The 56,998-nt window shown below is 55.0% G+C and carries 54 protein-coding genes, 1 tRNA gene and 2 pseudogenes (2 of these 57 only partly in view); 32 read left to right on the forward strand and 25 right to left on the reverse strand.

Going from position 1 to position 56,998, the window contains the following annotated elements:
* Positions 1-637: the 3' end of an ATP-dependent DNA helicase RecG gene (gene recG, locus ACR0CZ_RS10760; protein ID WP_170393122.1), read on the forward strand. The gene continues 1,454 nt to the left of window position 1, outside the view; only the last 637 of its 2,091 coding nucleotides appear in the window; its start codon lies beyond the left edge, outside the window; it ends in the stop codon at positions 635-637.
* Positions 638-747: 110 nt separating this feature from the next.
* Positions 748-870, forward strand: coding sequence for a hypothetical protein (locus ACR0CZ_RS10765; protein WP_255612104.1), 123 nt, complete (start codon positions 748-750; stop codon positions 868-870).
* Between the two features lie 185 nt (positions 871-1,055).
* Here the strand turns inward: ACR0CZ_RS10765 and ACR0CZ_RS10770 are convergent, their stop codons facing one another.
* On the reverse strand, positions 1,056-1,694 hold the full coding sequence (locus ACR0CZ_RS10770; RefSeq protein WP_170393121.1) for a MarC family protein: 639 nt from the start codon (positions 1,692-1,694) through the stop codon (positions 1,056-1,058).
* 56 nt (positions 1,695-1,750) lie between these two features.
* Entirely contained in the window at positions 1,751-2,203 is a 453-nt protein-coding gene (locus ACR0CZ_RS10775) for an iron-sulfur cluster assembly scaffold protein (protein ID WP_170393120.1), read from the reverse strand.
* A 48-nt stretch (positions 2,204-2,251) separates the two neighbouring features.
* Between ACR0CZ_RS10775 and hisI the strand changes: the two genes are divergently transcribed.
* The gene (gene hisI / locus ACR0CZ_RS10780) at positions 2,252-2,641 is read left to right on the forward strand and encodes a phosphoribosyl-AMP cyclohydrolase (RefSeq protein ID WP_170393119.1); all 390 of its coding nucleotides are present in this window, start codon (positions 2,252-2,254) and stop codon (positions 2,639-2,641) included.
* A gap of 23 nt (positions 2,642-2,664) precedes the next feature.
* Here hisI and gluQRS read toward each other — a convergent pair whose 3' ends face one another.
* The 4 genes and pseudogenes from gluQRS to ACR0CZ_RS10800 all read right to left on the reverse strand — a co-directional run.
* A complete protein-coding gene (gluQRS, locus tag ACR0CZ_RS10785) occupies positions 2,665-3,510 on the reverse strand; it encodes a tRNA glutamyl-Q(34) synthetase GluQRS (protein WP_170393118.1) in 846 nt (281 codons plus the stop codon).
* Positions 3,507-4,121 carry a class I SAM-dependent methyltransferase gene (locus ACR0CZ_RS10790; RefSeq protein WP_170393117.1) on the reverse strand — a complete coding sequence of 205 codons (615 nt, stop codon included), beginning with the start codon at positions 4,119-4,121 and terminating at the stop codon, positions 3,507-3,509. Before ACR0CZ_RS10790 ends, gluQRS begins: the two co-directional genes overlap by 4 nt.
* Before the next feature lie 38 nt (positions 4,122-4,159).
* Positions 4,160-5,500, reverse strand: coding sequence for a methylenetetrahydrofolate--tRNA-(uracil(54)-C(5))-methyltransferase (FADH(2)-oxidizing) TrmFO (trmFO, locus tag ACR0CZ_RS10795; RefSeq protein ID WP_170393116.1), 1,341 nt, complete (start codon positions 5,498-5,500; stop codon positions 4,160-4,162).
* Between the two features lie 251 nt (positions 5,501-5,751).
* Positions 5,752-6,546, reverse strand: a pseudogene (locus tag ACR0CZ_RS10800) (enoyl-CoA hydratase); the annotation flags it as partial.
* Positions 6,547-6,595: 49 nt separating this feature from the next.
* Between ACR0CZ_RS10800 and ACR0CZ_RS10805 the strand changes: the two are divergent.
* Entirely contained in the window at positions 6,596-7,039 is a 444-nt protein-coding gene (locus tag ACR0CZ_RS10805) for a PaaI family thioesterase (RefSeq protein WP_170393114.1), read from the forward strand.
* A gap of 59 nt (positions 7,040-7,098) precedes the next feature.
* On the opposite strand, the gene ACR0CZ_RS10810 is transcribed toward ACR0CZ_RS10805, so the two are convergent.
* Complete coding sequence (locus ACR0CZ_RS10810) at positions 7,099-7,326, reverse strand: YjiS-like domain-containing protein (protein ID WP_170393113.1); 228 nt, start codon at positions 7,324-7,326, stop codon at positions 7,099-7,101.
* 99 nt (positions 7,327-7,425) lie between these two features.
* Between ACR0CZ_RS10810 and ACR0CZ_RS10815 the strand changes: the two genes are divergently transcribed.
* Positions 7,426-8,829: an aminotransferase-like domain-containing protein gene (locus ACR0CZ_RS10815; protein ID WP_480536948.1), complete on the forward strand. Its 1,404-nt coding sequence runs from the start codon at positions 7,426-7,428 to the stop codon at positions 8,827-8,829.
* A gap of 3 nt (positions 8,830-8,832) precedes the next feature.
* Here ACR0CZ_RS10815 and ACR0CZ_RS10820 read toward each other — a convergent pair whose 3' ends face one another.
* Positions 8,833-9,198 (reverse strand): nuclear transport factor 2 family protein, encoded by a 366-nt coding sequence (locus ACR0CZ_RS10820; protein WP_170393111.1) that lies wholly within the window; start codon positions 9,196-9,198, stop codon positions 8,833-8,835.
* Between the two features lie 239 nt (positions 9,199-9,437).
* Between ACR0CZ_RS10820 and rplM the strand changes: the two genes are divergently transcribed.
* On the forward strand, positions 9,438-9,896 hold the full coding sequence (rplM, locus tag ACR0CZ_RS10825) for a 50S ribosomal protein L13 (RefSeq protein WP_039536983.1): 459 nt from the start codon (positions 9,438-9,440) through the stop codon (positions 9,894-9,896).
* Between the two features lie 6 nt (positions 9,897-9,902).
* The gene (gene rpsI / locus ACR0CZ_RS10830; RefSeq protein WP_039535473.1) at positions 9,903-10,388 is read left to right on the forward strand and encodes a 30S ribosomal protein S9; all 486 of its coding nucleotides are present in this window, start codon (positions 9,903-9,905) and stop codon (positions 10,386-10,388) included.
* A gap of 60 nt (positions 10,389-10,448) precedes the next feature.
* On the opposite strand, the gene ACR0CZ_RS10835 is transcribed toward rpsI, so the two are convergent.
* The 8 genes from ACR0CZ_RS10835 to ACR0CZ_RS10870 form a co-directional block, all read right to left on the reverse strand.
* Complete coding sequence (locus tag ACR0CZ_RS10835) at positions 10,449-11,609, reverse strand: ABC transporter substrate-binding protein (protein ID WP_170393109.1); 1,161 nt, start codon at positions 11,607-11,609, stop codon at positions 10,449-10,451.
* Positions 11,610-11,639: 30 nt separating this feature from the next.
* Entirely contained in the window at positions 11,640-13,526 is a 1,887-nt protein-coding gene (locus ACR0CZ_RS10840; RefSeq protein ID WP_170393108.1) for an AMP-dependent synthetase/ligase, read from the reverse strand.
* Positions 13,527-13,531: 5 nt separating this feature from the next.
* Positions 13,532-14,305: an ABC transporter ATP-binding protein gene (locus tag ACR0CZ_RS10845; protein WP_170393107.1), complete on the reverse strand. Its 774-nt coding sequence runs from the start codon at positions 14,303-14,305 to the stop codon at positions 13,532-13,534.
* The gene (locus tag ACR0CZ_RS10850; protein WP_170393106.1) at positions 14,302-15,066 is read right to left on the reverse strand and encodes an ABC transporter ATP-binding protein; all 765 of its coding nucleotides are present in this window, start codon (positions 15,064-15,066) and stop codon (positions 14,302-14,304) included. Before ACR0CZ_RS10850 ends, ACR0CZ_RS10845 begins: the two co-directional genes overlap by 4 nt.
* On the reverse strand, positions 15,063-16,160 hold the full coding sequence (locus ACR0CZ_RS10855) for a branched-chain amino acid ABC transporter permease (RefSeq protein ID WP_170393105.1): 1,098 nt from the start codon (positions 16,158-16,160) through the stop codon (positions 15,063-15,065). Before ACR0CZ_RS10855 ends, ACR0CZ_RS10850 begins: the two co-directional genes overlap by 4 nt.
* 4 nt (positions 16,161-16,164) lie before the next feature.
* Positions 16,165-17,040: a branched-chain amino acid ABC transporter permease gene (locus ACR0CZ_RS10860; RefSeq protein ID WP_170393104.1), complete on the reverse strand. Its 876-nt coding sequence runs from the start codon at positions 17,038-17,040 to the stop codon at positions 16,165-16,167.
* A gap of 42 nt (positions 17,041-17,082) precedes the next feature.
* Entirely contained in the window at positions 17,083-18,111 is a 1,029-nt protein-coding gene (locus ACR0CZ_RS10865; RefSeq protein WP_170610605.1) for a zinc-binding dehydrogenase, read from the reverse strand.
* Positions 18,112-18,321: 210 nt separating this feature from the next.
* Complete coding sequence (locus ACR0CZ_RS10870; RefSeq protein WP_170393102.1) at positions 18,322-18,876, reverse strand: hypothetical protein; 555 nt, start codon at positions 18,874-18,876, stop codon at positions 18,322-18,324.
* 468 nt (positions 18,877-19,344) lie between these two features.
* On the opposite strand from ACR0CZ_RS10870, the pseudogene ACR0CZ_RS10875 reads away from it, so the two are divergent.
* Both ACR0CZ_RS10875 and ACR0CZ_RS10880 read left to right on the forward strand, forming a co-directional pair.
* Positions 19,345-19,488: pseudogene (locus tag ACR0CZ_RS10875) on the forward strand (IS256 family transposase); the annotation flags it as partial.
* Between the two features lie 500 nt (positions 19,489-19,988).
* Complete coding sequence (locus ACR0CZ_RS10880; protein ID WP_170393101.1) at positions 19,989-21,245, forward strand: hypothetical protein; 1,257 nt, start codon at positions 19,989-19,991, stop codon at positions 21,243-21,245.
* A gap of 519 nt (positions 21,246-21,764) precedes the next feature.
* Here the strand turns inward: ACR0CZ_RS10880 and ACR0CZ_RS10885 are convergent.
* From ACR0CZ_RS10885 to ACR0CZ_RS10900, 4 genes are all read right to left on the reverse strand, one after another.
* The gene (locus ACR0CZ_RS10885) at positions 21,765-24,059 is read right to left on the reverse strand and encodes a hypothetical protein (RefSeq protein WP_480536947.1); all 2,295 of its coding nucleotides are present in this window, start codon (positions 24,057-24,059) and stop codon (positions 21,765-21,767) included.
* On the reverse strand, positions 24,052-25,128 hold the full coding sequence (locus tag ACR0CZ_RS10890) for a hypothetical protein (protein WP_170393099.1): 1,077 nt from the start codon (positions 25,126-25,128) through the stop codon (positions 24,052-24,054). The genes ACR0CZ_RS10885 and ACR0CZ_RS10890 overlap by 8 nt, the downstream gene beginning before the upstream one ends.
* 392 nt (positions 25,129-25,520) lie before the next feature.
* Complete coding sequence (locus ACR0CZ_RS10895) at positions 25,521-31,133, reverse strand: RecQ family ATP-dependent DNA helicase (RefSeq protein WP_480536945.1); 5,613 nt, start codon at positions 31,131-31,133, stop codon at positions 25,521-25,523.
* Positions 31,134-31,564: 431 nt separating this feature from the next.
* Positions 31,565-31,954, reverse strand: coding sequence for a hypothetical protein (locus ACR0CZ_RS10900; protein WP_170393097.1), 390 nt, complete (start codon positions 31,952-31,954; stop codon positions 31,565-31,567).
* Positions 31,955-32,334: 380 nt separating this feature from the next.
* On the opposite strand from ACR0CZ_RS10900, the gene ACR0CZ_RS10905 reads away from it, so the two are divergent.
* The 7 genes from ACR0CZ_RS10905 (at position 32,335) to ACR0CZ_RS10935 (ending at position 40,192) form a co-directional block, all read left to right on the forward strand.
* Positions 32,335-32,931, forward strand: coding sequence for a hypothetical protein (locus tag ACR0CZ_RS10905; RefSeq protein ID WP_480536944.1), 597 nt, complete (start codon positions 32,335-32,337; stop codon positions 32,929-32,931).
* Positions 32,932-33,207: 276 nt separating this feature from the next.
* Entirely contained in the window at positions 33,208-33,615 is a 408-nt protein-coding gene (locus tag ACR0CZ_RS10910; protein ID WP_170393095.1) for a helix-turn-helix domain-containing protein, read from the forward strand.
* A 225-nt stretch (positions 33,616-33,840) separates the two neighbouring features.
* Positions 33,841-35,610: a hypothetical protein gene (locus ACR0CZ_RS10915; protein ID WP_480536943.1), complete on the forward strand. Its 1,770-nt coding sequence runs from the start codon at positions 33,841-33,843 to the stop codon at positions 35,608-35,610.
* A gap of 188 nt (positions 35,611-35,798) precedes the next feature.
* Positions 35,799-37,229: a hypothetical protein gene (locus tag ACR0CZ_RS10920; protein ID WP_480536942.1), complete on the forward strand. Its 1,431-nt coding sequence runs from the start codon at positions 35,799-35,801 to the stop codon at positions 37,227-37,229.
* Between the two features lie 385 nt (positions 37,230-37,614).
* Complete coding sequence (locus ACR0CZ_RS10925; RefSeq protein WP_170393092.1) at positions 37,615-38,001, forward strand: hypothetical protein; 387 nt, start codon at positions 37,615-37,617, stop codon at positions 37,999-38,001.
* A gap of 10 nt (positions 38,002-38,011) precedes the next feature.
* Positions 38,012-38,425, forward strand: coding sequence for a hypothetical protein (locus ACR0CZ_RS10930; protein WP_170393091.1), 414 nt, complete (start codon positions 38,012-38,014; stop codon positions 38,423-38,425).
* 687 nt (positions 38,426-39,112) lie between these two features.
* Positions 39,113-40,192 carry a tyrosine-type recombinase/integrase gene (locus tag ACR0CZ_RS10935; RefSeq protein WP_170465361.1) on the forward strand — a complete coding sequence of 360 codons (1,080 nt, stop codon included), beginning with the start codon at positions 39,113-39,115 and terminating at the stop codon, positions 40,190-40,192.
* A 256-nt stretch (positions 40,193-40,448) separates the two neighbouring features.
* Here the strand turns inward: ACR0CZ_RS10935 and ACR0CZ_RS10940 are convergent.
* Positions 40,449-40,538: transfer RNA gene (locus ACR0CZ_RS10940), tRNA-Ser, on the reverse strand.
* A gap of 123 nt (positions 40,539-40,661) precedes the next feature.
* On the opposite strand from ACR0CZ_RS10940, the gene ACR0CZ_RS10945 reads away from it, so the two are divergent.
* From ACR0CZ_RS10945 to ACR0CZ_RS10985, 9 genes are all read left to right on the forward strand, one after another.
* Complete coding sequence (locus tag ACR0CZ_RS10945) at positions 40,662-41,504, forward strand: DUF2059 domain-containing protein (protein WP_170393089.1); 843 nt, start codon at positions 40,662-40,664, stop codon at positions 41,502-41,504.
* Between the two features lie 26 nt (positions 41,505-41,530).
* On the forward strand, positions 41,531-42,310 hold the full coding sequence (locus ACR0CZ_RS10950) for a DUF2059 domain-containing protein (protein ID WP_480503242.1): 780 nt from the start codon (positions 41,531-41,533) through the stop codon (positions 42,308-42,310).
* Positions 42,311-42,543: 233 nt separating this feature from the next.
* Positions 42,544-43,161: a 50S ribosomal protein L21 gene (locus ACR0CZ_RS10955; protein ID WP_170421606.1), complete on the forward strand. Its 618-nt coding sequence runs from the start codon at positions 42,544-42,546 to the stop codon at positions 43,159-43,161.
* Positions 43,162-43,172: 11 nt separating this feature from the next.
* Entirely contained in the window at positions 43,173-43,442 is a 270-nt protein-coding gene (gene rpmA / locus ACR0CZ_RS10960; RefSeq protein WP_010440093.1) for a 50S ribosomal protein L27, read from the forward strand.
* 95 nt (positions 43,443-43,537) lie between these two features.
* Positions 43,538-44,146, forward strand: a complete 609-nt coding sequence (locus tag ACR0CZ_RS10965) for a LysE family translocator (protein ID WP_170393086.1) — start codon at positions 43,538-43,540, stop codon at positions 44,144-44,146.
* Positions 44,143-44,679: a GNAT family N-acetyltransferase gene (locus ACR0CZ_RS10970; protein WP_170393085.1), complete on the forward strand. Its 537-nt coding sequence runs from the start codon at positions 44,143-44,145 to the stop codon at positions 44,677-44,679. Before ACR0CZ_RS10965 ends, ACR0CZ_RS10970 begins: the two co-directional genes overlap by 4 nt.
* Before the next feature lie 37 nt (positions 44,680-44,716).
* Positions 44,717-45,751, forward strand: coding sequence for a GTPase ObgE (obgE, locus tag ACR0CZ_RS10975; RefSeq protein ID WP_170393084.1), 1,035 nt, complete (start codon positions 44,717-44,719; stop codon positions 45,749-45,751).
* Positions 45,739-46,845, forward strand: a complete 1,107-nt coding sequence (gene proB / locus ACR0CZ_RS10980; protein WP_170393083.1) for a glutamate 5-kinase — start codon at positions 45,739-45,741, stop codon at positions 46,843-46,845. Before obgE ends, proB begins: the two co-directional genes overlap by 13 nt.
* 39 nt (positions 46,846-46,884) lie before the next feature.
* Complete coding sequence (locus ACR0CZ_RS10985; RefSeq protein ID WP_170393082.1) at positions 46,885-48,147, forward strand: glutamate-5-semialdehyde dehydrogenase; 1,263 nt, start codon at positions 46,885-46,887, stop codon at positions 48,145-48,147.
* Here ACR0CZ_RS10985 and ACR0CZ_RS10990 read toward each other — a convergent pair.
* On the reverse strand, positions 48,144-48,740 hold the full coding sequence (locus ACR0CZ_RS10990; RefSeq protein ID WP_170393081.1) for a histidine phosphotransferase family protein: 597 nt from the start codon (positions 48,738-48,740) through the stop codon (positions 48,144-48,146). The two genes, ACR0CZ_RS10985 and ACR0CZ_RS10990, sit on opposite strands and share 4 nt — an antisense overlap.
* Before the next feature lie 43 nt (positions 48,741-48,783).
* Between ACR0CZ_RS10990 and ACR0CZ_RS10995 the strand changes: the two genes are divergently transcribed.
* The 5 genes from ACR0CZ_RS10995 (at position 48,784) to tsf (ending at position 52,589) form a co-directional block, all read left to right on the forward strand.
* Positions 48,784-48,966, forward strand: a complete 183-nt coding sequence (locus ACR0CZ_RS10995) for a DUF3553 domain-containing protein (protein ID WP_170393080.1) — start codon at positions 48,784-48,786, stop codon at positions 48,964-48,966.
* Between the two features lie 105 nt (positions 48,967-49,071).
* Positions 49,072-49,827 carry an L-ornithine N(alpha)-acyltransferase gene (gene olsB, locus ACR0CZ_RS11000; RefSeq protein WP_170393079.1) on the forward strand — a complete coding sequence of 252 codons (756 nt, stop codon included), beginning with the start codon at positions 49,072-49,074 and terminating at the stop codon, positions 49,825-49,827.
* On the forward strand, positions 49,814-50,668 hold the full coding sequence (gene olsA, locus ACR0CZ_RS11005) for a lyso-ornithine lipid O-acyltransferase (protein WP_480536972.1): 855 nt from the start codon (positions 49,814-49,816) through the stop codon (positions 50,666-50,668). The genes olsB and olsA overlap by 14 nt, the downstream gene beginning before the upstream one ends.
* Positions 50,669-50,836: 168 nt before the next feature.
* On the forward strand, positions 50,837-51,637 hold the full coding sequence (gene rpsB / locus ACR0CZ_RS11010; protein WP_170393078.1) for a 30S ribosomal protein S2: 801 nt from the start codon (positions 50,837-50,839) through the stop codon (positions 51,635-51,637).
* 76 nt (positions 51,638-51,713) lie between these two features.
* Positions 51,714-52,589: a translation elongation factor Ts gene (gene tsf / locus ACR0CZ_RS11015; protein WP_170393077.1), complete on the forward strand. Its 876-nt coding sequence runs from the start codon at positions 51,714-51,716 to the stop codon at positions 52,587-52,589.
* A 363-nt stretch (positions 52,590-52,952) separates the two neighbouring features.
* Here tsf and ACR0CZ_RS11020 read toward each other — a convergent pair whose 3' ends face one another.
* The 3 genes from ACR0CZ_RS11020 to ACR0CZ_RS11030 form a co-directional block, all read right to left on the reverse strand.
* Positions 52,953-53,705, reverse strand: coding sequence for an autoinducer binding domain-containing protein (locus tag ACR0CZ_RS11020; protein WP_170393076.1), 753 nt, complete (start codon positions 53,703-53,705; stop codon positions 52,953-52,955).
* Positions 53,702-54,151 (reverse strand): type II 3-dehydroquinate dehydratase, encoded by a 450-nt coding sequence (aroQ, locus tag ACR0CZ_RS11025; protein WP_170393075.1) that lies wholly within the window; start codon positions 54,149-54,151, stop codon positions 53,702-53,704. The genes ACR0CZ_RS11020 and aroQ overlap by 4 nt, the downstream gene beginning before the upstream one ends.
* Before the next feature lie 129 nt (positions 54,152-54,280).
* Complete coding sequence (locus tag ACR0CZ_RS11030) at positions 54,281-55,282, reverse strand: NADPH:quinone oxidoreductase family protein (protein ID WP_170393074.1); 1,002 nt, start codon at positions 55,280-55,282, stop codon at positions 54,281-54,283.
* 108 nt (positions 55,283-55,390) lie between these two features.
* Here ACR0CZ_RS11030 and ACR0CZ_RS11035 point away from each other — a divergent pair, with 108 nt between their 5' ends.
* Together ACR0CZ_RS11035 and ACR0CZ_RS11040 are read left to right on the forward strand one after the other, a co-directional pair.
* Positions 55,391-56,209: an SDR family NAD(P)-dependent oxidoreductase gene (locus ACR0CZ_RS11035; protein ID WP_170393073.1), complete on the forward strand. Its 819-nt coding sequence runs from the start codon at positions 55,391-55,393 to the stop codon at positions 56,207-56,209.
* A 27-nt stretch (positions 56,210-56,236) separates the two neighbouring features.
* Positions 56,237-56,998, forward strand: partial view of a phosphotransferase family protein gene (locus tag ACR0CZ_RS11040; RefSeq protein WP_170393072.1) — the 5' portion only. Its footprint extends 270 nt past the window's final position; 762 of the gene's 1,032 nt are visible here — the first part of the coding sequence; it begins with the start codon at positions 56,237-56,239; the stop codon falls past the right edge of the window.

The raw sequence follows: 56,998 nt of genomic DNA on the forward strand, positions 1-56,998 counted from the left end.
ATTAGTCGATGAATCCGAGGTCTCGGACCTGACTGCGGCTGAGGAGCGTTTCAAACGGTTGCGCGCGATCTTGGGGGACGATGTGGTGGGTCTGGTACACGGCCAAATGCCGCCCGCCGATAAAGACGCGGCAATGGCGGCGTTTCAGAGTGGTAAGACCAAAGTCCTTGTCGCTACTACGGTGATCGAGGTTGGGGTGAACGTGCCGAACGCCACGATCATGGTGATTGAGCGGGCAGAGATTTTTGGTCTGGCGCAGTTGCATCAGCTTAGGGGCCGAGTTGGACGTGGTGAAGATGCCTCAACCTGTTTGTTGATTTATCAGCCACCGCTTAGCGAGGGTGGTCGCAAACGGCTGGAGGTACTCCGAGAAACTGAAGACGGCTTCCGCATTGCCGAGACCGATCTGCAGATGCGCGGTGCGGGTGACTTGATCGGAACCGTACAATCTGGCCTGCCAAAGTTCCGGATAGCTGATCTTGAAAGGCAAGCTGGGCTGATGGCGGTGGCGCAATCAGATGCGCGCGCTTTGCTGTCCGCAGACCCCAAATTGACCTCGGATCGGGGGCAGGCTGCGCGTGTTCTTCTGTGGCTTATGAAGCAGGATCAGGCGATCCGTTTGATATCAGTGGGTTAGACCGAAAATCCCACTAAGTTCACAAATGTTCTCAAAAAGTTCTTTACCGACTCGTTAAAATATGAGAACAAAAGGTCAACAAAGGATTAAACCTGACCGGAGGTGAGACCATGCTGAGCCAGATCAAAACTGCCTTTACCCGTTCACAATCCACGATTTTGCAGGATGCAGCGGGCGCGGTTTCACTGGTTGTGATGCTGGTGGTTGCCCTTCACCTGCCAACCGGGTTCTAAGCCTTTCTGCCTGCGATCTCGTGCCGATCACACCGCGCTTGTCTCCCCGTCATAGTCAAGGGTGACCTGCCTGTCCCATTTCCCTTGAAGGGGCCTGCCTCGGCCCCGTGCGGTGATCCGGACCCTACATGAGAAACGCATGACTTGCCGCCGCCCTTTCCGCCCGGAAGGTGCGGCGGTTCTTTTTACAGCTGTCCGGTTTTGATGATTTCGATCGTGGCGGATAGAACTGAATTTACGGCGACAGATGCAAGGATCATCCCCATCACGCGGCTGATGATCGCTGCGCCGGAATGCCCGATCAACCGGATGATCGGCTCGGCCAGCAGCATCAGCACAAACGCTATGGCAATAACGACCAGCATAACCAGTGCAGTGATGCTCTGATCGGCAACGCTGTATCGGTTGTTGTCCGTTAGAACCACTATCGCCAGCATCGCGCCCGGTGACGCAAGCGAAGGGACGGCCAAAGGGAATATGGCCGGATTGGTCTTGTGCATTTTGTCGTCCAAGTCTTCTTCGGCCTGGCGCTGCTCGATCACCTGTTTGCTTTCGCCAAAGATCATGGTCAGAGCGAAGAGAAACAGAATAATTCCGCCTGCAACCTGAAACGAGTTTAGGCCGATATCCAAAGCCTCGATCACAAGTTGCCCGAAGATCAGAAAGAACAGCAGAATGCCTGCGCTGACCAACGCGGCCAGTAAAGCGGTTTTACGACGCGCACCCGTCGCGATCCCAGCAGTGACAGCGATAAAGACGGGGATGGTGCCGATCGGGTCGATCACGACCCAGAGCGTCACAAAATGTTCCAGCAAATTGTTCACGTTAGCCCCCCCCAATCATTGGGGGCACCCTATACGGCTTTGTATGGAAAAGCCAATCAGGCGCAGTTGGCTTGTTCGGCCTGCTCCATCGCCTCGGCGGTCGCGTCAAGCGCCAGCAGGATTGACGCGTGGCGGTTCTTGTAGTCCCGCGCGGGCATCAGAACTTCGAGCCCCTCAAAGGGCGCCTCGGGGGCAGGGCCGTCTTTCTTCAGCATTGCGGAAAGCTGATCACGTGCGGTTTCGACCTGCGACCGCGTCGCCCCGATCACGGCGCTGCCTACGACCGAAGCCGAGGCCTGACCCAACGCACAGGCCTTGACGTCTTGCCCAAAGTCCACGATCCGCCCATCTTCAAGCTTGACGTCAACAGTCACGGTCGATCCACACAAAGGGGCTCGTTTCTTTACCGTCGCATCGGGATTATCCAAGCGATCCAGATGCGGAATATCCGCAGCTAGCGCCAAGATGCGTCCGGAATAGAGCTTGATCAGATCGGTTTCGCCGCTCATGGCTTTCCCTCGTTGTCCATTCCCCATACATAATGGCGGGATTCTGGGATGCAAAAGGTTTTTGCGATGGCTGACGCAGTCTTGTTCGATCCGTCGACACTGAAATTCAACGAGGCGGGTTTGATCCCCGCGATCGCACAGGACGAAGCGACGGGTGAGGTTCTGATGATGGCCTGGATGAATGCCCAATCCATCGAGCAAACGTTGGAAACCGGACGGGTTACGTATTGGTCGCGGTCACGACAGGCGTTCTGGATCAAGGGCGAAAGCTCGGGCCACTTTCAGGCCCTGGTGGATTTTCGCGTCGATTGCGACAGGGATTGCCTGCTGATTGTGGTGAACCAAACGGGGCCAGCCTGTCACACCAATCGGCGAAGTTGTTTCTACACGGCCGTCCGCGATGGGACCGAAGTCGAGCTCATGAAGCCGATGGAATAGTGGGGCCTCTGATGGTGGTCAGGTCAAATGCCCACCATCTCTCTGATTTCAGCAGGAGATGCTCCTTGTTCGCGATAAAGCGAGATGGCGCGTGCGTCGTCACGTTTCGCGAGGCGTTTGCCGTTGTTGTCCCGGATCAGACGGTGATGATGATAAACAGGTGTCGGCAACCCAAGCAGCCCTTGTAAAAGGACATGTATCTGCGTGGCATCGAACAAATCCTCGCCCCGGACCACATGGGAGATGTTCTGATCCGCATCATCAACCACGACGGACAGGTGATACGAACTGCCCATATTGCGCCGAACGAGAATGATATCGCCAACCGCGTTCATGAGGTTGTGCGCATCAAGCTCATGCGTTCCCAAATACTTCGCACCAGTTTCACAAAATCCACGAAGTTCGGATGCCTTGATTGCCTTGTGCATGTTCAGGCGCAGAACATCACCAGCTGAAGCATCCGACAAAGGGCGGTCGCGGCACGTGCCTGGATAGATGCGCCCGTCAGGTCCGAACTGGGGTACACCTTCCTGCGGAGCACCGGCCGCAGATTCGATATCGGCACGATTGCAGCTGCAAGGGTAGACCAGGCCCGTGTTTTTGAGAATCTCCAATGCCTCTCTGTATCGCGGCAGCCTGTCCGACTGGCGCATCACCGGGTGCGGCCAGTGCAGTCCAAGCCAGTGCAGGTCGTCGTAGATCTGGGTTTCCCAACGAGACCTGGATCGCGATTGATCAATATCTTCGATCCGCAAAAGAAATGATCCACCCGCAGCCCGTGCCTGATCAAACGCAAGAAGCGCGGAATAGGCATGCCCTAGATGCAGCGGACCTGTTGGAGATGGTGCGAAACGCGTTGTGAATGTCACGTTTTTTCAACAACATAAACGTCAGATTTCATGTCCATACCCGGTAGGTGCGGACCGTATTCGCGGAATAACAGCCTTGCGTGACCCATGTCCAGCCAGTCGTTCAGCCGCCCGGTGTAAGTGCGGTCAGCCAAAGTGTGATCGTTGAAGGAAAACGCCAGATATCCGCCACGTGGCAGCGCGTTCATAAGTAGATCAAAGGTTTCAGGCGGCGCGGCACCAACACCGATGACGCCAATGCATGTTATGGCTGAGTAAGCTTCGGCCTCAATGGGGTTGGGATCAGTAACTTCGAAGTTTATCAAGTTGCGATAAACCCCTTTGGCAGCGGCACCTTCCAACATCTTTGGTGTTGGATCCATCCCATCGATGACACGAAAACCCGCCTTGCGAAGTGCTAAACCCGACAACCCGGTACCGCATCCGTAGTCCAGCACCGGCACATCAGCATCTGAGACAAAGGATTTCAATGCTGCCGCAACACGGTCCGGGGTGACATATCCGTGCTCACCGACTTCATCATCGTATGAGGCCGCCCATTTTTGGTAGTGATCGTGCGTTTCCTGGGCAGAATTCAGATTGTATGTGTCTTTCAGAAGCTTATCGCTCATACCTTACATGTTAGGCGCAGGCTGGGGGCGACGTCCAGTCAACACTGCTTTACCCAATCGCTCCAGACTTCTTTTGCGCGATCGGTATAGGCCTTGTAGCGGTCCTTACGGCCTCGGCGCCCCCCCTTCAGGCCGTCGACCGGGCGAAACAGACCGAAATTCACGTTCATCGGCTGGAAGGTCTTGGCTTCGGCGCCGCCCGTGATGTGGTGGATCAATGCGCCCATCGCACTGTCTTGCGGTACGTCGGGAAGGGATCGGCCTAGTATTTCGGCAGCGGCCAAACGGCCTGCCAAAAGGCCCATCGCTGCGCTTTCCACATAGCCTTCCACCCCCGTGATTTGCCCCGCAAAACGAATATTTGGCCTAGACTTGAGCCGCATCTGCGCGTCCAGCAAAGTCGGAGAGTTGATGAAAGTATTGCGGTGAATGCCACCCAATCGCGCAAAGCTGGCATTTTCCAGACCCGGTATCATACGAAATACCTCGGTCTGCGCTCCGTATTTCATCTTGGTTTGAAAACCGACGATATTGAACAACGTGCCCAAGGCATTGTCGCGCCGCAATTGGACGACGGCATAAGGTTTTACGTCCGGTTGATGCGGATTTGTCAGGCCAACAGGTTTCATCGGGCCATGGCGTAAAGTTTCACGACCGCGCTCGGCCATAACCTCGATCGGCAGACAGCCGTCGAAATAACCAGCGGTCTCTCCCTCGTGGAATTCGGTCTTATCTGCAGCCAGCAGCGCATCAATGAAGGCTTCGTGCTGGTCACGATCCATCGGACAGTTGAGGTAGGCGGTGCGCTCTTCCTGAGTCTCGCCCTTATCGTAGCGTGACTGCATCCAGGCTTTGCTCATATCAATGCTGTCTGCATAGACGATGGGGGCGATCGCGTCGAAAAAGGCCAGCGCCTCGGCACCAGTTTCTGCGCGAATGGCTTCCCCCAATGCGGGCGAGGTCAACGGCCCGGTTGCAAAGATCCACTTTCCGTCTTGGGGTAGACTGGTAACTTCTTCCGCTGAGACCGAGACCCGTGGATGGGCCTTCAGCTTGGCAGTTACGGCTTCGGCAAAAGGATCACGGTCAACCGCAAGCGCGCCACCCGCAGGCAGGCGATGGCTATCTGCGGTCGTCATGATCAACCCGTTTGCCGCGCGCATTTCCCAATGCAGCAAGCCGACTGCGTTCTGTTCATCATCATCCGATCGGAATGAGTTCGAACACACCATCTCGGCCAGATTGCCGGTCTGGTGTGCAAACGTGCCCACATTAGGACGCATTTCGTGGATCACAACATCCACGCCCATTTCCGCTGCCTGCCAGGCGGCCTCGGACCCGGCCATGCCGCCGCCCACGATATGCAATGTCTCTGTCATGTGCTGCCAAATAGGGCAGAGCAGCGCCATGCGCAATGCGCAGTAATCGCTTTAGTTCTGAGAGGGATTCTTGGGGTCGCCGCTGCGGGAATGTCAACGCCGGTGAGAGAAACCAGCTTGGAGGGACCTTCCGCCCACGGCGACCCAAAAGTATGGTCAGGCCTTGGCCTTGACCCAGCTTTGCCACAGTGTCGCCCTTTTGAAAAGTGAAAAAATGCGAACAGTCGGCAAAAATGTATTAAATAATTGCGTTACTGGTGCCAATCAGGCGGGCGCTTTTCGATAAAGGCACTAATCCCTTCCTCAGTATTCCGGTCCATCATATTCTGTGCCATTACCTCGGCGGTATAATCGTATGCCTGATCAGTCCGCATTGTAATCTGTTGATAAAAAGCGGTTTTACCGATTTTCACGGCACTGCTGAGCTTGCCTGCCAACTTCTCGGCCAACGCATTGGTTTCATCTTCCAACAAGTTCTCGGGAACCGCTCGATTGATCAGACCCAGCTCAGCCGCGCGTTCGGCGGTGATAAAATCACCGGTCGTGAGCATTTCAAACGCCTGTTTCCGCGGTATATTCCGGCTGAGAGCCACCATCGGAGTGGAGCAGAACAAGCCGATATTGACACCATTTACGCCGAACCGTGTGCCCTCGGCCGCGATTGCCAGGTCACAGGTTGCTACAAGCTGACACCCTGCGGCAGTGGCGATCCCGTGCGCTTGGGCGATCACGGGTTGGGGCAGGGACTGAATGGACATCATCATCTTGGCACATCGGTCGAACAGATCCTGAAAATAGGAAAGCCCACCATCGGGTGCCTGCCGCCCTTGGGTCATCTGTTTCAGATCGTGCCCCGCGCAAAACGCTTTCCCCGCACCGGAAAGAACAACAACACGAATCGACTTGTCTTCGCGCAGCGCATCGAACTCTGCCTGCAGGGCCGCCAGCATTTCATCGCTGAGGGCGTTCAACCGCTCAGGCGCGTTCATTCGAAGCCGTGCGATCGCACCTGTATCGTTACGTTCCAGAATTGCCATCTTGCCCTCCCGCTGGCGTTCAGGCCAACTCTAGGCGGGCAGAGCGACGAGGGGAAGCATGTCATTAGCACTGAATAAACAAGAATTGACGGAATACCTGGCGCAGGTGTTCCCACAGGTTCATAACGACTTTGTCGTCGAGGATCTGAGAGAAGCAAACATCACCATGCGCCTGAGGGTCGAAGACCGTCACCTGCGCCCCGGAGGCACAGTATCTGGTCCTTCCATGTTCGGGCTGGCCGATGTCAGTGTATATGCAATGGTTTTGGCACGGAAAGGTCGGCAATCTCTGGCTGTCACGACCAACAGTTCTCTGGATTTCTTGCGCAAGCCGGAAGGCGGGGCGGACCTGATTGCTGAGTGTAAGTTGTTGAAATTAGGTAGAACGCTGGCTGTCGGGGATGTGCTGATTTACTCGGAAGGCTCTGACAAACCCGTCGCGCGGGCCAGCATGACCTATTCGCTTCCTCCAGAAGGCTCAGCCGCTGCTGCCTTTGGGTAAAAAAGGCCGGGGATAAACCCCGGCCAGGAAGAGGTCCCTTAGATGGGACTGGGGATAGTCTATTTCATCCAGAAATAGCGGCTGACTTCTGCATCTGCCCGATGGCGGGTCAGCCCGACATCGCGGAGCAGCCTGTCATCCAGCTTACCTAAGTTTACCCGGCTGCGGCGGCGTTGTTCCCATTGTGTGACCGACGCCGCAAACCGCACGGCCAGCGCGGCGATCAGCGGCAGCCGGGGGCTGTCGTTCAGCAGCAAGAGGGCGGGGTTGTGCATTGCGCGTGTCATCTTGGGTATCCTTTCAAATTGTATTGACACAAAGTAAATATGCTCGGTACACTGCCTTGATACATTCAGCATTGTGTCGAAATCAAAGGATGAATTGTAATGGATACAATTTGGCCAGAGGCGTTACCGAAATCCAAAGGTCCAAAATATACTCTGGTCGCTAACACGATCCGAAAAGCGATAGAAAACAAAACACTGGAGGTTGGAAAGAAACTGCCTCCGGTGCGGGAACTGGCGTATCGATTAAAGATTACACCAGGCACTGTCGCGCGCGCCTATACGATCCTGACCGATGAAGGTTTGCTGCAAGCCGAGGTCGGGCGTGGTACATTTGTAGCCCCGCCGAGATCGCCCATTCTGGACGATGTCTGGTCGCGGCAGTTACATCTAAGGGACGACAAATATGAATCCAATGTCAGTCTGTTCAGTCCACGCTTGCCAGATGTGGGGCAGGTGACATTAATCCGCGAATGCCTTGAAAAGGTTGCAAAAGGCGATCCGCGGATGTTTATGAACTATCCGACCCGAGATGCCTACCTACCCGTGCGCCAGGTTGTGGCCGACTGGTTGTCAGATCTTCCTCTGGGCTCATTGAATGCAGATGACATTGTACTGACACACGGTGGGCAAAGTGGCATTTGCGTCGTGTTCCAGACCGTTCTGAAAGATCCGAAACCCATCGTGTTGGTTGAGGACTTGTCTTATGCCGGGTTCAGACGGGCAGGTGAGTTGATGCGCGCCGAGGTTGTCGGGGTAAAAATGGACAAATGGGGCATAAGCCCCGATGCGCTGGACCACATCCTCAGGCAAACGAAGGCGCAGGCGATCTGCGTCTCACCCGAAGTGCAGAACCCAACGGGCGGGCATTCACCGTTGGAGCGGCGCAAAGAAGTTGTCGAGATTGCGCGAAAGCATGAATTACAGATCATTGAAGACGATTGCTATCGCATGGGCGAGGCCCGCGCGCCCAGCTATCGTGCTTTGGCACCCGAACGGGGCTGGCATGTTTCGTCAATTTCGAAAACTCTCACACCAGCATTACGGGTAGGTTTCGCCATCGCACCGAAAGAGCAGAGCGTCGATCTGCGGCGTTCTGCAGAATACGGGTATTTCGGGCTCGCCCAGCCTTTGGCTGAGTTGACGCGGTTGCTGTTGGGACATCCAGAGGCGAGGCAACTTGCAAAAAACGTCCGTACCAAGATGGGCGAATATGTACGTGTGGCGGTAAACGTCCTGGGTGGATTCGATCTAAACTGGGATTCTGAGATTCCCTTCGTCTGGCTTCATCTGCCTTCCGGTTGGCGGTCTGCTGCGTTCAGCCGGGCGGCCGAGCGGGAAGGTATTCAGCTGCGATCGGCCGATGAATTCGCGCTGCGGGATGGTCGCGCGCCAAATGCCGTTCGTATAGCGGTGAATGGGCATGTCTCGCTTGAGAAGTTCGAAGACGCCATGCTGCGTCTGCGCGCATTGCTGGACAACCCGCCCGAGCAAATAAGCGTCTAGTACCTATTGCAATGGGGCAGGGTCGCCAAAAAAGCCCGCCAAATGTGCAATCTTGCCATCGGCATCGAGACGAATGAAATCATGCCCGGTAACCATAATGGACCCATCGGAAGCAATCATATGCCAGGTGAAATGAACTACATCATGGTGTGAAGTTGGCTCACTGGTCAGCTCAACGCGGCCCTTTGTATCACTCAGAACTGCTCCGATATGGGCATTGAGTTGATCTCTGCCGGAAACTTCTGCAGTTGGATCGACGTAACGACCAGTTTGTGCAAAACACTGCTCAAGAAGGCTCAGTCGCCTTTCGGGATCGGTCGACTGCCATGCCGCACCATAGGCAGCGATAACCTGTTCCAATTCTTGCATAGCCACCTCCGGCATTGGATGATCTTGGTTGAGTCTAGCTTAACTAAGCTACGCAAAATTGGATATGCCGAAGAAATTTTGGGGTAAAATAATACCTATTTTATAAGTTATTGTTATTGATAGATATATTATACTTTGCCTGTATTGACCTGCATAACTAGTAGGTCTAAACCCCCTCCATCGAATTCGGGCCGCTCCGCCAAGGGGCGGTCTTTCACATCAAACAGGACTATCCTGCCATGAAAACCTTTTCTGCAACACCTGCAGACATCGACAAGAAATGGATCCTGATCGACGCCGAGGGCGTTGTTCTGGGCCGTCTTGCCTCGATCGTCGCCATGCGCCTGCGTGGCAAGCACAAAGCGTCGTTCACACCCAACATGGACATGGGCGACAATGTCATCGTGATCAACGCTGACAAAATCCAGATGACCGGCAAGAAGCGCGAAGAGAACTTCTACTGGCACACTGGCCACCCGGGCGGCATCAAGTCGCGCACCAAGCAGCAGATCCTGGAAGGTGCACACCCCGAGCGCGTCGTGACCCAAGCGGTCAAGCGCATGCTGCCGGGCAACCGTCTGGCGCGTCAGCAGATGACCAACCTGCGCGTTTATGCTGGTGCCGAGCATCCTCATGAGGCGCAAGCGCCCGAAGTTCTGGACGTAAAGTCCATGAACAAGAAAAACACCCGGAGCTAATGACCGATGGCTGATCAGATCAATACTCTCGAAGAGCTGAGCGCCGTCGCAGGCGTTGAAACCGTGGCCGAAGAAGTTATCGTACGTGAACCCGTACGTGACGAGCTGGGTCGTTCCTACGCCACCGGCAAGCGTAAAGACGCTGTTGCCCGCGTCTGGATCAAGCCGGGTTCCGGCAAGGTCACCGTAAACGGCAAGGATCAGGACAAGTATTTTGCGCGTCCCGTTCTCCAGCTGATCCTGCGCCAGCCGTTCCAGGTTGCTGGTGTGGAAGGTGAGTTCGACGTTGTTGCAACCGTCAAAGGCGGTGGCCTGACCGGTCAGGCCGGTGCGGTCAAGCACGGCATCTCGAAAGCGCTGCAACTGTACGATCCGTCGCTGCGTGGCGCTCTGAAAGCCGCTGGCTTCCTGACCCGCGACAGTCGCGTTGTGGAACGTAAGAAATACGGTAAGCGCAAAGCGCGTCGTTCGTTCCAGTTCTCGAAGCGTTAATCGCTACGGATACCGAATTGGAAAGGGCTCGCAACTGCGAGCCCTTTTTCTTTGGTCGGTTTATTCTTCGTAAACCAGTTTCCACGCACCATTTTCGACGACGCTGACAAATACAGAGTCAGCACCCTGATGATCATCGGGCCCATATGTGATCTGATTGCCGACCAACTCATCCATGTAATCCAGAGATTCCATCGCGGCAATGAAGCTATCATGCGTCAGATCAGGACCTGCAGCTTCAAGTGCTTTGACCATCATCTCGGCCGCTGAATAGCCCAGCATTGAAAATCCGACCGGGTCTTCCCCCGTAGCCTCTTTGTATTCAGCAATAAATGCTGCCGGGGCGGGCTCTTCGGCGCGCGCCCAGAGATCCAGCCACGAGGCCGCCGCATAGAAACCGTCGGTCACACCACCGGGCACCTGTGCGACCACGGTTAGGAAGCTGGCCGAGGTGCCGAGAAACTTCATGTCGGTCAGGCCCATTTTCTTGGCCGTTCCAACAACAGTGATTGCCTGACGCACGCCGAGCGCCATCGTGACGATGTCACAACCTTCTTCTTTAAGCTTGCTCAAGGACCCCACGAAATCCGTCTCGTCCGGTTTATGGGTGGTCTCAGCGCCGAAAGTGATGCCAGCCTCTTCGGCTCCCGCTTTGCTGCCTTCCAGAATTTCCTCACCGAAATCAGTAGGCAGGTACATGGTGCAAACGGTTTGCGATCCAAATTCACCGTTCAGATACTTCACCCCAATCCGAGCTTGATCGTAATAGGTCGAGAACGAGGTGAACTTGTTCTTCATCGGCTCTTGCAGCATTTGCCGCGCGGCGGTCAGAGGGGCGACGTTGGGAATACCTTTCGGGTCCAGCAGCTTGAACCCAGCAACATTCATCGGCGTACCCAGCGACTGCAACATCGCGAAAACCTTGTCACGGTTCAGCAGCTTGTTATAGCCCTGCATCGCGCGTGGCATCTGATAGCCGTTATCCTCGACGACAAAGCGGATCTTGCGGCCATGCACGCCACCCTCGGCGTTGACGCGATCAAAGACCACATTTGCGCCTTTGGTGGCCGGAACGCCCACGGCAGCGAAGATGCCGCTGAGGTCGTTGACTGAGCCAATGACGATCTCGTCATCTGTCACGCCTTGTGTTTGCGCCCAGCTGATCGTGGCGGATGCAGTCAATGCCGTCGCTGCGGCAAGGCCCTTAAATAAGTGTTTCATACTTCTCCTCCCTGTTGGGTCGCCCCTTAACTAATTGTACATATCTTCAATGAGATGTGCGTGTTTCTTTTCCACCAGACCACGTTTGAGTTTCATCGTCGCAGTCAGCTCCTCATCTTCGGCAGTGAGCAACACGTCGATCAGCCGGAAATCCTTGATCTGTTCGACCCGCGCAAAGTCCTTATTAACCGCTGCGATTTCCTCGCCGATCAGCTCCGTCACTTCGGAAGCAGCACAAAGGGAAGAAAAGTTCGAAAAGGGGATCTTGCGCTCTTGTGCGAATTTCTCGACATTTTCCTGATCGATCATGATTAGCGCCGTTAGATACTTGCGCCGATCCCCGATGATCACCGCGTCCGAGATATACTGGCTGAACTTCAACCCGCTCTCGATCTCTGCGGGCGTGACGTTCTTACCGCCCGCAGTAATGATGATGTCCTTGAGGCGCCCTGTGATGGTGACAAAGCCTTCCTCGTCGATATGCCCCATATCCCCAGTGCGCAGCCAACCGTCGCAGGTGAAGCTTTCGGCTGTTTTGGCATTGTTGCGCCAGTAGCCCTGAAAGACGTTCAGGCCTTTGACCTGAATTTCTCCGTCTTCCGCGATGCGCAGGTCGTTGCCAGGAACAGGTTTTCCAATGGTGCCGATCTTGTTGGCCTCAAGCGTGTTCAGCGCTGCTATGCCGGCGGTTTCAGTCATACCGAAGCCCTCGACAATGGGCACACCAATTGCCCAATACCACCTGAGCAAATCGGGAGAGATCGGCGCTGCACCAGAGCCGCCTCGGCGGAGACGATCTAAGCCCAGCATCCGGCGCAGGTTGCGCAGAACAAGCCGATCCCAAAGCCAGAACTGCATAGCGATCGGTGCTGGAACAGGTTTGCCTGCAAGGATAAATTCGGCCCGCGCCATTCCAGACTTGAGCGCCTGTGCAAAGGCGAAGCGCCCTGTGGGCGTTGCTTCTTTCGCCATGAACATGACCTGCGAGTAGATCTTCTCCCACACGCGCGGGACGGCAGTGAAGGTGGCGGGAGAGACCTCTTGCAGGTTGGAGAACACTGTCTCGGGGCTTTCAGCGAAATTCACAGTAGTCTTCATCGCAAGCGGGTAGTAGATCGACACGTCGCGTTCGAGGATATGACAGAGCGGCAAAAAACATAGCTGTTCGTCGGTTGATTGGGAGGGCAGGGAATGCGCCCCTGCCTCTATCGCGGCCATAATGTTCTCATGGCTCAGCATGGCGCCTTTGGGATTACCGGTGGTACCTGACGTATATATGAGCAGGGCGGTGTCTTGTGACGTGGTTTCAGCGATTTCTGCTTCGAATGCGCCGGGTTCATCGACCTCAGCCTGCTGCCCCAGAGCATACAAGTCCTCGATCATCATGCATCGCGGATGAGCCAGGTCGTGCAGGCCTTCATCCTCAAGGATAATGACCCTGAGCAGATCGGGCAGATCCGCCTCGACTTCGAGGAACTTGTCCAACTGCTCTTCATCTTCAACAATCAGAAACCGGCTGCCACTGTCATTGATCAGATATTTTAACTGGCTGGCCGAATCTGTGGTGTAGACGCCCGAAGCAATCCCTCCGACACACTGGATGCCCATGTCGAACCACGCCCATTCCTTGCGGTCTTCGGACAGGATCGAGACAACCTCGCCACGTTGCAGACCCAGCTTGCGCAGGGCCAGCCCGATCCATTTGGCGTGTTGCCAGTAGTCGGCCCATGAGTAGGATTTCCAGATGCCGAAGTCCTTCTCGCGATGCGCCGTACGCGGTCCCAGTTCGGCACAGCGTTTCTGGAATAACTCGCATATCGTGACACAGCCATCGACTCGCAGGGGTCTCTGACCTGGCGTAGCGTTGAACTGCACACCGTTGATACTGGTCTGAGGGGGCAGGGGGCTTGCGTCCATCCAGCTCACCTCCACGTCTTTTTGCGTTTCCAGCGGCGGTTTTCTCGCGCGCCTTCTTCCTGAACGCCCAGATAGAAATTCTGAATGTCCTCGGATTGCAGCAAGGTTTCAGCCGCACCATCCATAACGATCCGTCCGATCTCCATTACATAGCAATGATGGGCGAGTTCCAGTGCCGCATTGGCGTTCTGCTCGACCAGCATCATTGTCATGCTCTGTTCGTCATTCAGGCGTTTGAGAATGCCAAAAATCTCTTGCACCAGCAGCGGCGATAGGCCCAGCGAAGGCTCATCCAACAGCATGATACGCGGGTTAGCCATCAGGCCGCGCCCAATCGCCAGCATCTGCTGTTGCCCGCCGGACAGAGTGCCAGCCTCCTGATTGCGGCGGTCTTTCAACACAGGAAAGTAGGAAAACACCAGATCGCGGTCATGATCGATCTGTCCTTTATCCGACAGGGTATAAGCCCCAAGATTCAGATTCTCGTCGACGGTCAAAAGTGGAAAGACCTCGCGTCCCTCGGGCACATGGACGATGCCTTTTTGCACGACCTTGTGAGGTTCCGATCCCTGTATCTGCTGACCGTCAAATGTGATTGAACCTTTTTCGGGATCCATCACGCCTGAGATTGTTTTCATCAGCGTTGTCTTGCCCGCGCCATTTGCGCCCAGGATTGAAACGACCTGCCCTCGATGCACGTCCAATGACACGCCACGAATGGCCATGATCGGGCCATAAAAGCTTTCAACATTGCGAATGCTAAGGATCGGTTGGTTCATGAAGCTTTGCCCAAATAGGCCTCTACCACAGCAGGATGAGATTGAACTTCGGCTGGGGTTCCAAGGGCAAGCTTCGCTCCGTCGGCCATGGCAAGAACCCGGTCGGACACGCCCGAGACCAGACCCATATCGTGCTCTACCATAAGCACGGTAATGCCCATCTGACGCCGGATGTCATCGATCCACCAACGCATATCTGTGGTCTCTTCCACCGATAGGCCCGAGGCGGGTTCATCCAACAGCAGGAGTTTTGGATCGGTGGCCAACGCTCGGGCGACTTCGACCACCTTACGCACGCCATAGGGGAGGCCCGAGATCATCTTGTCACGAAAGGCCTGGAGGTCGAGGAAGTCGATGATCTCTTCAACCTTTTCTCGGTTCTCGATCTCCTGCTGTCGTGCAGTGGGCGTGAACAGAATTTCCGAGATCAGATTGGTTTTGCGGTGCCGGTGGCGCCCGACCAGGAGGTTCTGCAAAACGGTCGCATGTTCGAACAGTTCAATGTTCTGGAACGTCCGCGCGACGCCATAGGCCGCGACACCCGAGGGCTTGATACGCAGCAGATCATGCCCGTCAAAGTGGATCGCACCTGCATAAGGATCATAGAAGCGCGAAATCAGGTTGAAGACCGTTGATTTGCCTGCGCCGTTGGGACCGACGATGGCGAACACCTCACCTTCTTGCACGTTGAAGGACAGATCATCCACAGCAGTCAGACCGCCGAATTTCAGGGTAACGTTTTCAAACTCCAGCAAGCTCATCTCAGACGCTCCGTCTTGAGATAGGACTTTTGTCGTTTGAACATGTCCTTGCGGTAGAAGGGGAACAGTTCGAACCACGTCCGGATTTTTAGCCATCGACCATACAGACCCATCGGTTCGAACAGGATGAAGGCGATCAGGATCATGCCAAAGATGCCGAATTCGAGCCCCGGAATGGCGACCGTATTGCCACCAAACAAGGCTGCTGCGTATTCCTTTGAAATCGACAGAAACTGCGGCAGGAAACCGATCACGATTGCGCCCAAAAACGCGCCATGGATTGAGCCCAGACCTCCGATAACGATCATCATCAGCAATTGGATGGAAATTACGACACTGAAGGTCTCGTTATTGAACGCCCCAGAGAACATACCCATCAATGCGCCTGCTAGTCCGGTGACCGCGCAGGAGAGGGCGAAAGAGATCGTCTTGGTGCGCGCGATATCCACACCCATCGCCTGCGCTGAGATCTCAGAGTCTCGTACGGCGATGAAGCTGCGGCCCAAGGGCGCGCGCAATAGGTTGATATAGCCCAGTGTCACGACAACGGCGACGGCCAGCACCAGCCAGAAGAACGGGGCCGGGGTCGCCCAACGATCGACCAGATGTCCGAAGATTTCGACACCACCCAGATATTTACCCGCGACACCTCCGGTGACGGGTTCGGCCAGAACGATGATGTCGTCCATGAGCACAGACAGAGCCAGGGTGAAGATCGCAAGATAGATGCCATGCAGGCGCAGGGCAGGAATAGCGACGGTTGCTCCGACGATGCCGGTCAACAGGCCCGCCAACGGGAACGCCAGCAGAAAGGGCACCCCAGCCTCAATCAGGATGACATTGGCATAGCACCCAACGGCCAGAAAGGCGGCATGGCCAAGGCTGGCCTGCCCGGTATGGCCGGTTAGGATCATCAAGCCCAAACCCGCGATGGCCCAGATCAGAACATTGGTCAGTTCGCCAAGATAAAAGTCATCCAACCACCACGGCGCAGCGGCTACGACCGCCAACAGGATCAGATAGAGGCTAAGCTGATAGCCATCCTTCCACGGGCGAATGTCCTGCATATAGTTTGTTTTGAAAACAATCCGCATGCGATCAGACCTTCTTGACCCGCACCTGGCTGAACAGCCCATGCGGTCGAAAGATCAGAACTGCCAGCAACAGCGCATAAGGCGCGATCTGACTGTACCCGGCTGCAATATAGCGGCTGGCAAAGGGCTCGATTACGCCGACGATTAGCCCGCCGGCCAATGCGCCGGGCAGGCTGCCAAACCCGCCGATCACAGCTGCTGCAAATGCCTTGATCCCCAGAAGCCCAGTTGTGGGATCGACCGAGCCTTTGGCCGCGAACAAAATTCCGGCAATCCCGGCGACAACTCCGGCCAATGCCCAGATTAAGCCCTGAACCCGCTTAACCGGTATCCCCATGTAATATGCCGCCAACTGGTTTTGAGACGCACCTTGCATGGCAAGCCCCAGCTTGGTCTTGCTGAAGAACACATAAAGACCCCAGGTCAGTAGGACGGTGACAACAATCACGGCCACGTCCTCCATCCCCAGCACAAGACCACCGAACCGGATCTCCTTACCAGCCAATGGGTTCTGCAGCGTTTGCGGCTCGTGCCCCCAGATCAGACCAGCTGCAAACCTGATCACAAAGCCCAAGGCGATGGTTAGGATCACCACGGCAGTCTGACTTTCGCCAAAGACGCGGCGGATGATCAGCCGATCGATCAGATACCCAAGTGCGCCCATAATCCCCAGTGAAATCGGTAGCGCCAGCCAGAAGGGCAGCCCCATATATTCCGTATTCGTAAGGCCAATGGTGACAAACGCACCCAGCATCATGAAATCGCCCTGCGCAAAATTCACTGCCTCGGTGGCTTTGTAAATCAGTACAAAGCCAAGGGCGATCAGGCCGTAGACACAACCATTCGCCAGCCCGCTAATCAGCAGCTGTGCGTTATCCAATCTCACCCTCCCTAAGCCGGTTAAGTCCGGCGCTTTGTTCTACTATGGAGTGATTATCACCTTCCCGTCACTCTTTTTCAGAGCATCCGCCAGATTTGGCAGCACTTCTCGTAGCGAAAGCCGTGCGGAAACATCTGTGCGCCAGCGCCCATCTGCAAATCGCGCCTGCACTTCGCTGACAACTCGCATTTGATCAGCCGGGGGGGTGTCCATCATCCAGCGGGTCAGCCAGAAACCCTCGATCCGTTTGCTCATGAAGATCAACTGGCCCATCTGAGTCAACTTCGGCATTTCCGAACTGAGTTTCCCATAGCAAACCCACCGCGCGCCATTGGGCATCGCGCAGAACACCTGCTCTGACAGTTGGTCGGAAACCGCGTCGAGAAAAACACGAGGTTTCAGATCTGCACTGATCGTGGCAAACCGCGTCGGCGCATCCGTATCGCTGGTCACGACCACCTCTGCCGCACCCAGGCCTTTTAACATCTCGACCGTTTCGGCGCGCCGCACCAGAGCGATCGGTTTCAACCCAAGATCCCGTCCAAGGCTGCACATCAACTTACCAAGCTGGCTGGTGGCGGCAGAGACCACAAAAGCCTCGCCCTCAGCCCGTGCGATATCCACCATCGCCATTGCGGTTAGCGGGTTTACGATCTGCGCCGCCCCGTCTTCATCCGAGATTTCGGGGCGCAAGGGGATACACATCTGGGCCTGCGTCACAACATACTCGGCCCAGGCACCAGAGCCTGCTGCCACAAAGGCCACGCGCTGATCCAGCAGGGCGTCAGCGCCGGTACCGGTGGCAACAACATCTCCGCACCCCTCGAACCCTGCTGCGGCGCCTTTGACCCGCGGCTGACCATATTCCCCTTTGATAAAATGGATATCTGAAGGATTCACCGAGGCAGTGCGCACTTTGATCAACACTTGTCCCGCCTTTGGGACAGGTACAGGCAGTTCAGCCTCCGCTAACCAGTCCGAGGCATTCTCAAGCGTCGGTCCCGTGGCTGTGCCGGAATATCCGTCCTGCGTCTGAACAACGGCAAACATGGTGTCGGGCAGGGTGGTCATCGTTCGATCCTTCTTTGATGCGAGTTCAGCACGAGGCCTTCATCGTCACAATGTAACACACTGACAAAAGGTTTTATTTTTTCAAAACAATCTCAAGAAAGCAATCAAACACGGTGAGCTATGTCAATTGGGTAATGCTGTAAAGTGACGCAAATTAAGTCGCATCCCGACCGGGTGAACCAGCCCTCTTGGGGCTGGTTCTGGAATTGATCACTGCTGCGTCATCAGATTGCGCAGATCCTGTATCTTCGCGACAACCAGCTCAGGCGACGCTTTGATCTCGTCGAGGATCTTCATAACCTGTGTTTTGATGTCCTGAGACAAGGCGCTTTCCTGAACCGACGTGACGATTGCGTCATAGTCGAAATTCTGCGCGGTCAGCATGCCGTCCTGAACCCACGAGTTGAACAGTTCCTGCCCCTGACCGGCAAGCGCTGCGACCTGATCGCCAGCTGCTGAGGCTGCATCATTGGCCTGCTCGGTCAAAGATGTAGCAGCGTCGCTGGCCTGTTCCGATACCGAAGATGCAGCTTCCGAGGCCTGATCCGCAATCGAGGACGCAGCCTCGGATGCTTGTTCAGTCGCCGCCTCAACGGCATCAGCAGCGCCCTCTTGTATTGCCGAGGCTGCTTCACCAACCGCCTCTGAGGCATCTTCAGCCGCCGATTGCAACTGCTCGGCAGGGGTTGGTTCAGGTTTTGTGGCGAAATAGTAAGCGCCTCCGCCGATAACGGCGATGGCTACGATAAGTAAAAGACGCGACATTGGATGTCTCCTTCAAATGATGTGTCGCTCAGATGGGGTTAAGGTACGTTAAAGCAAAGGGGAAAACACGTGAGTTTGCAGCATATTGCGGGTTTGAGCCACACTGCGCTGATTGACACTGCAGGCAGTGGCAACATCATGCCATCCATTGCAGGAATCGCAACGCAAGCAAAGAAACAGCCTTGAAGGATGAATTGATTTATGGCGGAGAGACAGGGATTCGAACCCTGGGTGGGCTTGCACCCACAACGGTTTTCGAGACCGTTTCTAAAGGTGGTTTGGCAAATTTGACTCATATAAAATAAGGGGCAGGCGAGCCAACCTCGGGCAAAATCAGCAGGACTGGCAGCACGGGTTGGCATAGAAAGACGGCATAGTTCCAAAGCCATGCAAGCGAGTTGGATTCTGGCGTTGAGGAGGCTGGATGAGTTTGACGCCAATACCTCTAAAAGCGACAATTGCGGAACGGCGATCTATCTGGCAGGGACCAACACCCGACGCGTCAAGCGGGTGCTGTTCGGCCTGTTCGAAGGGGCAATTGGCAAGGGCGTGGTCAGCCGGGCATGGCGAAAGGCGAAGGTCGACTGGGACTTTTGGCGTGCCCGGGATCTGCCCATCTGGCATTGCACGTGTCATAAGCACCGGAACCTCCTGGGCATGCTCCCAAGCGCCAGCTCGACGAACTGGGTGAGGACCACCGCGACACGCGGCTCTATGCGGTAGCCCCTGTCGGCCGAATTAGGTAGCAGGTACACAGCCAGGTGATCGTACAACGGCAAATAAATGAGAGGTTCCGATATTCGGTTGGACTATCCTCACTCACATTGCTTGAACCGCTTCCACACATCTGGCGTGAACTACGGTTTTTCACCAATCACCTGAGACCCTGCTGTGATAGGGAATTAGGCCGGGATTGGGCTTTTCTGAAATGTTGCGGAAGCTTGCGAAAAAACGGGCGGATGTTCGCGAACCATACGTTCAGGTCGGTATGGCTAAGACGGCGCGAACAGGAGGATTTCAACTTCTGGTGAGACGGTTTTTGCCAATATTTTGGTTGTTCCGGACCAGCTGGTCCTGCACAACTCAACCAAAAGAAGACCTGAGGCACGCGCTTGACGACGATAATCGACAGCATATTGGCATCGCGGGATGATTTGTGGCCGCTCCAGGATACGTTCTACTTCAAGGAGGGTGACGCGGTCTTCGAGATCTCGCCCGCGTCCAGTTTCTCGGCGGAGATTCCAGCGGACAACCAGAAGCTCTATTCAGAGACGTTTCGGTATGCCTGGCAGGTGCCGCGCCGGACAGCGGAGGGAAGCACTCAGGTTCGACGTTGGTTGGCGCGGATGACCTTCGCTGCGATCGGCTTTCTGCTGTTCGCGGCTTTTGAGATAATCAAGGCATACGTGGCACCGGTCGGAGATGCGACGGCATCATGGGACGTGCTGATGGAAGAAGTCCGACTGAAATACGGCCTCTTCATAGCCGCTTTGTGTGGCGCGGCGCCGCAGCTTCTGGAGCAATGGCTGGGGCCAAGTCACTTCTATGAGAAAATTGCCTTCCGCGCGGCGGCACAGGGCCGGCGCTCTCGTGTTTTATTCTTCACGGACAAGGTGATTATCAAGCCGGGGACGGTTTCACAGATCACTATTCACCGTGATGAGCCGGATGTATCTCTCCGGGTGGTGCGGGGCAAAGGACTTTATGGTTTGGAGGTGCGGTTTGGCGGCAAGGTGATGGTCGTCTTCGGCCCGACGTTGAACGAAAAGGACGTCAACCTGCTACAGGATTTCCTGGGCATGTGGTGGCATGGCGAGGAGTATTTGGCTGCGGCGGCCGGACACATGATCCTGACAGACGGCGACTCAAGGCTTTTTGATATCATAATGATGGAGAAGTCGAGCTTTAGCGCGTCGGCATATGACGCGAAGGTGAACGTAGAGTTCGTCGACGAGCGCGCACGTAAAAACTGGATGCCCATTGGGGCGTCGGTGCACGTGTCGCCTGGCACATGTCAGGTCTCTGGGCGATGGGTCGATCGAGGAGTGTCAAAGCTGAATTATACCGACATGATGACGTTGCTGCGGGACCAAAAGCTCTCCGTCCTCGACGCCACGCTTGAGGCCGAGGAGGGCATTATTGAGATCCCGATCCGGACGGAAGATGAGTACCGCATGCTGGTCCAGCTGATGAGGGATTACGTGGATGCTTTCCTCTATCTCGAGGGCGACGGTGGAAACTACATCGTGGAAATTGCTGATCCAGACGTGCCTATTCGCGGCCCTCGTCGCTATATCGGGGGCACGGATCATCTGAAGACGATGATGGATCTGGCTCGAAATTTTCGAGATTTTCGGGCTGAGATGTAGCAGCGTTCGCTCTGCTTTTCTCTGCCTGAAGCTGGCAGGGAAGGTGCTGAAGGTTCACATCCAGATGGTTTGTCCCGTGATAGGATGGACTGAGGGCGACTGGCGCGAGTGGCCGAGCTCCACTGGCAAACCTTCTGGCGGCGGACGTTCGAACGGTCCCGCAGGAGGAGGAAAACGGAAGTAACATGGATATGGCAGGGGCCTTTTAGGCCCCTGTCTACTGTCTGGAAGTCAGTCTATCTCGCCTCAGGATGATTGCCGGATCGGAAAGCGGCGCTAAAGGCTATTGCCACTACGTCTGCTCTGAAAAGAACATAGCGCTTGACCTGCCCCCCCGCTGGTCCCTCGCTTATAGGGAGAGTTCGCCGGGGCTGTCACGTTGAGTGATCTGCTGAAAGACATAGTCATACAAATTGTTGAAAGCTCTGTTTGGCGTAGGGAAACCAACCAAAACCATTCGAATAGGAGGTGCGGTCTCGCGGCAACCGCCAGGGCCGTCACAGTGGAGTCGAACAACTTCTAAGATTCCTCGATTTTAATCTCAAAAATAGGTGTACTCGACCAGGTCAAGTGTTCAGAGAACCGCAGTTGTAGCTGGCCGACAAAACCGTCTTCGGTTGCGTAATTCACTTCTACACAATGGCTCTCATCGTCTGACTCAGAGTATTGAATGTTGGAGAGCGTGTTTCCGGAAAACAGCCAAGCGACCCTATTTTCAAAATCCGAACCATACAAATCTATCCCATTCACCGTCGCGATATAGGATCCATATTTTGCTTTTTCGGGTTGGTGTTCGATCCTAATATTTCCTTGCTTATCAGCACGTTCATAACGAAGATCTCTTATGACCCGCCCTTCGGATGCTCTTGAAACCAAAAGAACAGGGCTACTGCCCGTTTGATGTGCCAGTGGCTCCAAACTCCGCCAAAACTCCTCCTGACCGATACCATACTCAATAGTTCTAAGTGTATGGTCGCGCTGATCGAATGCTCTCCAGATCCGAATGCCGGTTTCTCTTTGAATACTTGAAGCGAAAAATTCTTCGAAGTTTGAGACCCGGTCGTCCATTGGCGGATCGGTCAGATAAGCCTTCTTAATTTCGCCAAATTCCCGGTCAATTGGCGACGCTTCGCTGAGGTTTGAAACGCGATAGATTTGTATGTCTTGAAAGAAGGGAAGGTTTGAAGGCCCCTTTAGGAGTGCATCTTCAACGGCTGAACGGATGCGTTCAAGCTGAGTTGCGTCAACGTCGCGATCTTTTAGACGCTTCTGTCGCACTGAATTTATAGCGGTTTCTACCGTTTTGAGAGTTTCTATGATGCTCTCAATTGAAAGGTCAGGTACGGATTCTGAAGTAAGCAACCGTAAACCCCTAAAAATTTGATCTGGTTTTTCCTCAAGTACAGATTTCAGACGGCTGATCTCTTGCAGACATTTTCGTAAGGATCGGTCACCCTCAGGCAAGAATTCTTCTTCTTCCGCCAATGTCTCAACACCCCTTGAAAGCGAAGCATCGCCGCCTTCCTGATGGGCAGCCAAAATAATCGCTGCAATAGACAAACCCAATCCGTCCCTGTCGTGCAAAGTGCTTGGGCTGTAGACCCTTCCTGGAACAACGCGCCGTTCGGTCATGTTATCCAAAGAGTTCACCAGCTGGTCGAGGTCCCTGGCGTATGATCCTTCCGAATAGCGCTCACCAGCCATTTCAAGACGAAGAACATCCAAGAAGGTGGAGGAAAAGTTGAACACTCTCGAGCGCGATCTGCTTCCCATCTCGTCGCCTCTTTCTCGACGCAATACCGCCCGTGCGTTTCGACCCCCGATGTCCGAAACCTGTTTTCCCTCGATTGACCAACGGAGCAAAAGAGCAGAGACAAGAAGGAGGACGTCATCGTGCGCGCCGCTAATGATGCCAGAGAATACTTGGTTGGGTGAAGGCGATTGATCGTATCTGAAACAAAGCGGTTCGACTTGTGCTAACGCTTCATGCCAGTTCTTTTTCAAGAGATCTGGATATACCAAACGCCGATGACGAAACTGGTGGAGATAGTCGAAATCTATTCTCAAGTTCTCTGGCCAGCGCACCAAGGCTTCATGAAAATGGTCAGCTCCTGCTTCGTCTTCATTCCATACGGCAACGGCGAGGCAATATGCTGTGTTAGTAAGGTGCTGCCAAAGGAATACCCAGCTTTCACTATAGGTCGACCAACACTCATCATCAGTACGAGACGAGTTTTTGGACCAACCGTAAATTGAAGCTGCTTTCTGAAGAAGGCTCTCCCAAGAACCGATCAGTTCTGGAAGGATACCCAAATAAGCCTTGGCATCCGAGCCAGACAGGGCCAGCCGCGGTTCAGCAGATTGGCCTTCGGAGGCCTCAATCAAGGTTCTCTTGGTTAACCATGCCTCAATCATGTGCATCATCATGGGTTCCAGATCGACAATCTTTTTGACGACATCAGGCGACAAGATTTGTCCGCTGGAGGGCTTCATTAGGCGAAGCGGGGTATATGCGAGTGATTTTATGAAGTGACCATCTTCAGGGATCCGTTCAGCAGCTCGTTCAAACAATCGCCGGTATTGTCCTGTCCATTCTCGGTGGGGGGGCATCCAAGAGTCACCTTGGATTTCCGCGAAGCTGAACGGCCTTCCATCAGTGGAGGGAGTTGAACTCAACTCCAGTAAGAAGCGATGGTAGCGCGTCATTTCAGCAATGGCGTCATCAAATGCCACAGGCGCCATCCTGGCTATCTGCTCCAGTGTTTTGTCCGCGAGCTCCTCAAGAATCTGCTCTGGTGTTGGAAGATCACTCATCTTCACTCTTCCTCCGAAATCTAAAGGCTCTTTGGATCAAGAACTTCTCGAAGCGATTCAATGGAATTCCGCCGCGCCTGCAACACCACTCCACACGGCCCTGTAGTGGAACTTCTAAACGCGGAGTAAACCAGATAACCGGCCCCTGATCGAAGAAGTCGGTTTGATGATTGGAGTTGTTGCTTGAGGCCTTCTGGCACCGCTTTTCCCAATTTCGCAGAGCCCAATGAAGCAACACTACTCGTAGGTCAGACAAAACTACTTGAGACGAAAAATCTGTCTCAATCTCAACGAGATTAGGTGCTCCGATGTCGAAGCCGAACATTACGCTTGGTTGTCCGCTCTTGTTACTTGCATCTCCAAACACTCCGTTGGATGCGGATGCATACAAGTGCTCTCTAATGCGGTTGAGAAAGACCTTGGGCAAAACAACATGGGCCGTATACCGTTCCCTCATGCGCTCACGGGACGAGTGCTGGACAAACTCCAGAGTGGTCGCAATGAAATGCGCCAAGCCCGTCAGATTGACCAAAAGCCAAACTAAATGGATGCCCGCAATGCTTAACTCAAACACCTGCAACTCTATGCCGACGTTGAAGTAGTCGAGTACGAGTTGACCCGGCCAGACGAGTTGAGCACACATTACCGCCAACAATGCAACCGAACTGGCAATCACTCCGAATGCGCAGGACTCGAAGTAATATAGTCTGACATCGGTTGAAGACCTTTCACGCTGGGCAAGGATTGTCACAAGTGCCAAAGCCAACGAGATAACACCAAGGACGCCGACCTGAGCGGTGATAAAATGGCTGGAAAGGCCAGAAAGCTGCTGAGACAGCTCGCGGGACCAGATAGCCTTCGGAATCCCAGGTAGCCAATGTGGAAAATACAGCGAAATTGCGACTTCGGAAATGACAAACCCCAAATAGACTGCGATGTAAAACTTGATGTATCGCCCGAATGTTCCGATGGAAAAAAAGCCAAGCAGGAATTTGAGTGACGCCGAGTAACGCGAACGGCGAGCCGTAGGGTTGCTTCGGATTTGATTTCGAACCTCTTTTCGCGCCAATCTGTTTAGGCTTCCTGTCCACCCTCCATCTTTCCAATTGATCATTTGGGGAAAATCTCGCCGTGTATTCAGTTAAGTAATGTATTATTAGTAGTTACGCGTCGACTTTAAGGTAGGTTGCTCCAAATGCCTTCACCGCCCGGCGTTCCTGCATTGCGCCGGCGAGGTTGAACGCCACGCCGCTTTCGCCCTGGGTAGGAGAGATCGCCTACGGTTTCGAAAGTTGCTGCAGGTGCTTGATAGGCTACGAGCGCTTCCGTGGGCAAGGAAGAAATACCGTCAGCCAGTCAAGCCGATGCCAGTTTACCGCAAGACGGGTCATGTGGCGTTGAATCGCCAACGGAAATTATTGGTTGGGCGCCGACCGAAACTCCCAAAACTGACCCAGCCCATTAGTCTTCAATCAGCGAAAAATCGTCGTCATCGCCCGACTTTCTTTTGCGGTTCCTTAGTTTCTTTGTTCGTCTCGGGCCTTTGGGTGCGTAGTTGTCGTTCAACGCTTTCTCGACCAACCATGTCGCAGGGTGATCAGGGAAACCTTCGCCGTAGTGGCGGATCAGATCGATATATTTGAACCCAAGCGCAGATATCTTACCGATCTCCTTGCCTGTAGAGGCGTTTTTGACCACAAGGCCGCCGCCCTTGGCCGCCAGTGCGATGTCTTTCTGTTTCAACGCTGCCGAAAGCTCATTCCAGGAACGCGTATCAGCAATAGCTGTGGTGAGGAGTGTTTTGAGGTCGAGTTTCGATGGACGATCAATCTCCTGTGGTTCTTGAACCGAGATATCCATTGCATTTGCAGACGGGTCGGCCGCTTGTCGATATGGATTGTCCCTTACACGGACGGTCTGAACATCCTCTCGGGCTGTTGGTTTCGGCTGAGTATGCGAGGCTTCGGTATTCTCATGTCGGAAGATCAACTCTGGCAATAAGGTCTCCCAACTATCGCGCTTATGGTAGTGGGCGTAGTCTTCGCCACTATCAATCTTACGCCAGTTGATTATGGCCCCGATCTGGCCAGACGCAAAAACATGCCCGCGGGGTGGCTTCCACGATTTGGCCATACGTCCGACAACACGTTTTAGGGCGTCCAACAAAACCCAATGAGGTTGTTGAAACTCAAGGGAAAGGGTGTCCCCTACATTCGCTGTGCGCACGGCGTTGTGGACTTCATGTGCATCCCTTTGGCGACCGGCGAATGACAAATCTACAATATCGAGCGCGGGCATCTGGTATTTTGTTGCAGGCAAAGAGGTTTCGTCGAGATCGGGCGTCACATGCCTGATAAGAACTGAATCTGAACCCGTTTTAAGAAAGGGGTGCGTTCCGGATGTCAGCACTGTTAGGCTTTGCTGTGCGCGGGTCATTGCCACATAGAATAGGCGACGAGGGGCTTCGTTATCCTCCTCTTTCGAGACTCGGGTCCAACCGCCGTTTAGAATGGCGACATGGTCAAATTCAAGGCCCTTGGCCCTGTGCGCCGTCAGCAACAGCAGTCCACGTTGTTCACCGCGTGTATCCCGGGACCAGTCCGCGATCCACTCAATGATGTCAGGTACTGGCATAGATTTGGTGCCCAACTCACGGGCCAGTTCCGCCACACCTTCTGCCAGCAAATCCACCCATTTGTTGCGAGACTGAACGTTCAGGACCGTGAGGATATCCTGAATGCCCAGAAGTGCGCCTTGTTTCTCGCGCAACCCGGACACCAGACGTTGGGTCTCCCTAAGTCGCCAAACATTCGGAAGGTCTTCGTTGGCCATATCCACGCGCAGACCTTGTGCTTCGGCATAGGTCCGAACTGCATCCAGTGATTTCCAGTCTCGGGAAATCACAGCAACGCGGGACCAGTTCCAATTGGGGTCCAGGCGAGAAAGGCGTATCAGCTCGTTGATTGCTGCTGCAGATTGCTGCATCGCGCCAGCTGGGACGTCCAGCAACTGCACTCGGCCATGGGCAACGGAATCTTTCCCCTCCAGACGTCCGCCGCTGGGTTGAGAGAGCCGCGCCTGATTGATTGTGATTTGGTGATCCATTTTCATGCGTTCAGGCGCCTTGGATATGACCTGATTGGCGGCTTCGATAATATGTGCTGTCGATCGGTAGTTTTCGATCAGAAAAGATGGTCTGGCCTTATAGTCCTCTTCAAATCTGCGGATGAAATCCACGGAAGCCCCGTTGAAAGCATAGATATTCTGGTCGTCATCGCCCACGGCAAACAGGCTTAGTTTAAGCTCGGCATCTTCCAGAGAACGACCGGCCACGGCGGAAATGAGCGCGTATTCCTCCGGGCCAATGTCCTGGTATTCATCCACCAAAATCCAGCGAAACCACTGAATCAGGCTCTCGCGTTGCGCCTCTGCTTCGGCTTTTGTGAGGCCTTCGGGGTTGAGCTGGCGCACCGCCTCCATAATGACATTGTCGAAGTCTTCTGTCGCGGCCTGAACCCCCGCAAAACTGGCGCCAACCAGCTTCATCGCAAGCGAATGGCAAGTCGAGATCGTAACCCCCGCCGCATCATCGCCCACCAGCGCTCGTAGGCGAACACGGATTTCGGCAGCGGCATGGCGATTATAGGCCAGTACCAGGATACCGCGCGGGTCTTCGCGCTTCATCCGTAATAGATAAGCGATCCGGTGCACTAAAACACGGGTCTTCCCAGATCCGGGACCCGCCAAAACCAACACATTGGTCTGGTCCCGATCGTCCGCAACAATGTCCTGTTGGACCTTGTTGCCCAGATCTTCGACAATGGCGGTCCAGGACTTGCTGGTTGTCTGTCGCTTGACCTCTCGTGCCATGCCCGGCATCCAACGTTTCATGAACTGCTCTTTGTTGAGCAGGAAGTAATCCTCCGATAGGCGTTCGGCGTCTGTGATCTTCTCGAGGCCGGTTTCCGCGTAAGTTGCCATGACATGGGTCTGAAGCGTCTGTTCGGCGTAATGCTCTTCCAGAGGGAGGAAGTCCGATTGCGTGAACTGACCACCTTCGGGATTGAGGAATACGGTCATGGCGGGGCGGAATACGGTCAACCCTTTCCCCAGTGTCAAAACGCCCTGTTCATGCATCCAAAGCAGGGAGCGTTCCAACAGCTTGGTCATATCCCGCAGACCGCTGGATTTCAGAACGGCATCTTGTGTGAGCTGCGCCAGAAGGTCACCTACGGTAGTTTCGACCTGCAGATCTTTGCCACGCGCGCCTTTGTCGAGTCGACCCGTCAAAAACTTCAAAAGAATCCCGGCAGCTTGCCACCGAACCTCAGCGGTTTGGGCAATGACTTCCCACGTTCTTATCCGCGTCACGTTTAGAGTGTTTCGGCTGATTTTGCGCAAGCGGATATTGCCGGTGCCTCCATCCTGCCCCTTGCCATCCCGAGCTATGCCCCGGATCAGTTTGTCGATTACATCGGGGCGGGCATCGGCATGGTCCTGATTGCGCAGATGCTGGCAGGTTTCCTGCAGGTTCAGCGGTATTGGAGTCTCTTTGTCCGCATCCGGTGCCAGCTCTCGCATCGACGCGATCAAATCCCGTTCCAGGTTTGCGGCCTCTGTGAGGCGCCCGGAGGAAGACTGCGCCACACCGACATGGATGAAGAGCGTCATCGCAACGTCGTTGCGCGCGATGCCAAAGCTTTCGAGATTGGCCATCGCCTTGGTCAGTGCGCCGGGTGTCAAACCGCTGACGCCGCAGAGCTGATCGGTTGAGACCCCTTCATCCGCCGGGGCCAAAATCAGATGCTGCACGATGGCCAGCAATTGTTTGCGATGCGCTTGAGTGATCTCCGCATCCGCAAGCCGTTGTTTCGCCTCGTCCAGTGTGCGGACCGTTAGCGAAGAAGGGAAAATACGAACACGGTTCTCTTCTCGCGAAACAAGTGTTGCTTCTTCAAGCCACGATACGGCCGTCTTGACTCGTGTGTCATCAGTCGCGCTGTCCCGTTCAAATTCTTGATCTTTTTCGAACCGGACAATCTCACCCGCAGTGGCGACGATCTTGCCGGTTTTGCGTGTGCGTTCGTCGATCCGGCGTAGGGCTTTGAGAATGGCTCCGATTTCATGCCGTGCCAAACGCGAACCCGCGGACAGCCTGAACTGGCGTTCTACATCATCCCCCGCGTACAGAAGCACGCAATCGGCGATTTCCCGGTCGCGTCCGGCGCGCCCAGCCTCCTGCAGGTAGTTTTCCAAGGACCCTGGGATGTCTGCGTGCACCACCAGCCTGATGTCGGGTTTGTCGATGCCCATGCCAAAAGCGTTGGTGGCTGCGATCACCCGCAGGTCTCCGACCCGGAACCGTTCCTGAACGTCGTGTTTGTCATCGGACCCAAGTCCAGCGTGGAAATGTGCCGCGTCCATACCTTGTGATTTTAGAAACTCGGCAACGCGCTCGGTCTCTTTACGCGTCGCGCAATAGATCACGGCGCCGGATCGGCCCTCAGCGGGAAGCAGCTCTTCGATCACGTTCAGGACATCGGTTAGTTTGCTGTTCTTAGTCGTAGGCCTGACATCAAATGTAAGGTTTTTCCGCGATGCTCCACCATCAAGGGACAGCAGCTCGACCCCGGCGCGAGACTGGAAATGTTCGACGATATCGGCGACGACCTCTGGTTTGGCGGTGGCCGTGAGACAGAGGATTGGGGCAGGGGCTTGATCGCCCGAGAACTCTTTGATGAAGCGTCCCAGATATCTGTAATCCGGCCTGAAATCATGACCCCATTTCGACACGCAATGCGCCTCGTCAATAGCCCACAGGCCAACTTCGCGCTGAGCCAGTACCGACCGGATCGATGTACTGCGTAATTGCTCGGGCGAGATGATCAAAATGCCCGCATCCCCCATGCGGACCTTGTCCAAAGCGTCTTGTCGCTCGGGCATGGACATCTGACCATTCACAGTCACGGAACAGGAAATGCCTACGCGCTCCATACCCTGAACCTGATCTGCCATCAGCGCGACCAACGGGGAAATGACCACGGTCAACGCCCCTATTTTGTCGAACCGCGACAAGGCTGGCACCTGATAACACACGGACTTTCCAGTGCCTGTTGGCAAGATGCCGAGCAGGCTTGTTCCGGACATGGCCTCATCGACAATGCGTTCCTGTAGAGGGCGACCATCTGGGTCCACAGGCTGTGGGCGGAAACTGTCGAACCCGAACCACCTGTTCAGCGCACGGACCGGGTCATTCTGTTCAGCACACCACTGACAGGCGGGATCTTTGCAGGACGTATCCCTGAGATGCCGGACAATCAGAGATGCCTCGCGAAATTGCGCCCGTACCCAGGGCGGCATGACCGAGTCCCCACCCGCTACGGTGATCCAGGATAGCGCATAGGCCATAGGCCATCCGTTTCGGGGATTGCTAAGCCTTGCCAGAGTCTGTTCGACCCGTTTACTACAAGCCCGACCGTCCAGCATCCGACGGATGGCGGGAACGGCTTCATCCTGCGGCGGGCAATTGGCTCTTCTTAGGTACTTGAAAACCGCGTCGAACCCTTCGGATTGTTCCGTTCGAGTGGCCAGGAAGTGATAGGCTACAAGCGCATCTGGTTCGCTTTCGGCAAGGTTTTGAAAGGCATCGAGCTGATTAGCGAACACCTCAAATACAAGCCGGGCGTCAAGTTCTGGATCATTGATATGCCCCGCAGCCAGCCGCCCGTCCTGATAGTGTTTGACCAGATGGTGGTACGGGTTGCGAGGGAAGGCCAGCGGGTTCAGCCACAATGTATCAATTGGTGCTCGCATGATCTGGGTCAGATGTGGTCTGGCGGCAATTAGGTGTTCCATATCGTGGTGCAGGAAATTGTGCCCAATCGAATGTGGGACGCCTGCGATGGCCTCTTCCAGGCGATCGAGATCTTTCTCCAGCGCGCTGGATTTCGACTTCAAAGCCGGTTGCTCATCGTTTCGAACGGCGGCAAAGGCAAATACCTTCGAGGTTTTGGGATCCACCTCCAGATCGATGGACAGACATTTGGAAAGAAACTCGTTATGTCGACCGTTCATTTGTGATGCGCAACTGTTCCAAGACTGTAGTCAGAGAATACCTTTTTGAGACCATGTACAACCCGGGCGGGAAGTGATGACTAAACCTATTGGTTGCAAAGCCACAAATGATGGCGATCAATCAAAGTCCGGATACGGCCTTGACGGGGTGGTTCCAACAAACCAGATATTTTTTGCGTTTAGTCTTTATCCGTTTTCGGGAACCGCGCAGCGGTGATGCTGGTTATTTTGAATGGCCGGTTTGGGATGGCCACGCAGGTCTTGGTGATTGGGCCTCAGGCCAATTGCATCGCGCGTCGAGCTTAACAGGCGGGTGAAAATTTTGGGGCCGGTCACATCCAAATAAACAAAGCAACTTGCCGATCGTGTCCTCGGCAAGTTGCACTTTCTATAGTGCCAAGCTTGAAAGGGCGGAAGTGGAGAACCGCGGGCTAAGCGAATGCTCCATCAAGTCCGCCCAATGGCTTCGAATTGAAGGATGTTAACATCCAGCCTCCTGCCTCCTCAGGCACATAAAGTTTCTCGGGTGCCAAACGTTGTTGCAGAACGTCATAAGCGGTTTGCATGAACTCCGGCGGCAATTTGAAGTTTTCGACCGAGAAGTTTTCAACTCCATCGAAGCTCACTTTTTCAATCACAGGTATCAGACCAGGGCGGCCGAAGTCATCGCTCCAATCGCCGCGGAAAAAAAGCACTCCCAAAACGGAACACTCAGTCATTGATAGTGTGAACCGAATGGTCCGGCCATCTTGATCCAGGAGCAATGCTCCGTTGGCAATGGTATTAACCATAGATTTCGACAGATACTCTTTTAAAGTCATAGGTTTCTCTTTGATTGCGGTTTGCCTCGTAAACAGGAAGTGGGATCAGAACCGGAAGCGAGAAGTAATTCTTTGGATATTTTTTGCTCGACGATTGTCAGTCCCGAAAAAAACAAATCCAAATGAGCCGCAGGCCATTTGTTGATTTCCTGATTTCAGGCACTTCCATGACTTCGAGGTCATAAAATATGTTTATAATCAGTATTTTATAGAAAATTTCGTCGCGTCGATCCGGGGTGATGAAGCGATCCTCCGGGTGGCCACGATCACGATCCGGGTCTCACGCACCTTCGATCCGGCGTTTTCACACACCTATCAAACCGCCTTTGGACTGATCGTTTCGGTACGACCTGTTCGACGTACGAAACACGGAGAACGACATGCCAAATGACAATGGCCGCTTCATGATTTCTCATCCGATGGCAGAATACATCAAGCTATTGCCTTTGGGACCAAGTGCCAAAAAGCTGCTGATTGCGCTGATATATCTGCAGCATCTTGAAGAGGATGAATGGCCGACCGTCGTGCTCGACGAGGAGCCGATCAGGTATGAGTACCCACACGAGCACCTTTGTCTGCATTACCACACGCTCAATACATTTCGGGTATTGGGTTTCGCACCGAAGTCCAAAAGTGCCCGTTTCCTCGACAATGCGATCCAGGACCTTCGAACGAAGACCGATCTCTTCGACGAGTTGGAAGTCGAGGCGGGCACACCAACAGTCCTTTTCTGGCAGTTTTCGATTTACGCGGCCGCCCTGATGACCGAGCGAAGACCCTATGCACTCATGCACACCAAAGACATCGCCAATATGAACACCGATTTGGAGCCCGGCTTCGTCACCCTGTTGACGCTGCACGAAAAAATGCAGCGCCCGGAATTCTCGCTCTTTGGCGCGGTTCTTCACAATCGTGGCTGGGACGGTTTTCGCGACGCTCCCATACCTGACATGAGAGCGTTCAAACCGAAACTGTAGCGGCTCCTGAGAAAGTGGAGCACTCTCAAATCCCATGAATACGCTGTCGTAATCTGTCAAAACGGTGAACGTCCGGGCGTCACCGATGTCCGCATTCGCGTGCGGCATGCAAGAACAAAGTGGCCCAAAAACAGTTTTCACACGGTCTACGCTCGCGACGAGTTAATAAAGATTCCGAAAGGTCCCAGCTGTTAGTCGGCGGCCTTCGAAGTGGGATTGAAGAAAACGTTTCGGCTATTTTTTTCCGGATCGGCGTTGTGGACCCATCTGCTCTTCATGAAGCGACTATCCACACTCAGAACCCACTCCGCAGCGCTGACCGGCTTGCCAAGCTTGTCACAAGCCCAGTTATCGAACCGCTGGCAATTGCATCCGGACACGGTGCGCCGGGTGCTGCGCGAATACAGCATCCGTCCTGCGCCCGGGCCGTGGAAGCGCCCGCGCTATGCCATCACGGATGTCTGGCGGGTCGAAGGCGTGCCTCATGCCGAGATGCTGGATCAAGATCAACATCCGGCGCTGATTGAGCCACTGCTGACTGCCAAAGACCTTGCCGAGGAACTCGGCTGCGTTCCGGCAACTGTCCGAAACTATACCCGCGACAACATCATTCCAAGCCTCCGCCTCGGCGGCTCTATCCGGTTCCGGAAACACCAGATTGAGGGTCTTTTTGATGCTGTGTGAGGTCGAAAACACCGCAATTCGCACCTTTGCCCGATCTGGAAAAAGTGAGGAATACGCCCACAAAACCTCACCTCAATACGTTTTGGAGTCCTTTTCCTCATTTCGCATCCAAAGTGCCGAAATTCGAAAAAAGAACCTCAAAACGCATCTCTGAAGATCACCCGGATTTACAAGATTAACCGCGTCACTAACGCCAAAGAAACAACACCAATGATGGAGGCAAGAATGCAAATGACCCTCGAGCAAGCTGTCGAAAAACTCGACGCCGGAGACTACCCATATTCGCAAGCAAACGCGAAGAAGATCCGGGGATCTGCAAACAAATGTAGGAAACTGCCAGCGTATAATTGTCCGCTGGCGATGATCCCGATCGATGTCAATGCCTTCGTCAAGCGATGGTCAAGTCACATCGCCAACAAGGATGCGCCCGAAGGCTTCGACACTTTCAAGCAGTTCGAAACGTGGCACGGCAACGTAAAGAGCCTGATGGCGCACGCGTCAGGATTGCGCGCCGAGGAAAAGCGTCTGCGCGGGCTGGAGGACGACTGGTCACAGCTCCAGAAAGCCGCGACCGCTCTGATCCAACCGCGTAGAAAAGGCAATAACATCCAAACACCAGAACTTATTGCCCTGACAGTTCTGACAAGCCTGGCAAGAAGCAAGGGCGTACAGCCGGCGCAGCTGAATGTTGATATGTTGCACCTCTGGATGAAAGACTGTCACGATCAGGGCCGTAAGAACGCAATTCGTAAAGCTGCGCGTCTGCTGGATCGCCTGCATGAGTTCCCGGAGACTGTCGAATCCTCGCTTTTGCCATCTGTTATCGGTGAGATCCCCAAGGCCACACGCCACCGCGTGACACCAGATTTACCGGCCGAAGTCATCTCGGCTATTAGACAATACCAGGCGACGATGCGCCTCGGTCGACCCTATGATGGGCTCCTGGCAGGCCGCCGTCGCGCCCCGCTTTCTCCGCAGACTGTCAAATCTGCCGGGGATGATCTGAACTGGTACTTCACCTGCCTCTTTGAACTCGGTCGATTGGATTTGGACGGCGGCCAAACCATCGCGGAATTGACCACGGTAGACAATCTGTTTGCCGTCTTCGATGCGGAAGTGGGCGGCGAATACTACTGGAAGCCGCTCGGGGCCAGAACGCTCAAGAAAAACATGGGGGCGGCATTTCGCTTCGCCCGTGAGTTCCACCCTGAATTCTCAAAAGTTCAAAAGGAGTTTTTCGAGACCGAGTACTTCCAAAACTGGGACACAATGACGGAGGCAAACCAGGCATTCTGTCGGCGCCTTGTCGCGTCACCTCGGCGCGTCGAAAAGTTTCTGGCGCTCGCAGGTGAATTTCATATCCAGGCTGTGCCGCTCATCCAAAACTATAAAGATCTTTCGATGGGTGATCAGGCGCGAGCTGTGAGACTTTCACTTGCCGCTGCCATGGCCGCTGTTTTGACCTTTATGCCGCTTCGGGTTGATACACTGGTCAATCTGTCAGTCACTGGCGAGAAGGCCAATGTTTCCTTCCCGATTGGTTCGCGAACTGTCAGCTTCGCCATTCCAAAGGAAATGATGAAAAACAAGAAACCTTTGACAGCGTTTATCAAGAAACGCGGCAAGGTCGATCCTCGTCGAATCCTGGAATGGTGGCTTACCGAAGCGCGCCCGCACTTCATGAAGCGGCTTCACAACCCGGACCCACAGCTACTGTTTGGGGGAGCCCGTTACAGCAACGCAGCCGATGCCTGGCGCTACGCCACCGCTTCGGTCGATTTATACATGAAGCTGCATCAGGTGCGCCACGCCATCGCCTCGATCCTGATCAATCAGCCCGGCGCCGATCTGAGCGTCATTGCCGCACTTCTCAACAACTCTCCGGCCACGGTTTCGAAGACTTACGCATTCTTTGACCAAACTGCCGCGATTGAACGCGGCCAAGATGGGTTGGATGCCGTCAACAACGCACTCGCAAAAGGGAAAAACAGATGAAGTACCTGATCACGGAACAGGAATTGCCGCGACCTATGCGTCGGTATCTCGCCGACGTTGATACTGGACGGGCCTATTATGCAAAAAGTCTTCACCCGAGCAGGCATTCTCTTTCCTCAGCCTTTCGCGGACTCATTGAGACCGCGCGACATCATGGTTATGCGGAAAGGCTATCGCGGGAGACCGGAGTGGCTTTTTTTAATCGCCTGAGGGCGGACGGATGGCAAGAAAACAGCCTGAGTAGTCAGGCAGGGCTGCTTCGGAAATACGCTTTTGAAACCGGCGAGGGCATGGAGTGGGCGATCGAGAGCAGCGCATTTGACCGCCGCCCTCTCGAACTCGTCTTTCGTGCACCGCATTGGTCGCGATTTCTCGCGATCCAATCGGATTTGCAGGAGGTCTGCGAGCCTTCGCTGATCCGTCTTGCCGATCGCTGGATGCGCTGGCGTCAGTCGGTGCCTCGACTTGATGATGCCACAATGCAAAGCTTCAAAGCAGACGCGCGTAACCTCGGGCTTCTGGCTGAATTGATGTCGGAAATTGATCCGGAGAACCCGGACACAAACTTCCTACAGCAATGTCAACGCATACGTCGAACGGTTACCCGCCCAAAATCGCCTCCGCATAAGAAGCCCTCGTTTCACGACCTTCCGGAACCTTTCCATACGGAAATGGTTCGGATCGCCGCACAGTCCGTTAGGCCCAACGGTCTGTCCAGTGCCCGGATCGAATTGTTTTCCTGCGCTCTGCGACGCTTGGTACGGGTCACCAATAACAGGCAAATGCCAGTGGAGCTTTCGATGGAGACGGCGAAAGCCTTCGCCGAAGACGTATTCGACAGCGACATCAAAACGCGAAGCAAAGCAAATTACTGCGACGCACTCGCAGGCTTTGCAAAACACGCCAACTATCCCAGCGAAATTCGCGAGGCGTTTATGGAAACGCACAATGCATTGAAACTGGAGTCCTCGTCTGATCTGCGTCGGAAGGAGGTGGCTTTGGCACAGAACCCACTGAATCTCGTTGACCTCGCAGAAATTGCCCATGCGCAACTTCAACAGGCTCCTCACCAGGATCATATCCGTACCCGTCGGCGTGACTACGCGCTTGCTGGCGCTATGGCTTTGTTGACGAAACTGCCATTGCGCTCTCTCGACCTGCGGACCGGGCGGATCGGTAGGGAATTCCTTAGAGATAGTGAAGGTTGGCGCGTGGAGATCGAGACATCCAAGACTGGAACTTTCATCAACGGTCGACTTGCAGAATGTCTGATCCCCTATCTGGATGCGACGCTACTAATGGGAGTCGGCGAAATGCATCTTTGGGCCGTCTATGAGGCGCGGGTCGGAACGGCACTGTTCGGCAATCCTGCTCGCGGTTGGAAACCTTTCGGTGACAATTGGTTATGGGAGAACATGCGGCGACTGACCGGCCACGGGCCACATATCGCGCGTAGTCTCACATATGATGCCGTGGTGGAGGACCCCGATCTGGATCTACGCGTCGCGCAAGCGCTCTGCGGTCACGCCCACGAGACAAGCCGACACTTTTATGAGCTGAACGCAGATCGCTACCGGCGATTGGAAGCGCAAGATATCCTCGCGGAAATTGCTGCATAGAAAAATCACGCTGAACAAAAAAGCCTTCGGCGCCTTTTTTTGAAAACGCGCTTCTGCTGCTGGATCGAGAATGCAAGACCCAGACAATACAAACGTGATCGCGATATAATTCACCGCGCCCCAGATAGATAACAAGTGCGGCATAGGCGGCAAGATCTATTCAATGGCCCTCGGCGACTCCTCACTTCGATCGGTCGCGTGCCTAATAGCGGGTGAAGTATCCCGGCCCTGACTTCCTCTCATCTTGCTACGTCTTTGTGAGCAGCAAGATGAGAGAAAGCTCAGAGCTCAGATCAACAGAAACTACGTGCAGGGTGAAAGGAGAACGCCCCCGCCTGCGCGCTTGTCGTCCGATGGGGGCGGCGTAAACACAGGGTAATTCCCCATGAATAAAAACCAAATCCTGACCCAGGTCGGCGTTTTCCTCGAATCTGCTGATCTCGATCTTCAACATGCAGTGTTGCTGCTGGGTGGATCCGCAGCACTGATGCGACTACAGCGACTGCGCGCGTCGGTCGCAACTGACAATGCCTACACAATCTGGCATCGCCGCGGTTTGGAGTGGCTGCACGAACTGCTCACTCTGGAGCACGTCGGTGATTTGGACCGCGACGAGAGCGGGCATTTCGCCGAGATTTCACCGGAAGATCCGGCGGTGCTGGTCATCTGCGGGCTGACTGACCAGCTGGAAGCTTTGATCGCCAGAATTGATGAACCAACGCACACGTCTTTAGTGGCTGATTTAGTGGCTGAGAGTGAAGCGGCGGCGTGAGGAGATCGTGATGAGCTACACATACATTCGCCGGGAACAAACGCTCGAGGAACTGGGTGCTTGCGTGATCTCGCAAGCGGCCGCTTTTGCAGACGACTGCGCGCGGCATGGACCAATTCCGCGCGGGCTGATGCGGCGCAGCTTTTCGTATATGCTGGAGCGGCTGGAACGCGGCGACGTTCTCGATGAGCGGGACGATGCGTGTATCGCAATGATCGGCAAAGATCTCGTCTCCGCTGCAAATGCGCGGTGCGCGGGGTACGGAAACAAGGTGCTCGAGATGGACACTGAAGAAGATGTTCTGATCGACAGCGAACTGGAGCACCTGCGTCGCCGGATTCTGGCATGGAGTCAGTTTCAGTTTCTCCGAAATCGCCTGAGGGCGCGGGTGAAGGCGCAATTGCTGATTGGTGCATCGTCCTGACAAGATGCGGAGCGGCGACGTGCAACTGCGCCGCTCGCAAATCCTAACAGGCAATCGACCTCCATTGCTCCACACAGGCTGCTGAATCAGAAATTTACCGACGATCCCGGGCATCGCGAATCCATCTTCTTGAGATGGAATTGACCCAGTCGTTTCAGTTTCGGTCTCAAAATAGGGATTCAAACCAATCTCCAAGCTTTGAGTAGCCGCGCCTAACTGCTCCTTACACCCAAACGAAGTTGTGAGGAGAAAATGAAAACTCGTGCACCAGAGAACACCAGAAAATTCGGGGCAGGGATGCCTGAATCGTAATTGGGCGTTCGCGAGGTGATCGAAGCGGCTCCGCCAGGTTGGTCATCTTGGCCACAAGCTCTGCCGCTTCAACCTCTCAGTTTCCACCAACGGCACAGGATAGGGCCCCGAAAGACAATAATGGGACATGAAAACAATGGCTAAACGAGCAGTCCGAAACCCTGCTTCATTCGAAAACCTTGAGCTGATTGATGGGCTGGCCAACCGACCTCCTCCCATCAAGGCAGCAGTCGTCGCGCGCCTCAGCGGATTCTCCCAAAGGAAGATCACTGACCTCGCAAGCAAGCAGGAAATCCCTGGCGCCACAAAACGTGAAGGTCTCTGGCTTTTTGACCAACACGCAATTCACATCTGGCTCAATGAGGGAAACAAAAAATGTCGAGCAACATCTACAAGCAATCGGGAAGCAAAAACTGGCATCTCCGTGTCACGATTGACGGAGTCCGCCACAGAGAGTCGCTTCGAACAACTTCGAAGCGCGTCGCGGAAAAGAAGGCGAAAGACCGCATAAAGGAATTGCGGGCGAAAGCCGATAAGGGCGAAGACGATTGGTTGTTTCAGGTCGGTTACGTCAAGTTCTACGACGGAATGGGGCAGGGAGACACCGCTTGGTCGGACGAGACCGTCAAGCGTTACAAGACAAGCCTGCGCCAAATACTCAACATCCTCGATGAGCTTTGTGAAGATGAGGACCGTGATATTCGCGATCTCTTTGCAACGGAAATTACAACGGCCGTGGTATCCGAGTTCGTCGAGCGAAGGAAAGACAAAGGTGTCACTGTGTCTACGATCAACCGCGATCTGACCGCGTTCCGGCACCTGATGGCTGAGATGAAAAACCAAGGTTGGGTTAGTGAGAACCCAGTCGTGTCCTATGAACGACAGGGAATGAAAGAGAATTTGCCAGACATTGAAATTCCAACCGATGACGCAATCAGGAAATTGGGGGCCAGAGCACCGGGAACACTGGCGTTCTTTCCGGAGTTCCTAAACGAAACCGGGGGGCGGGTCACCGAAACGGCGATGCTCAAGTGGTTCGACATAAAGGGATTGGAGCGGCCGACTGAAGGCAACGTTAAGGTCACCTATCGGAAAACCAAGGGGGGCAAGATCCGGGTCGTATTATTGCGACAAGCGGCGATCGACATCCTCCTTCGCATTCCGCGCTCCAATTCGTCTCCATACTTATTTTGGAACCGGAGCGATCACGGCTACTACAAGGATGCGTCGAACCTGTTCTGGGAATACGGGCAAGAAACTGGATTTGGCTCACGCCTGCACGATATCCGGCACAAGTTCGCGATCGAACGTCTGCAGGAGGGCTGGAGCATCTACCGGGTCAGCCGCTATATCGGCCATGTGTCGGTGAGGACGACCGAGCGCTATTACTTCCGGTATCTGACCCAGGAAGAGCAAGATGCCGCGAGTTCCGATGGGGACAACGGCTTCCGGTAAATCTTCGCTGGCTCATGACCTGAAGACGGGCCTCGCAGATCTGCGGGGCCCGTTTCCTTTTGTCGATCTTCGATCAGCAATGGTTGTCTGAACGACGCATTTGCCGTGAAAATTGGATTGGACCGATGACATAGCCGGCGCAACCGGAGCTCGAAATGTGACATAGTATGTCAAGTTTCGGGATTGTGAGGGCTGGCATGGGCACCTGATGAGTCGCCTCGTTGGCGATAACTATTCTTACTTATCAGGGATATAGTGGCGGAGAGACAGGGATTCGAACCCTGGGTGGGCTTGCACCCACAACGGTTTTCGAGACCGCCCCGTTCGACCACTCCGGCACCTCTCCGCGGGGGTCTGTGAGGGGGGGATTTAGTGGTGAACGGGCAGGGGTGCAAGCAGAAAATACCGGATTTTGACGATAGTGGGATTTTCCGTTGCCAGAGGTAAGAAAACACCTAGGCTGATATGTATGACTTACTTTATACGCCAGTTCGCAATCAGCCTCATCCTTCCAATATTCTCGCTTGGTGTCATGGCCTCGCCATCTCAGGCCGCCAGTCAGGATCAGATTGAGGCGTTTCTAACCACGACAGGGTTTGACGTTGCCTTGGAAAGCATAGCGCAGGCCTCTGCTTCGGCCCCGCAGATGCTGGGTATCGACCCTGACGGCTTCGGATCGGATTGGGCGCGTCTGACCGAAGAGGTGTTTGATACCGCTTTGATGCACGAAACGGCCGTCTCGATCCTTGAACAGACGCTTAGCGAAGAGGCGCTGGTCCACGCGGTCTCGTTTTACGCCTCGGAGTTGGGGCAAAGACTGGTCGTTGCTGAAAACGCCGCTCATATGGATGACGATGATGATGCTAAACAACTGGCCGGGCAAGAAATCGTCTCGAAGTTGATAAAAGAAGGCTCATCTCGTGTTGAAAGCCTGAAGCGCATGAACCGTGCGGTGGACGCCAGCGGAACCTCGCTGCGCGCGCTGCAAGAGATTCAGGTGCGGTTTTTACTGGCGGCAAGTGCGTCTGGCATTATCGACATGCAACTGAGCGGAGATGAACTGCGCGCGATGATCCAACGCAATGAAGGTGAGTTGCGTCGATCTCTGCAACTGTCAGCTTTGGCAGGGGCGGCTTACACCTACCAGGATTTCTCGGATGAGGATGTCGACGCCTATGTTGACGCTCTGGAACAGCCTCTGATGCAGGAGGTCTATGAGCTGTTGAATGCGATCCAATATGAAATCATGGCGATGCGGTTTGAAGTATTAGCCGCCCGCATGGCCGAATTGCACCCGGCGCAGGATATCTGATGCGAGTTTTAGCTACGGCACTCTGTTTGACGATCTGGGCGCTGCCTCTGGCCGCAAGCGAGCGTGCTGAAAGACTGATGCAGGCGATGCATATTTTGGATTTTATGAAAATTCTTAGTGAAGAAGGCGTGGCGCAAGGGCATGCAATCAACGAGTCGATGCTGGGCAGCTCAGGAGGAGCCTATTTTTTGGCGCAAGTTGAGGATTTGTACGATCCGAGCACGATGCACCAACAACTTTCGCTGTCGGTTGGCGAGATGATGTCCGATGTGCAGCTAGAACAAGCTTCGATCTTTTTTGAAAGCGAACTGGGGCAAAGCATCGTTTCTCTGGAAAACTCGGCGCGCCGGGCCATTGCAGATGACGCGATCGAAGAGATGGCGCGCAGCGCTTACGAACAGGCTGATCGCGAGGGCATGTTTTTTCGTCTTGTAGATGAATATGTGCAGGTCAACGACCTGATCGAGAAAAATGTGCAAGGCACCATCAGCGCCGATTATAGTTTTTACCAAGGACTTGCCTCCGGGCAAAGTGCCCTGTTCGACGATGCATCCGTGTTGCAGGAACTGCTATCTCAGCATGAGAACACCAGGGCGGAGACAACTGAATGGATGTACTCGTTCCTTTTATTGGCCTATCAGCCGTTGAACGAGTCTCAGATGCGAGAGAACATCGCCTTTTCCCGCACCGATGCGGGTCGGGCCTTGAATTCCGCCTTGTTCATGGGTTTTGATGAGATGCTAAACGGCATCTCTTACCAGCTTGGGCAATCCGTTGCGCAAGCCATGAAAGCGTCGGATCTCTGAGCCGCAGATTTTCGGATCTCAAAGCTGCGGATTTTTGGTTGACTTTCTTCATGAATGCTTCGATAAGCGCGCATCCCGGCCGGCTTTCCGCGCCGGGTATCGTTATTCTTTGACCTGATGGCATGTGCCAAAGGTCATTCACACAGCCCGAAAAGGGCGCGCTGTTCGAGGTGGCGAAAGCCGGAAACTCCCAGTCGGGGACCACAGAACGCGGTTAGACAAAGGAAAGACGCATGTTTGCGGTCCTCAAGACTGGCGGCAAGCAGTACAAGGTTCAGGCGGGCGATGTGCTCCGTGTTGAAAAGCTGGCTGCCGACGCAGGTGAAAAAGTTCAATTCAACGATGTTCTGATGCTGGGCGGCGACGCACCGGTTGTTGGTGCACCTTTCGTTGAAGGCGCAGGCGTACAGGCCGAAGTGATCGAACAGATCAAAGGTGACAAGGTCATCAAGTTCGTCAAGCGCCGTCGTAAGCACAGCTCGAAGCGTACCGTTGGTCACCGTCAGAAACTGACTCTGGTCAAAATCACCGACATCCTGTCGTCGGGCGCTGACAAGTCGGGCATCAAAGCTGCAACCGGTTCGGCACCGGCTGGCGAAGCTGCTCCGGTGGCAAAAAAGCCTGCCAAGAAAGCTGAAGCCAAAGCAGAGGCACCCGCCGCAGCTGCTGCCGCTGACGATCTGACTGCTCTTAATGGTGTCGGCCCTGCCGCTGCCAAAAAGCTGGTTGAAGCCGGTATCGAAAGCTTTGCCGCTCTGGCCGCCTTGTCGGACGAGCAGATTGCTGCTATCGACACCATCAAAGTGAAACCCGAATGGGTTGAGCAAGCCAAAGAGCTGGCTCAGGGCTAAGGAGAGAGAGAATGGCACATAAGAAAGCTGGCGGTTCCTCCCGTAACGGTCGCGACTCAGCTGGTCGTCGCCTTGGCGTGAAACTGTATGGTGGCCAGGCCGCCATCGCAGGCAACATCATCGTACGTCAGCGCGGCACCAAGTTCTGGCCGGGCGAAGGCGTAGGCATGGGCAAAGACCATACCATCTTTGCAACTGTCGATGGCGCCGTGAAGTTCCATAAGGGACTTAAAAACCGCACCTTTATTTCGGTCCTGCCAGTGGCGGAGGCCGCAGAGTAAGCCGAAACCCAGAAGGTTTAAGAAAAATTCATGGGGGACCGGCACAAAGTGCCGGTCCCTTTTTCGTTTTAACGCAGTCGTGATCACCAGAACCGATGACAGTCGCAACCACCAGTTTCCTGATTTTTGCCGCTTCGCAGGTCGGCACGCCGGGACCGGCCAATATGGTCCTGCTGGGAACAGGTGCGCGTTATGGCTTTCGGTCGGCTCTACCCTTTGTGGGCGGGGTCATTCTGGGCAAACAGCTGATCATCTGGCCGGTTGGTTTTGGCCTGATGCAAGTTGCCGATCAGGCGCCGTTGGTGTTCGAGGCACTCAAATATGCTTCTGCTGCATATATTTGCTGGCTCGCGTGGAAAATTGCCAATCTGCGGCTTTCCCGAGGTCAATCGGATAAGCAAGTGCCCGGTTTTCTGGCGGGGTTAATAGTGCATCCGCTTAACCCTAAGGCTTGGGCAATGATTATCGCAGGTTTCACCGGGTTTGTGGCAACAGGAACACCCAGTTTTGAGGCGACCCTCACGATCGCTCTCTGTTTGTTAATCTGCCAGATCGTATTGCACCCGATCTGGACATTTGCAGGAGATCGGATCGCCCATGCGGTTGAAGGTCGGCCTGCGGAAAAATATCTGATGTGGACGTTAGCCAGTTTGACAGTTGCGTCCGTACTTTTTGTGTTGTTCGGAGGAGGAACGCACTCATGAAAATTGAGGCAATAATAAATCAGCCGGTCATTGAAACCGAGCGGTTCGACCTTCGCCCTCTGCGTCGGTCGGATTTGGGTCTCATTGAGCACTATGCAGGCGATGAGCGTGTGGCGCGCATGACGACATCGATCCCGCATCCATTGCCACCCGGCTCGATTGAGGCGTTTGTGATGCGCGCGATGGCCGAAGACCGGGACGAGGATGTCTGGGCAATGGATGCCACAAAGGATGGTGGCCCGGAGCTGATCGGACTGATTTCATTGACTCGGCTGGATCGCAACCAGTCCGAGGTCGGCTATTGGGTCGCCCCGGTGTATTGGAACACCGGCATTGCATCGCTGGCCGTTGAAACGCTGGTCAACGCCAATCCGCTGGAAAACGCGACCATGTTCGCCAGCGTGTTCCAGGACAATCCGGCCTCAGCACGGGTTCTGACCCATTGCGGATTCCAGTATCTTGGCGATGCGGAAACCTATTCGGTGGCGCGCGATGCGAATGTGCCCACCTGGACCTATACAAAGAAACTCTGACTTGTGGCCGATGGGGCCTTTGCAGTAGGGGACAGCTATGAAATTTCTCGATCTTGCAAAGGTCTACATCCGGTCCGGGGCCGGAGGTGGCGGCTGCGTCAGCTTTAGACGTGAAAAGTACATCGAATACGGCGGACCCGATGGTGGGGACGGCGGTAAGGGTGGGTCTGTTTGGGCCGAGGTTGTGGACGGGCTAAACACCCTGATCGACTTTCGCTATCAACAGCATTTCTTCGCCAAGAACGGCCAACCCGGTCGCGGTCAGCAGCGTACGGGTAAGGATGGTGACGACATCATCCTGCGCGTTCCCGTCGGAACCGAGATTCTGGACGAAGACGAAGAGACCGTGATTTGTGACCTGACCGAGGTTGGACAGCGGTTTTTGCTGGCAAAAGGCGGCAACGGCGGCTTTGGCAACCTGCATTTCAAATCCGCGACCAATCAGGCCCCGCGCCGCGCCAATCCGGGGCAGGCGGGGATCGACCGCACCATCTGGCTGCGGCTGAAGCTGATTGCGGATGTGGGTCTTTTGGGCATGCCCAACGCCGGGAAATCAACTTTCTTGGCTGCCACATCCAATGCACGGCCCAAAATCGCCGACTATCCCTTTACTACGCTGCACCCCAATCTGGGCGTTGTCGGTGTCGATAACGTGGAGTTCGTCGTTGCCGACATTCCAGGTCTGATCGAAGGCGCGCACGAGGGGCGTGGAATCGGTGACCGGTTTCTTGGCCACGTAGAACGCTGCGCGGTACTGTTGCATCTGGTCGACGGCACCTCGGAAACTGTGGTCGAAGACTATCGCACAATCATCACCGAGCTTGAGGCCTATGGCGGAGAGCTGGCGGATAAGCCGCGTATCACCGTATTGAACAAGATCGACGCTCTGGACGATGAGGAACGCGAACTGATCAAGGCCGAACTGGAAGAAGCCGTTCGCGGCCCGGTCATGACCATGTCAGGCGTTGCGCATTTGGGCGTGACCGAGGTGCTGCGGTCCTTGCGGGCTCAGATCGATGAAAACCGCCTGCGCCAGAAACCCGCCGAGGAGGCCACGCCTTGGCAACCCTGACCCATGCCCGCCGCCTGGTGGTCAAGATCGGATCGGCCTTGTTGGTCGACCGGGATACGGGATTGCTCAGGTCGGATTGGCTGAAATCGCTGGCGCAGGACGTGGCTTGGCTGAAAGGGCAGGGGACAGATGTTGTTCTGGTCTCGTCCGGGTCAATCGCGTTGGGTCGAGGTGTACTTGGCCTGCCGATGCAGAATCTGCCGCTGGAACAGTCACAGGCCGCTGCGGCGGTTGGACAAATCCGGCTTGCCCGTGCGTATGAAGAAGCGTTGACGCCGCATGAGATCAAAACCGCTCAGGTGCTGGTCACGTTGGAAGACAGCGCGGATCGGCGGCGTTATCTGAATTCCCGTGCAACGCTGGAAACGCTGCTGAGCCTGGGTGTTGTTCCGATTGTCAACGAAAACGATACAGTCGCCACGGATGAGATCCGGTATGGCGACAATGACCGGCTGGCAGCGCAAATCGCCGTGACCATCGGCGCGGATCAGTTGATCCTGCTTTCAGATGTCGACGGGTTCTATTCGGGCAATCCCAACGAGGACACGACAGCCACCCGATATGACGTGATCAAACAGATCACGCCCGAGATCGAGGCCATGGCAGGTGACGCGGGATCGGGGCTGTCAAAGGGCGGCATGAAGACCAAGCTGTTGGCTGCCAAGATGGCAACCGCAGCTGGCTGCGATATGGCGATAACTGAAGGATCACCCCTGAACCCGCTGAAAACGCTTGAAAATGGAGCGAGCTGCACTTGGTTCACGGCCACGCTCGATCCGCATGCAGCCCGGAAACGCTGGATTTCGGCGATGAAACCGCGCGGAGAGATCGTGATCGATGACGGCGCGGCAAGGGCGCTTTCCAATGGCAAAAGCCTGTTGCCCGCTGGCATTGTCGAGGTCACGGGTGATTTCGGTCGCGGCGATCCCGTCGCTGTTCTGGATGCGCAGGCGCGGAGGCTGGCACAGGGGCTAAGTCGCTATACCGCGCAAGAGGCGGATGCGATCAAAGGACGTAAATCGTCTGAAATCGAGGCGACGCTAGGCTATCCAGGCCGCGCGGCCCTGATCCACCGGGACGATCTGGCGCTGTAAGGGCGTGATTTGATAAACTGAGACCGAAAGGCGCATGAGATGAAGGATTTCGACAACATTCCCGCAATGATGGCCGACCTTGGTGCGCGCGCCAAAGCAGCCTCGCAAGAGCTTGCCTTTGCCACCGCCGAACGCAAGCACGCCGCGCTGATCGCAGCCGCAGACGCCGTTTGGCACAAACGTGCCGGCATTATCGAAGCGAACAAGAAGGATTTGGAGTTCGGGCGAGAAAAGGGTTTGAGCCCTGCGATGATGGACCGCCTGATGCTGGATGAAGCACGCGTTCAGGGCATGGTTGACGGGCTTCGCACCGTTGCCGATCAGACTGATCCTGTGGGTGAGGTGTTGGCCGAATGGGACATGGCCTCGGGCCTCAACATTCAGCGTGTGCGCACGCCTTTGGGTGTAATCGGCGTGATTTATGAAAGCCGTCCCAACGTGACGGCGGATGCGGGTGCATTGTGCCTGAAATCCGGGAACGCCGTGATCTTGCGAGGCGGGTCTGAGAGCTTTCATTCGTCAACCGCGATCCACGCCTGTCTGGTTGAGGGGCTAGCAGCTGCAGACTTGCCCGAAGACGCCATTCAACTGGTGCCGACTCGCGACCGGGCTGCGGTGCAAGAGCTTTTGACCATGACTGATTATGTCGACGTCATCGTTCCCCGAGGTGGCAAAGGATTGGTGGGTCTTGTGCAACGCGAGGCGCGCGTGCCCGTCTTTGCGCATCTCGAAGGCATCGTTCATATTTATGTTGATAAAGCCGCCGATCCCCAGAAGACGCTGGATGTTGTGTTGAACGCCAAAACCCGGCGCACCGGTATCTGTGGCGCGGCAGAATGCTTGCTGATCCATCAAGACGTTGCAGAAACACTGGGCCGTGATCTGATCGCTGCTCTTCAAGCTGCGGGTGTTGAAGTGCATGCCGAAGGCGTTTTGGCCAATGAGAACACCATTCCTGCGTCGGATGATGACTGGGGCAAAGAGTACCTAGATAGCATCATCGCTGCACGGACCGTAGCAGATATCGACGCCGCGATTGCGCATATCCGGCAGTTTGGCTCAAGCCACACCGATTGCATCATGACCGAGGATTCCGCGGCCGCCGAGCACTTCTTCGAACGGCTCGACAGCGCTATCCTGATGCATAACGCCTCGACCCAATTCGCGGATGGCGGTGAGTTTGGCATGGGCGCTGAGATTGGTATCGCCACCGGCAAGATGCACGCGCGCGGTCCTGTCGGTGCCGCTCAGTTGACCAGTTTTAAGTATCTGGTGCGCGGAAACGGGACCACTCGGCACTAAAACCGCAGTGTCACCCGGGTTGCGGTCGTTTCAGCCGTGATCCTGCGCCCCATCGTCGAGGCTGTGTCCGGCAGCAGGGCAAATTGAACCTGCGCCGGGCTTAGTTTTTCGGTAAATCGCCCCGAGCCAATCCCTTTCCACAGACCCGTATTGAGGTTCAGCTTGTCAGCAACGCCAGTCACCGTCCATGCGTCGCCCTGAGTTTCGATTTCCACTTCGCCGCCGAAGGGCATCGCATTTTCACAGCACATCACAGCCAGAAACGCGAGTTTAACCTGATTGCGCGGGACAGGTTCGGTCAGGTTCCAACTGATCCTCAGACGCCCGGCCTTTTCCACATCTTTAAGAAGCTCGACCACTTCGGTGCGACCCAATGGCTGATCGCTTGCTGATCCAAAGGCAACACGGAAAAACCGGATGCGGGCGCCTGCACTGCCAACGCTGCCTGAAATCAGCTCCATTTCAGGGCCTTGGACTGCGCCAACCATCTCCAACAGCTCAAGCCCGTTGGTAATTGCCCCAATGGGGCTGATCAGATCATGACAGATCCGAGAACCGATCAATTCGGCCAGGTTGACGTCTGACGCGCCCATGCGTACCTCCTGCTGCACCTGCCATTGGACCCGGAGGCCCGATATGACAGATCTGAATGCCATTCTTGCACCGGGCATGTTTGTCCGCCACCCCGATTTCCCCGATTGGGGCGTTGGACAGGTGCAGTCCAATATCGGAGGCAAGATCACCGTTAACTTTCGCGAGCAGGGGAAAGTGGTGATCGACGGGACACGCATAGCCCTGATGCCGGTCTTTGATCCGTGAAACTGGTTTAGGAAAGGTTAACAACTCGGGCAAAACGCGGGCTTGTTGCCTTTGGCCGAGCAATCGCGTTATCAGCGCGCAACCGCGATCGATGGAGTTTTCTTGATGCCAGACGAAGGCCCCTCATTCACTGTCAAATTGGCCAATACCGAGGTTGAACTGCGGGCGGCCCAACGTCTGCGCTATGACGTGTTTGTTCAGGAATTGGGCGGTTGCGGCGAGATGGTGGATCATGAGGCGGGGCTCGAGAAGGATCGGTTCGATCCATACTTCGATCATATGCTCGCCATCGACGATTCATCTGGAGAGGTGATCGGCGTCTATCGACTGCTTCCTGGTGAGCGAGCTGCCGAACTGGGGCAATTCTACTCCGAGGATGAATACGATCTCACCGTCCTGAAACAAAGCGGGCGCAAGCTGTTGGAGCTTGGACGCTCGTGCGTGCATCCGGATTATCGTGGTGGCACGGCGATGTATCATCTGTGGAATGGTCTGGCTGAATACGTCACTGAGCGTGATATTGAGATCTTGTTCGGGGTCGCGAGTTTCCACGGAACCGACGTGAGCAAATTGGCGCAGCCGCTGTCGATGCTGCATCACAACCATCTTGCCCCGCTGGATTTGCGGGTTCGGGCCCAGCCAGATGTGTTTGAATCAATGGACCTTTTGGCACCCGACGCGCTGGATCGGCGCGCGGCGATGGTTCAAGTGCCGTCTCTCATCAAGGCCTACCTTCGCCTCGGTGGATTCGTGGGCGAGGGAGCATTTATCGATCATGCCTTCAACACAACCGATGTGTGTCTGATCCTTGACACAGCCCGCATGAATGAGCGTCAGCGGCGTATTTATGGTGGAGCATAACCCTGTGAGCGACCCATCGTGGCAGAGTGAAGACGCGCCTGATCCAATTGAGCTTGGTTTCATAGGTTGGGTCCTGGTGATACTTCGCGGTTTGCCGCTGGCCCTTTTGGTTTTTGGGGGGCTGTTCGTCTTATTGGCCATACGTCTCATCGAACGACCGCTTTATGGCGTTCAACGGCCGGTGACACCGTTCATTTCTCAGTTCGTTTGTCGCAATGCATTTCGAATTCTCGGAATCAGATTTCGCACCTCTGGCGCGCTCATGCAGGAACGCGGCGCTGTGGTTGCAAACCATACGTCGTGGCTGGATATCTTTGCGCTGAATGCCCGTAAGCGCGTGTATTTCGTATCGAAAGCCGAAGTTGCAAAATGGCCCGGCATCGGCTGGCTGGCACGCGCGACGGGTACGGTCTTTATCGAACGTGATCGCAAGAAAGCCCGCGAGCAGACCCGGATTTTCGAGGAACGTCTGAAAGCCGGGCACAAGCTGTTGTTCTTTCCAGAAGGCACTTCGACCGACGGACAGCGAATTTTACCCTTTAAAACAACACTCTTTGCCGCGTTCTTCACTGAAGAGCTGCGGGAATTCATGTATGTTCAACCGGTTTCGGTCATCTTTCACGCTCCCCAAGGTCAGCCCGATAGGTTTTATGGCTGGTGGGGCGACATGGATTTCGGACCGCATTTGCTTAAGACTTTGGGGGCACGTCGACAAGGCACCGTGGAATTGATCTACCACGCGCCAGCCAAGGTCAGCGACTTTGAAAACCGCAAAGCTCTGGCAGCCCATTGCGAAGACGCGGTACGTCAAGCGCATTCACTGGCGCGGCTTGAAAAATAGGGGCATTTGGCCCTTGCACTGATGCTAAACCTGCCGTATACGCGCGCCATTCAAACCCGCAGGCGGGGTTTGGGCTTTTTGAGGGAGACATCCTTATCTGGCCCGCCGGTTGGAGCATCCGCTTCTTTCACCCCCGCCGAGGCGTAAACCGGAAAAGGAAAGTAAAGCATGGCTCTTCCCGAGTTCACCATGCGTCAGCTGCTGGAAGCTGGCGTTCACTTTGGTCACCAGACACAGCGTTGGAATCCCCGCATGGGCCCGTTCATCTACGGCTCGCGCAATGGCATCCACATCATGGACCTGACTCAGACCGTTCCGATGCTGGATCAGGCTCTGCAGGCTGTTCGTGACACCGTCGCAAAAGGTGGCCGCGTTCTGTTCGTAGGCACCAAGCGTCAGGCAGCTCAGCCGATCGCAGATGCCGCTGAAAAGTCGGCTCAGTACTACATGAACCACCGCTGGCTGGGCGGCACGCTGACCAACTGGAAAACCGTTTCCCAGTCGATCAACCGTCTGAACCAGATCGACGAAGCCATGGAATCGGGTGCCGAAGGCCTGACCAAGAAAGAGCGTCTGGGCATGGAACGTGACCAGGCCAAGCTGCAGGCTTCACTGGGCGGTATCCGCGAGATGGGTGGCGTTCCGGATCTGCTGTTCGTCATCGACGTCAAGAAAGAAGCACTGGCCATCGCCGAAGCCAACAAGCTGGGTATCCCGGTTGTGGCTGTTGTCGACACCAACTGCTCGCCCGATGGTGTTGACTACATCATCCCCGGCAACGACGACGCAGCGCGCGCAATCGCTCTGTATTGCGATCTGGCCGCACGTGCCGCTCTGGACGGCATGACCGCTCAGATGGGTGCTGCTGGCGTTGACCTGGGTGCATTCGAAGAAGCTCCGGTTGAAGAAGTCGTAGCCGAAGAAGCACCCGCTGAAGAAGCCGCGCCGGAAGCCAAAGCCGAAGCGTAAGCTGCCCGTCACGTAAATGACATATGGGGCAGGGTAGACCTGCCCCAATTCCGTTTGAATTGAGGAGAGCCAAAAGATGGCAATCACAGCAGCAATGGTAAAAGAACTGCGCGACTCGACCGGCGCAGGCATGATGGACGCAAAAAAAGCGCTGACCGAAACCGGCGGCAACATGGACGAAGCCGTTGACTGGCTGCGCACCAAAGGCCTGGCCAAGGCGGCCAAGAAATCGGGCCGTACCGCAGCCGAAGGTCTGGTTGCTGTTCACGTCAACGGCGGCAACGGTGTTGCTGTCGAAGTGAACTCGGAAACCGACTTCGTTGCGAAAAACAGTGAATTCCAGGAGATGGTCGGCAAGATCACCTACGCAGCCGAGGGTGTTGATGACGTCGATGCGCTACTGGCTGCTGATCTGGGCGGCAAGTCTGTTGCAGATACCCTGACTGACAAGATCGCCACCATTGGTGAAAACATGTCGGTCCGCCGCATGTCGAAACTGTCGGGCGATACCGTCGTGTCATACGTTCACAACGCGGCGACAACCGGCATGGGCAAAATCGGCGTTCTGGTTGCTCTGTCCGGCGGCGATGAAGCCTTCGGCAAGCAGGTTGCAATGCACATTGCGGCTGTGAACCCGGCGGCCCTGTCCGAGGCGGACATGGATCCGGAAGTTGTCGAGAAAGAGAAGCAGGTCCAGATGGACATCGCTCGCGAATCCGGCAAGCCGGAGCAGGTGATCGAAAAGATGATCGTCGGTCGCATGAAGAAATTCGTCGCCGAAGCGACCCTTCTGAACCAGGACTTCGTTGTGAATCCTGACCTGACCGTCGAAGCGGCCGCCAAAGAAGCGGGTGCGACCATCACCGGTTTTGTCCGCATGGAAGTAGGCGAAGGCATCGTGGTCGAAAAAGAAGACTTCGCTGCCGAAGTTGCAAAGGCAGCCCAAGGCTAAAATCTTTTGCAGCTTCGGTTAGAGGCTGCAACAAATACCGAACCCGGTTGCATAGCGCAGCCGGGTTTTTTTCATGTCAAAAGCCTGTGAACCGATGCTTGCGAAGATTGGTGAATTGAGGGGCCCTGCATGATGGGGATGGAAGGGCCCCTCAATAATCCCGACAAAGAGACGTGGACGAATAGACGCCTCGGTGTCAGAGCGATCAGAGAGCTTTGGTATTACAAAGATCCGATCAAAACGTTCCCTGGCTAAAGCCACCACTCACGGAACAATATCAATTTGCAATTTTATCGGGAGATTCGGAAAGTCATGTATTCCTTACCCTAGGTCAATTTGATGCTAATTAGCATCAAAATAGGGTCATGCTTCCATCACAAACATCTGATTCTGCAACGCGGCCTTCAACACGGCCTGTGCCGTTGTTTCAACCGAAAGCGCCTCACGCGCGAGTCTCAGGTGTTTTTCCACCGTTGCCGAAGTCAAACCCATCAATAGCGCGATGTCCTGCGTGGTCTTTCCGTCACCGACCCATTGCAAAGCTTCGCGCTGGCGTTTGGTCAGCGCGCGGTTCGGGGCATGATATGGCAATGTCAGGATTTTGAGATGGGCAACATTGTTCATCAGAAGGATATCGTCGCCGTGCTCGTTCCAGACCTCGTCCATCTCCTCCTGGCTGTGATTACGTGCCGCAAGCGAAATCGCCCCTTTGGAACGCATCGATACCGAGTTGAAGCTTACCGTATAACCTACTGTAATATCACGCGACTTATTGAACTCAAAAACCCGAAGCTCTTCGTTCGACATGACCCCGCTGGACATCATGTCCTGTATCATGCTCCAACTTGCAGCGCCTTCGTTGTTCAGCGCCCATTTCAGCATGGGGGCGTGAAAATACAGGCCGGATTGAAGGAACCCTTCCAAGTAATCTGAGCAGTGATTGGTCAGGATTACAAAGTCTTCTGGATCGCCGAGCGAAGTCGCCGTTCGGTATTGCGTATACCCATACAACAGCCGGTCGAAGCCATACTTTTCCATCTGGCGGCAATGTGCATCCCAAAGCTCTTCCAGAGTTTTCGTGTAGCTCAGAAAATTCAGATACTCTTTGAGGGTCATCCTGTGTCCCTCTCAGCCAGATGCGCGGCAATCGCGTTCAGTGCAAGAACATAGCTTTGCGCGCCAAAACCACAGATCTGTCCAATCGCGACTGGTGCGATATGCGATTTGTGACGAAACGCCTCGCGCGCGTGAATGTTAGATAAATGAACTTCAACCACGGGTACTTCGGCCGAAGATATCGCATCCATCAGCGCAATCGATGTATGCGTGAATGCGCCTGCGTTCAGCACGATACCATCCTGAACGCCGCGTGCCGCGTGGATCGCATCAATCAGCGCGCCTTCGTGATTCGATTGGAGATGGGTTATGATTTGACCCAGCGTTTCACCATGCGCAACGCACAGGTCCTCGATCATCTGCAACGTCGTTGCGCCGTAGACCTCGGGTTGCCGTGTACCAAGCAAATTCAGGTTCGGACCATTCAGAACCAGGATATTGTGCATATTCAAACTGTCCCCATCTTCCTTTTTTCATAAACATGAATTTAAAGGTCGTCCAGCGACCTTCGCTCTTATGGGTAGAGCTTCATTGACGCATGCAGGTTGCTGGATCGGCTCAATCCCATCCTCTATTCAATTATCTTCCATCGTGACCACAACTTTACCGAGAGCCTCGCGCCGTTCGAGCATGCCAATTGCCTCTGCCGCTTGGGTTAGCGGAAATCGTGCACTGATACGGGGTGAAATCTTTCCCGATCCATATAGGCGGAACAACTCGGCCAGGTTTTGTGCGTGCCCCTTCGGGTCGCGAAGTACGGACGCACCCCAGAACACCCCGACGATCTGACAGCCCTTGAGCAAAGTCAGGTTCAGCGGAATGCTGGGGATGCCGGCAGGAAAGCCAACAACCAGATAACGCCCGCCCCACGCCATACTTCGCAAGGCGGGCTCAGCGTAGTCTCCGCCGACCGCGTCGTAGACCACATCCACACCTTCGCCCAGGGCCAGTGCCTTTATCTCGGCGGACAGGGCCTTTTGCGCTTCGCGGTCCAGATCGCGTGGATAGATCAGCGTCTGGTCTGCGCCAATATCTCTGCAAAACAATGCTTTGTCTTCAGACGAGACCGCCGCGATCACATGTGCCCCCATCGCTTTGGCTAGCTCGATCGCCGCAGACCCAACGCCACCGGCGGCCCCCAGAACAAGTACTTTTTCGCCGGGCTTAAGTAGCGCACGGTCCTTGAGGGCGTGGTATGAAGTGCCGTAGGTGAAGACAAAGCTAGCCGCATCTTCAAACGGCATCACGTCGGGTATCTTGACGGCAGTCGCTGGTTTGAGCTTCAGATGCGTGGCGAACCCTCCGTGCCCTGTCAGCGCCAGAACCCGATCACCAGGCGCGAAGTCTGCAACGCCTTCTCCGACCGAGACAACTTCTCCGGCGATTTCACCACCTGGCGCAAAGGGGCGGGGTGGTTTTATCTGATAGAGGTCCCGGATCATCAGCGTATCAGGGAAGTTCACCCCGGCGGCGCGGATACGCATTACAATTTCATCTGACTCAGGGGTTGGATCGGGCAGGGTGGTCAGTTCCAAACTCTCGGGGCCGCCTGGTGTGACGCTGAGTAATGCCTGCATGTTTTTCAATTGCCTCTTGCTTCACCTGTTTTGAAATCGTTGGATTGTCAGCAGGTATTGTCAAGAAGACCTCACGCCAGAATCCCTGATCGCCTGAATGGAGTGCACATGACGCCCGAGACTTTGTTTTCGCTCAGTGGAAAGACGGCACTGGTAACTGGGGGTGCCACCGGTATCGGCCGAATGGCGGCCGAGGCGTTGGTACGTGCCGGGGCGCATGTGCTGATCGCTTCTCGCAAAGGCGAGGCATGCGAGGAGGTTGCAACAGAGTTGAACGCTCTGGACGCGCCAGGCTCGGCCGAAGGGTTTGCTGGCGACATCAGCAGTGAGGCGGGTGTAGATGCGCTGGTGGATGAAGTCAAAAACCGCACTCAAGCGATTGATATACTGATGAATAATGCAGGTGTGTCTTGGGGCGCGCCGATGGGGCAGTTCCCTCATTTCGCTTGGGACAAAGTCATGTCGGTTAATGTCGCAGGCGTATTTGATCTGACCCAAAAATTGCTGCCACTTCTGATGAAATCCGCAACCGACGAGGATCCTGCGCGGGTCATCAATGTAGGTTCGGTCATGGGTGAAGTTCCGATGGGTGACGGGGCCTACAGCTATTCCGCGTCCAAAGCGGCGGTTATTCACCTGTCCAAAATCATGGCTAAAGAATTGGCGCCATACAGAGTCACGGTGAATGCGCTGGCCCCGGGACCATTCGTATCGCGCATGACGGCCTTTGCCACCGAAGACGAAACCAAGCGCGCGCGCGTCGGCAAAGGTGTTCCACTGGGCCGGGTTGGCCAGGCCGAGGATATCGCTGGTTGCATGTTGTTTCTATGCGGTCGCGGAGGCAGCTATGTCACTGGCGCGGTCATCCCTGTCTCCGGCGGGATAAATGTGCAGACCGGTGGCAATATCTTTGCCGATGCCCTTTAGCCGTGGGTTCATACGCAGGCTGAATATATGACACACACTGAAAACACTTTGGATATCAAGTCCGTCGACGCTTATCTAAACACGCATCTTGTTGGGTATCATGGCCCTCTTAAAGCTACAAAATTCACCGTGGGTCAGTCGAACCCAACCTATCTGCTGCGTACGCCGGCCAAATCCTATGTTCTGAGACGCAAGCCGCCGGGCATATTGCTGAAATCCGCACATGCAGTGGATCGGGAATTTCGCGTACAAGCAGCGCTGGCTGGTAGCAAAGTGCCCGTCCCGCAAGTACATCTGCTTTGTGAAGATGACAGCGTCATAGGCTCTGCCTTTTACGTGATGGAGCATCTGAAAGGGCGCACATTTGTCGACCCTGTCATGAAAGGCGAAAACAATGCGACGCGCACGGGTGTGCTGAAAGAGATGAACCGCGTACTGGCCGAACTGCACATGGTCGATATCGATGCGGTGGGTCTTTCGGATTTCGGACCTCCAGGCAACTATTTCGAGCGGCAAATTGCTCGCTGGACCAAACAATATCGCGCCTCTGAGACCGAAAAAATCGCCGAGATGGATCAGCTGATCGCCGGGCTTGAGCGCCAGATCCCCGAGGATGATAATCAAAGAACACTAGTTCATGGGGATTACCGCATCGACAATCTTATGTTCGAGGCGCATGGCACCGCCTGCATCGGAGTGCTGGATTGGGAGCTATCGACCATCGGCCATCCATATGCCGACCTGGCGGCCGTCATCATGCAGTGGCAGCTGCCCCCGGGCAAGGAGGGT

Source organism: Ruegeria sp. H9 (assembly GCF_056532915.1).

Coding starts and splice junctions, on each gene's coding strand:
- ACR0CZ_RS10855 (WP_170393105.1), bottom strand. CDS start 16,160: ATGCGGATTGTTTTCAAAACAAACTATATGCAGGACATTCGCCCGTGG.
- ACR0CZ_RS10970 (WP_170393085.1), top strand. CDS start 44,143: ATGAAAATTGAGGCAATAATAAATCAGCCGGTCATTGAAACCGAGCGG.
- ACR0CZ_RS10990 (WP_170393081.1), bottom strand. CDS start 48,740: ATGGGCGCGTCAGACGTCAACCTGGCCGAATTGATCGGTTCTCGGATC.
- olsA (WP_480536972.1), top strand. CDS start 49,814: ATGGTGGAGCATAACCCTGTGAGCGACCCATCGTGGCAGAGTGAAGAC.
- ACR0CZ_RS10935 (WP_170465361.1), top strand. CDS start 39,113: ATGTCGAGCAACATCTACAAGCAATCGGGAAGCAAAAACTGGCATCTC.
- ACR0CZ_RS10850 (WP_170393106.1), bottom strand. CDS start 15,066: ATGAGCTTGCTGGAGTTTGAAAACGTTACCCTGAAATTCGGCGGTCTG.
- ACR0CZ_RS10840 (WP_170393108.1), bottom strand. CDS start 13,526: ATGGACGCAAGCCCCCTGCCCCCTCAGACCAGTATCAACGGTGTGCAG.
- ACR0CZ_RS10985 (WP_170393082.1), top strand. CDS start 46,885: ATGAAGGATTTCGACAACATTCCCGCAATGATGGCCGACCTTGGTGCG.
- ACR0CZ_RS10765 (WP_255612104.1), top strand. CDS start 748: ATGCTGAGCCAGATCAAAACTGCCTTTACCCGTTCACAATCCACGATT.
- ACR0CZ_RS10995 (WP_170393080.1), top strand. CDS start 48,784: ATGACAGATCTGAATGCCATTCTTGCACCGGGCATGTTTGTCCGCCAC.
- rplM (WP_039536983.1), top strand. CDS start 9,438: ATGAAAACCTTTTCTGCAACACCTGCAGACATCGACAAGAAATGGATC.
- trmFO (WP_170393116.1), bottom strand. CDS start 5,500: ATGACAGAGACATTGCATATCGTGGGCGGCGGCATGGCCGGGTCCGAG.
- ACR0CZ_RS10895 (WP_480536945.1), bottom strand. CDS start 31,133: ATGAACGGTCGACATAACGAGTTTCTTTCCAAATGTCTGTCCATCGAT.
- ACR0CZ_RS10870 (WP_170393102.1), bottom strand. CDS start 18,876: ATGTCGCGTCTTTTACTTATCGTAGCCATCGCCGTTATCGGCGGAGGC.
- olsB (WP_170393079.1), top strand. CDS start 49,072: ATGCCAGACGAAGGCCCCTCATTCACTGTCAAATTGGCCAATACCGAG.
- tsf (WP_170393077.1), top strand. CDS start 51,714: ATGGCAATCACAGCAGCAATGGTAAAAGAACTGCGCGACTCGACCGGC.
- ACR0CZ_RS10885 (WP_480536947.1), bottom strand. CDS start 24,059: ATGAGTGATCTTCCAACACCAGAGCAGATTCTTGAGGAGCTCGCGGAC.
- ACR0CZ_RS10790 (WP_170393117.1), bottom strand. CDS start 4,121: ATGAGCGATAAGCTTCTGAAAGACACATACAATCTGAATTCTGCCCAG.
- ACR0CZ_RS10925 (WP_170393092.1), top strand. CDS start 37,615: ATGAATAAAAACCAAATCCTGACCCAGGTCGGCGTTTTCCTCGAATCT.
- ACR0CZ_RS10915 (WP_480536943.1), top strand. CDS start 33,841: ATGCAAATGACCCTCGAGCAAGCTGTCGAAAAACTCGACGCCGGAGAC.
- ACR0CZ_RS10815 (WP_480536948.1), top strand. CDS start 7,426: ATGGATACAATTTGGCCAGAGGCGTTACCGAAATCCAAAGGTCCAAAA.
- ACR0CZ_RS10930 (WP_170393091.1), top strand. CDS start 38,012: ATGAGCTACACATACATTCGCCGGGAACAAACGCTCGAGGAACTGGGT.
- ACR0CZ_RS10810 (WP_170393113.1), bottom strand. CDS start 7,326: ATGACACGCGCAATGCACAACCCCGCCCTCTTGCTGCTGAACGACAGC.
- ACR0CZ_RS10955 (WP_170421606.1), top strand. CDS start 42,544: ATGTTTGCGGTCCTCAAGACTGGCGGCAAGCAGTACAAGGTTCAGGCG.
- ACR0CZ_RS11035 (WP_170393073.1), top strand. CDS start 55,391: ATGACGCCCGAGACTTTGTTTTCGCTCAGTGGAAAGACGGCACTGGTA.
- rpsB (WP_170393078.1), top strand. CDS start 50,837: ATGGCTCTTCCCGAGTTCACCATGCGTCAGCTGCTGGAAGCTGGCGTT.
- aroQ (WP_170393075.1), bottom strand. CDS start 54,151: ATGCACAATATCCTGGTTCTGAATGGTCCGAACCTGAATTTGCTTGGT.
- ACR0CZ_RS10910 (WP_170393095.1), top strand. CDS start 33,208: ATGAAGCGACTATCCACACTCAGAACCCACTCCGCAGCGCTGACCGGC.
- ACR0CZ_RS10835 (WP_170393109.1), bottom strand. CDS start 11,609: ATGAAACACTTATTTAAGGGCCTTGCCGCAGCGACGGCATTGACTGCA.
- ACR0CZ_RS11020 (WP_170393076.1), bottom strand. CDS start 53,705: ATGACCCTCAAAGAGTATCTGAATTTTCTGAGCTACACGAAAACTCTG.
- rpmA (WP_010440093.1), top strand. CDS start 43,173: ATGGCACATAAGAAAGCTGGCGGTTCCTCCCGTAACGGTCGCGACTCA.
- ACR0CZ_RS10965 (WP_170393086.1), top strand. CDS start 43,538: ATGACAGTCGCAACCACCAGTTTCCTGATTTTTGCCGCTTCGCAGGTC.
- ACR0CZ_RS10900 (WP_170393097.1), bottom strand. CDS start 31,954: ATGACTTTAAAAGAGTATCTGTCGAAATCTATGGTTAATACCATTGCC.
- ACR0CZ_RS10865 (WP_170610605.1), bottom strand. CDS start 18,111: ATGACCACCCTGCCCGACACCATGTTTGCCGTTGTTCAGACGCAGGAC.
- ACR0CZ_RS10805 (WP_170393114.1), top strand. CDS start 6,596: ATGTCATTAGCACTGAATAAACAAGAATTGACGGAATACCTGGCGCAG.
- ACR0CZ_RS10820 (WP_170393111.1), bottom strand. CDS start 9,198: ATGCAAGAATTGGAACAGGTTATCGCTGCCTATGGTGCGGCATGGCAG.
- ACR0CZ_RS10775 (WP_170393120.1), bottom strand. CDS start 2,203: ATGAGCGGCGAAACCGATCTGATCAAGCTCTATTCCGGACGCATCTTG.
- hisI (WP_170393119.1), top strand. CDS start 2,252: ATGCAAAAGGTTTTTGCGATGGCTGACGCAGTCTTGTTCGATCCGTCG.
- ACR0CZ_RS10905 (WP_480536944.1), top strand. CDS start 32,335: ATGCCAAATGACAATGGCCGCTTCATGATTTCTCATCCGATGGCAGAA.
- ACR0CZ_RS11030 (WP_170393074.1), bottom strand. CDS start 55,282: ATGCAGGCATTACTCAGCGTCACACCAGGCGGCCCCGAGAGTTTGGAA.
- obgE (WP_170393084.1), top strand. CDS start 44,717: ATGAAATTTCTCGATCTTGCAAAGGTCTACATCCGGTCCGGGGCCGGA.
- ACR0CZ_RS10945 (WP_170393089.1), top strand. CDS start 40,662: ATGACTTACTTTATACGCCAGTTCGCAATCAGCCTCATCCTTCCAATA.
- rpsI (WP_039535473.1), top strand. CDS start 9,903: ATGGCTGATCAGATCAATACTCTCGAAGAGCTGAGCGCCGTCGCAGGC.
- ACR0CZ_RS10845 (WP_170393107.1), bottom strand. CDS start 14,305: ATGAACCAACCGATCCTTAGCATTCGCAATGTTGAAAGCTTTTATGGC.